Below are 57,250 nucleotides of genomic sequence, written 5' to 3'. Positions count from 1 at the left end.
AGCTGCACAATAACCTGAAGCAAGAAGGGCAGAACGCCACCATGATCTATGTGACACACGATCAGGTGGAAGCCATGACCCTTGGCGATCGCATCTGTGTGTTGAATCAAGGTGAGATTATGCAAGTCGATACGCCAATGAACCTTTATCAGTACCCAGCAAACAAGTTTGTCGCAGGCTTTATTGGTTCGCCAGCGATGAATCTTCTCAAGGTGAGATTGGATGAGATTGATGGCGTGATGAACGTGGTCTCTGAAAGTGGGACTCGTTGGACACTGCCACAAGACAAGCAGATTATCGCTCGTGAAAAGATGGGTGAGTGGGTATGGTTTGGTGTTCGTCCAGAGCACATTCAACTGGCTAATCACGATGCGCCGCTGGCGGAAGTGAATACTCAAACGCACAGGCTTGATGTGGTTGAGTCGATGGGTAATGAGCTGTATCTCTACTTTAAACTCGGTGCAGATAAGCTGGTGGCTCGCGTGCCTTTTGATGCGGATCGCACGGCAAACAGTGGTGAAGAAACGGTGCTGCATTTCAACACCAGCCAATGTCACCTGTTCGATTTAGAAACCGAAGAGACGCTCGACCCTAAGAGCTGACTCTATTGCTCCTACGAGTTATTCTGTAAAAAGAAATCCCCATTCGTTGACTAGACGAATGGGGATTTTAGTTACTAGGGGGTAGTAATTTTATCTTTTAACTTGTTTCAGGTTTTAAATAGCCACCATAGTCGCGGCTTTCTTCATTGCTTCCTTGGTTGAACACTCAATTACGTTCGCGTTAGCAAAGCGGTGAGCGTCTTTCACTTGAATATCGTGAGCCAAGATAACCAGTCTTGCGTTCGCTACATCTAGGTCAGTGATGCGGTTCTGAATACCGTTTTGACCTTGAGTTTCTACCTTAATCTTAAGGCCTGCGGCTAAGCCTGCTTTCTCTAGTGCTTTTGCAGCCATGAAGGTGTGTGCAACACCAGAAGGGCAACATGTTACTGCTACGATGTCGTACTCGCCTTCGCCTGCTACAGGCGCCACTTGAGCCTGTACTGGCGCTTCAACCATGTCTTCTTCTGTTTCTACCGCTACCGGTTTCCAGAAGCCTACGATAACGGCTGTGGTTAGCGAACCAAGCGCAATACCGACGACGTACATTGGAATGTTGCTTGATACTGGCGCAGTGATTAGGCCGCCCCACGGTGCGTGCAGAAGAACGTCTGTCATGAAGCCGAATACACAGCCCACGATACCACCGGCTACGATTGAAGGAAGAACGCGCATTGGGTCATTCGCTGCGAACGGGATAGCACCTTCAGAGATACCGATAGAACCCATGATTGCTGCTGCTTTACCTGCTTCTTGCTCTTGCTTAGAGAACTTGTTTTTGAATAGGAAAGTCGCCAGAGCCATACCTAGAGGTGGAGTACAAATCGCGATGCCTACACCGCCCATTAGCCAAGGTTGCGTGTCTACTTGAGTTTGAGCAAATAGGGTCGCGACTTTGTTGATAGGGCCGCCCATATCAAACGCTGTCATACCGCCAAGGATTGTGCCCAGAACCATCTTAGATGCGCCAGCCATTGAAGCTAGGAACTCGTTCATTGAAGACATGAACAGTTTGATTGGCTCACCGATGCCCCACAGTACGATACCTGCAGAGATTAACGTACCTAGAAGCGGGTAGATGAAGTACGCACCTAGAGCCGTCATGTTCGCAGAAAGTGGGATCTTCTTAAGTTGGAACACCACGCCACCGGCGATAAAGCCTGCCACGATACAGCCAAGGAAGCCGCCGCCCATGTCAGCCATGATGCCAGAAGAGATCATCGCAGGTGCTAGTGCTGGTTTATCTGCAATTGAGTAACCAATAAAGCCGCCAAGAATGATTGGGAAAAGAACAAGGCCTTTGATACCGATATTAGAGATGTCTGCCAACAAGCCGTCGGCTGGAACCGCACCTTTGCCTGATGCCATGACCGCTAACGCCAACAGAACACCACCGGCTACGATGAAAGGTAGCATGTGTGAGGTTCCGAAAAGCAGGTGGCCTTTCATGGTACTAAGGATTTTTTTAAAGTCGCTACTACTGTTTTTATTATTAGTATTCGTAGCTTGAGTTGTTAGGGTGCTCATAATTGTCTACGCCTTATGAATTAATTAAAATATTAAGGATTTGATGTTCGTCTTTTGCGTTATGGATATCTTGAATAAATTCATCGCTGAATTTTCCAAATAGTTCTTGTAGTACATAAATATGATGGTCTGCACCGTTATCGGGTGAGGCAATCATAAAAAATACGGTTGGGTTAATGCCGTCTTCATCGCCATACTCGATACCTTGACGCTTAACACCGACAGCAATGGCAGACTCAGTTACAGCCTTGCTTTTTGAGTGTGGGTAAGCGATGCCGTCCATTGAGGTGATGCTTTGAGATTCACGAATTTCAATGTCTGCCAAGAAGGCTTCTTTACTGCTGATTCGGTTGTTCTCAAATAACATGCTTGCCAATTCTTCAAACAGTTCTTTTTTATTATTCGCTTTAAGGTTGTTATTAATTAAGTTGACGTTAGTTAGCTGTGTGATCATTTATTAACTCATTCACTATTGAAGTTCTTGAATTAAAATTAATGGATTAACCCGATTCGCGAAATAGCAAATAAAAGCCCTTCACTGTACATTTGTACCAAGCAAAATTAAGTGTGATTTGCATCATTCATCCAGTGTGAGATGGGTCATATTTGATGGTGTTTTTGATTATGTTTTTGACACGCCGAGCGGCCTCATCAGAAACAAAAATGCCCCGCATGAGCAGGGCAGTAAGACTTTGTACTGAGTTCTAAGGGAGCTAGCTGTAAGCACGCGCTACTCGGCCAACGCAGTCCAGTTTGTAGCTCTCAGCATAAGCAGGAATGAATACCGATTGGCCTTTCTCTATCACGCAGGTTTCGCCGCACTGGTGAGTAAGCACCATAGATTCGTCGAGAGGTAGTAGGATCTCGGCACCTTCGGTAGTGATCCGTCGCTGATGTGAGTTTTGCACGATAGAGAACTTAAAATCCTCGACTGGAATTTGGTATTCCATCACATCACCTTGCTCTATCGGGCTGAGCAGTAACCTATCCGCAGGCTTTTCCTTAAATCGAGTACAAGAAACCAGTTCATTCACGTCCATGTATTTAGGCGTTAACCCAGCGCGCAATACATTGTCTGAGTTCGCCATGATCTCTAAGCCCGTGCCTTTGATGTAAGCGTGGGGCGTCTCGGCATCCAGATACATGGCTTGCCCCGGCTTTAGCGTGATAACGTTCAATAGCAGCGGAGCAAACAGGCCGACATCCCCCGGATACTGTTGTTCCAACTCTGAAATCAACTGGAACACAGGGGCATCTGAAAGTTTCGCCTTCATCAACAACATGGTCAGCGCCATGCCTTTTTGTTCACCTTGCAAAGACAATAAACTCGCGAAGAAGCTCGCTAATCCATTAGGCGTTTGATCGCCCGCGAGGTCGTTAACCATCGAGTGCAGCTCAGGAATATCGAGGTAATGGAAGTGCTCAAGGATCTCGCTGATCGACCTAAAGCCATTCATCGCCGTGTAGTCCGTTAGGGCATACACCAGTTCTGGCTTATGATTAGGATCCTTGTAGTTACGATTGCCAGCTGTCATTGGAATGCCTTGCTGCTCTTCAAGAGCATAGCCAGATTCCGCTTGCTGTTTGTTTGGGTGAACTTGAACCGAGAGCGCTTTCTCTGCTGCTAACACCTTGAATAGATATGGTAGTTCACCAAATCGACTTGCTATTTTCTCACTTAGAAACAGGTTTAGGTTCTTCGAAATAAGGTTCGACAACGTGGTTTGCTGACCATTGTCAGTGACCATCGAACAACCATTAGGGTGAGCACCCATCCAGATCTCCGCTTGCGGCTCACCAGACTGGTTATCAATACCAAACAGTTGGCTGAACGAAGAAGGGCTACCCCATGCGTAGTTTTGAATTACGTTGGTCATAGGGTAGAAAAAGCGTTGTACGAACGAGTCGTTCGCTAAAGAAAAATCAGACATCGAAATCACCATGAAGGGAAACATGGCTTGAGCTCTATTCGTTCCTAAAAAGGACAGTAGAGGGGCTCAAGCCATTGGAGTTGAAATGGCTTAAGCCGCTGCTGCTGTTAGCTTGGCTTTGCGTAGATTTTTAAGCGCGATACAAGTAACCGCAGTCACGCCCGCACCAGATGCCATGCACAGCAGTGCCAGCATTGGGTAGTTCATTGCGCCGAGCAGAGCCACAACAGGACCACCGTGAGCCACGCTGTTGGTGATGCCAAATGAGAACGCCATTACCGCAGCAGTCATTGAGCCAAGCACGTTGGCAGGGATAACTGACATTGGATCTTGAGCCGCGAAAGGAATCGCACCTTCAGAGATACCCACTAAGCCCATCGCGCCTGCTGCTTTGCCTGCTTCGATTTCAGAAGATTCGAATAGGTCGAACTTACGGCCAAGTCTGGTTGCGATAGCCATACCCAGTGGAGCCACAGGAATTGCACACGCCATCGCGCCCATGAATTGAGTTTGACCGCTGGCGATCATGCCGACTGAGAATAGGAACGCCACCTTGTTGAACGGGCCACCCATATCGAAACCAGCCATGCCACCCAATACGATGCCAAGCAGAACCACGTTACCTGTACTCATGCTGGTTAGCAGTGCTGTAAGCGCATCCATCAGCCCTGCGATAGGTGCGCCGATAACAAAAATGAACAGGCCTGCGATGAATAGAGAACCAGTGATCGGAGCGATCATGATAGGCACAAGCGGTTGAACGAATTTGTGGTAGTTAAACGAAGTAATCCATTTAACGAAGTAACCCACCAATAGACCTGCGATGATTGCGCCAATGAAGCCTGTGCCTGCGTCAGCGCCATAGAAAGAGCCGTTGTTGGCAATCCAACCGCCAATTAAGCCAGGGGTCAGAGCAGGGCGGTCAGCAATCGCGTAAGCAATGTAGCCGGCTAAGATTGGGATCATCAATGTGAAGGCAACCACACCCACTTCTAGGATTTGGTTCCACATGCTGCCAGCAGGAATTGCCATGCCAGATTCACTCGGCTCACCGCCAATGGCTAGTGCTAGGGCAATCAAAAGACCGCCTGTCACCACGAATGGGATCATGTGAGATACGCCATTCATCAAGTAACGATAAAGGTCTGAACGCGCTTGCGAGGCTTTCTCTGCAACAGATTGGTTGGTCGGCGCTTGTTCAGCTTGGTAGCTAGGTGCATTGAGCGCTTGTTTGATCAAACCTTGCGCGTCTTTGATTGGTGCTTTTACGTTGGTGCTGATAACGCGTTTTCCGGCAAAGCGAGCCATGTCGACCTGTTTGTCACAAGCCACCACTATTGCGTCTGCGCGTTCGATCTCTTCTTGAGTTGGACTGTTTTTAACGCCGATAGAACCGTTGGTTTCGACCTTAATGTCGTATCCAAGAGTCGCCGCGCCTTTCTCTAGCGCTTCAGCTGCCAAATAGGTGTGTGCCACGCCAGCTGGGCAGCCTGTCACGCCAATGATGAAGCCATGTTTCTCAACGTTGGTTTCAGTTTCTGAAGGCTCAGGTTTGCTAAGCAGTAGTTCTAATGCTTCTTGTTCAGATTGAGCATTCATGAAGCTTTCGATAAAGCCTTCTTCAATCAGTTTTGAAGAAAGTTCTGCCAGTACTTCGATGTGGTGATTATCGCCGCCATCAGGAGAGGCAATCATGAAGAACAGTTTTGATGGCTGGCCGTCATCGGCGCCGTACTCGATACCCTGTTGATGGACACCGATAACAACCGCGGGTTTGATGACCGCAGCGCTTTTCGCGTGTGGCAGAGCAATACCTTCTTCAAATCCGGTATTACCTTGTTCTTCACGAGCTTTAATGTCGGTAAGGAACTGTGCTTTGTCTGAAATTCGACCTTGTGCGTACAGCACCTCGATCAGCTCTTTAAATACGTCTTCTTTTGAATTAGCGCTAAGCGAAAGCTTAATCAAATTTTGGTTGATCAATGTCGTGATCATAATGAACCCCTACTCTGTTTTTATTTTGTTAGGGGTATTCTGGAATCTACGGCTTGCCTTCTGTAGTGAAGAAAAAATGCATTTACTGGATGATTGTTGCGTTATAAGTGGAGTGTGATTTTGATCGGTCTAACGGGCGTTTTTAGCCCTGTGTTGACAAGATTTGTCATGCTCTTAAGCTTTTATTTATAAGGGCTACAGCGTGTTTTGTTATCTGGGAAATTACGTGCCTAATCGATTTCTCCACTGGAGATTTATTTCTAAGACTGGATTTTTGTAACCTAGCTCTCAAATTGTGATTTTGCTCAATAGCGCTATGTTTCAGTTACAGGTATATCTATTCCGGTAGCCTTATTGCTGCTTATAAGAGTTCGAATAATGATATTTCATGACTTAATCTCGTCGGTATTAAACGAGCGAGAACCGTTTCACAACATCTGGTTTGCTGGAGATTTTCATACACCTTCAGCGTGCAGTTATCAGGTGAACTTTCCGCGCTTAGAGCTGGTGCTAGACGGAGAGTATATTAATGAAATGGAGAGTCATGATCGTAAGATCACTAACGTTATTGCCAAAGCCGGAGACGCGATTTTCATCCCACCTAACTGCTGGAATAAACCTAACTGGGATACTGACTGCTCGGTGCTGAGTATGTTGTTTGGGCGTCGTCAGCTTGGTTTAAGCTTGGTGAGCAAGCGCAAAGGGGAAGAGAGCTTCTACGATATCCAAAAGCATAGTATTCAGACTCGCTCTGGCTTTGCGATTGATAATATTTTGGAGGCGCTCAGCTCGTTAGCGCGCGAGAGCAACAAGCAGCCGATGGATGAATTATTGCTGCAAGCGTTGCTTCAATACAGCAAGACGATGCTGGATGCGCCTGTCGAGAAGTCTCACAGCCGCGTACAGGATGTGTATCAAGGGATCTGTATCTATATCCAAGAGAATTTCCACCGCCAGATCACGCGAGACAGCATCGCTTTGCGCTTTAGTATTTCATCCAACCATTTGTCGCGAATGTTTCGTCAACAAGGCCACATGACGCTGGCTGAATACATTACACGTGTGCGAATCGACCGCGCTAAGTTCATGCTCAAAAAGTACAACTTCAAGCTCAATGAAGTAGCATTGCGTTGCGGCTTTAAGGATGTGAACTACTTCTGTCGAGTGTTTAAGAATCGCACAGGAAGAACGCCGACTGAATATCGAGGATCCATCTAGAACTAACGAGCTGGTAATCAAATCAGACGTGAAGAGATATACATCAGAAGAGCTTGTAGGTCGACACTGCTTCGAGTCTTTTGCAGACGCTCATTGACCTGATCGTGAAGCAGGTTTCGAGTTAGGTTGGTCGCCGCGACAATGTGCTCACGCTGTGGCTTGGTTGGCAGAACAAGAGCAATGGCCACATGCACTTCGCCGATACGTGATGCCCAGTCAATTGGGTCGTCACTGACGATAACCGCAATCGAGAGATCTTGAGTCGATTCAAACATTACATGCGGCAGTGCGATACCCGGTGACACGCAGGTTGAAGAGCGTTCTTCTCGCTTAATAAATGCCAGAATCAGTTCATCTGGATCCTCTGGGTAAACAAGGTGAGCGAGCCCTTTTAAGCACTCAAATTTGGTTAGTTGGGTTTGCGCCTTAGCGTGGTGCCATTTGATGTCACAAGGCGGGCATATCTGTGGCATTCGCTGGATTAAATCGCTAGAGAACTCATGGTTCACTTGCGAACCAACCATGTCGTAATGCTCTGCAATGACATCTTTGAGAACGAAGCAGGCAAGCTCCGCATCAATACCAACCGCGGTTATCTGACACAAATCACCACGAAGTAAACCTACTTGCAGCATCGCGACGGATTTGGAGAGATCAGCGGTTCGATTTTGAGTGATGTTGATAATGCGGATGTTGCTTTTGAACTTCTTCGCTAAGCGAGTCAGCGGCTGTGCGACATGTGAGTTCGCGGCAGGATCGTTAACGAAGAAGGTGATCTGGTATTCGTTCATCAAAAGCTTAAGTTCGACAATGCTTAATAAAAACTTTATCGACACTCAACAACACCTCTTCCATTGGAACAAATACGGTTTTAGCTGGGTCAAATCGGCTTAGTTGTCCGATGTCGATATCAGAGACGATCAACACCTTGTCTGCGAGGGTAATATCTTGGGCTGTCAGTAAGTTTTCAATACCCATAGCGCCTTGCGTCTCAACCTTGATTGAAACGTTGAACTTAGGGGCTGTTTTATTTAGAGCATCAGCTGCCATATAGGTGTGCGCAATGCCTGTAGGGCACGCAGTTACCGCTACAATTCTCATTATTATTCTCGGCTTAATCTCGTCCCTGTTACGTTACAAAAGCTACCTTTCAGAAGCTACCTTGGAAAAGCTATCTTGCATGGAAAATCCAGTATAGAAAGCTCGCATGGCGGAGGGACGATATTGTTATGGGTTCTGTGGATTTTATGGATTGGCGTTTTTTATTCCAAGGTGAAAGTCACACTCTGAGTTCTTGGTTACAATAATCCAGTTAATGCACCTTTCGTCCTATATATTGAGTGCCTTCACACCGTTAATCTTTTCATCTTATTAACCTTATTCCTAGGTTAACAGACACTAATTACTTCAGTCTGAATGCAGGCGAGGCAGAGCAACATATGGATATCACCAATATTATCGAGCCCGAGATTATCTGCTTGGAACTACAAGCAGACTCAAAACAGGCGGTATTTGAAGAGCTTGTTGAACTGCTCGACCGTGCCGGTAAGCTCTCCAATAAACGTGAATTCCTTGATGATATCTGGAAACGTGAAGCCATCGGTAATACAGGCTTTGACGATGGCATTGCGATTCCACACGCGAAAAGCACTGCCGTAGCTAAACCTGCTGTCGCAGTAGGCATTAGCCGAACGGGCATTGATTATGGTGCTGATGGCGGTGAACTCTCCGATGTGTTCTTTATGCTCGCTTCACCAGACAACAACGACGACCATCATATCGAGGTACTGGCTCAGATCTCGACCAAACTGATCGAAGATGGCTTTGTTACAAAATTAAAGGCAGTCGAGTCGGTCGAAGAGGCTCAAGAGCTGTTTCTCGAAGCCAATTCAGATTCCTTCGACAGCTACGCTTCTAGCCATCATGAAGTGTATGTCGAGCCGCTCAGTCCTTGGGCACAATCTCTCAATAGACTCAAAGAACACCTGTTATATGGCACTTCGCACATGATCCCATTCGTGGTTGCGGGCGGTGTGTTGTTGTCTTTGTCGGTGATGATGTCGGGTCATGGTGCAGTACCTGAAAGCGGTGTGTTAGCAGATATCGCACAGATGGGCATCGCGGGGTTAACCCTGTTTACAGCGGTGCTCGGTGGTTACATCGCGTATTCAATGGCCGACAAACCGGGTTTAGCGCCCGGTATGATTGGTTCTTGGGTTGCGGTGAATCAATACAATACCGGCTTTCTCGGTGCAATTGTGGTCGGTTTCTTCGCTGGTTTTGTGGTGAATCTACTTAAGAAGATCAAACTGCCAGACAGCATGATCTCGCTGAGCTCTATCTTCATCTATCCATTAGTCGGCACCTTCGTGACCTGTGGTGCGGTGATGTGGGTGATTGGCTCTCCGATAGCTCAAGTAATGCTTGAGATGAACCAAATGCTCACGGGCATGGCAGGCTCCGGAAAAATGGTATTGGGCAGTATTTTAGGTGCAATGACGGCCTTTGATATGGGCGGCCCGATCAATAAAGTAGCAACGCTGTTTGCCCAAACTCAGGTAAATACCCAACCTTGGTTGATGGGTGGCGTTGGCATTGCGATTTGTACGCCACCACTCGGTATGGCTCTGGCGACTTTTATATCGCCGAAGAAGTTTAAACGCGACGAACGCGAAGCGGGCAAAGCCGCAGGGATCATGGGAATGATCGGCATCAGTGAAGGTGCGATCCCATTTGCTGCTGCCGACCCTGCGCGAGTGCTGCCTGCTGTGGTTGCTGGTGGCATTGTCGGTAATGTGGTTGGTTTTATGTTCCATGTGGTAAACCATGCACCATGGGGGGGTTGGATTGTTCTGCCTGTGGTTGATGGCAAGATTGGCTATATCGTTGGCACACTAGCGGGGGCTCTAACGACAGCCCTGATCGTGATTCTTCTGAAGAAGAACGTGGTCGAAGGTGAAGTGAATTCTAATCAGTTCACCTGTGGTTCGGTAACGGAAGAAGGGCAAGCAGATGTATTGGCGATCACTTCTTGTCCATCTGGTGTTGCCCACACTTTCTTAGCGGCGAAGTCTTTAGAAAAGGCGGCGCATCATCTTGGGGTTCGGATTAAAGTCGAAACCCAAGGTGCCAACGGAATAGGTAATCGCATTACCCAGAAAGACATTGAAAGGGCGAGGTTGGTGATCTTTGCTCACGATGTGGCGATTAAAGAAGTTGAACGCTTTGCGAACGTGAAAACCTTGGATGTCAGTACTAAGGAAGCAATGCTTAATGCTCAGGCGTTGATCATGAGAAAGGTGTAACTCTTTAAACCGCAAAGTTTATCATCTATAAAGTTAACTAGATCAAAACTAAAAAGACTCCGCTCAGACCTGTTAAGGCGAAAGTGGAGTCTTTTTGTGTTGTGCCCAATCAGTCAGGTCAAACGCTAAAAAGGGTGGTACTTAAATACGTCTTCAACCATTGAGTTGAGTAAATCGATATCGTCACAGGTTTTGGCGTAGGTACGCAGGCCTGCGATTTGAACCTGAACATGACGAGCAAGCTGAGTCGGTTCACGCTCTTTGCTTATCTCACCCAATTCTTGTGATTCTGCGATCAGCTTAGCGAACTCACCTTCCATGATTTTGAGTGATTTCTTTGCTTCTTCTAATAATTCGGCGTGTTCATCAGTCAGTTCTGCTACCGTTTTTGCCAGCATACACATGCCATTTGGCGAACTTTGTTTTGATTCGACCACAGCACGTTTGACGAAGCTTTCGAGCGCTTTGATTGGAGAGTCTGTTTCACTGCGGAAGCGGTTCAGATTCAGGATGCCAAGTTCGGTATAGCGAGCAAGCGTCTCTTTAAACAAACCTTCTTTGCTGCCGAACGTCGCGTAGATGCTGCCCGGACGCATATCAATCACGTCTTGCAGGTTGCGCATAGAAGTCGCATGAAAGCCCTTTTCCCAATACAGGTTCGTTGCTTTATCTACTACGTCTTGTCTATCGAACTTAGCGGTCTTAGCCATAACATCTACTTCATTAATCTGAACATATGTTCAATATTTTATGCTGAACGCCCGTTCTAGTAAAGGTGTGTTTAGCTGCTTTGCGCAGGCTTAGAACATCAAAGAGTTAATAAAACATCCAGATCATCAGGAAATAATCTTAATCATCAATAACTTCTACGGTCTTGTGCTGAGCGCCGTAGTAGGTGCCTTCATCGATGGTGTACATCAATGTTGCTTCGCACTCTGGACAATCGAATTCCTCATTGGGTTCAATAGCCGCTTCTTCTACCCATTCCCAACCGATATGTTCTTCGCAAGCGGGACAATCCATACAATATATCTCAGTTGTTGTCGCATATTTATTGCGAATCTCTACTTTGATAATTCGGCATTATACATATTTAGTTAACGAGGAATAGACAGTTAATCAGCGCAGAATAGGGAGTTGATTAGTTGTGAATCAATCGCTGGTGAGCGTTGAATCTATAGTTAGTTCTGAATATATCGTTTTCTCTGAGCACATAATTGGTGCAGGCCTACCCCTTTTGGGTAGTTAAAGTGTGTCAGATTTCAGTCGCTTACGTCAATAAAATGTTGTCGCATGTGTTTTGGGTATCGTTAGGTCGCTTAGCTAACAGTTTTATCGGTAAATCAATGAATTTTGTAAGGTTAAATGTTACCTTCATCGCATCGCGATCTGTGTGGTACGGTAATTGATGCACATTGATCAAGTTGAATAATTATACAGTCACAATTGAGGCGCATCTTATTAAGGGTGTGCGAGTTAGATGACTGAAAAGATTTGTTAGCTGCTAGGGAAATGATAATGAAATTAACCGATATGTCTTTTAAGCAAAAAATCATCGCTTTGCTTATTTTACCGATCTTGGGATTTCTATGGCTTAGCGTTTCTGCGATTTCAAAAGGCGTAGAAACCACCAGTGAATTGTCTTCATTAAACCAACTTACCCGTTTGTCGGTTGTGTACAGTGAACTTGTGCATGAGTTACAAAAAGAGCGTGGAATGACGGCTGGGTTTATCGGCTCACAGGGCACTAAGTTTGTCAGTGAACTACGTGCACAAAGAGCCAGTGCAGATAATAGACGTAATCTGAAAACCGAATACTGGCAATCTGCTGAAATCGATTTACCGCAGATCACTCGGCTGAACACTGAAATAAGCCAAAGCCTAAATCAAATTACTTCTATTCGAAATCGAGTGGATTCTCAATCGATTCCTCTGTCTGAAGCTTTGGGTTACTACACCAAACTGAATGCAAAGCTGCTGAGCGTATCGGCGTTAATTGCTGAGCTTAGCTCTGATGCTGCCATCACCACTGAAACCATCGCTTACTACAACTTTTTACAAGGTAAAGAGCGAGCGGGTATCGAGCGTGCTGTCCTAAATAATACCTTCTCTAAAAATGAATTTGGCCCAGGCATGTTGGTTAAATTCATCTCTTTGGTGACTGAGCAAAATACCTATTTCTCAAACTTTGAGGTATTGAGTAACCCAGCTAACGTTCGTTTCTTTGAACAGCAATTGAATGATCGTTCGGTGGCAGAAGTAGAAAAGCTTCGTGGTTTGGCTGAATCTAAGATGAGCGGTTTTGATGTTGATCCTGTGTACTGGTTCTCGCAATCTACCGCTCGTATTGTTCAGCTAAAGAAAACAGAAAACCGCCTAGCAGAGTCGCTTATCGCACTGACAGAGAAAAAAATGTCAGAGGCGCAGTCTGCGATGATGATGAGTATTGGTCTGTTTGCTTTGATAACCTTGTTCGCGACCTTCGTGAGCTATAAGGCGATCAGCGACCTGACGATGAGAGTAAAAGATCTTACAGTGATGTTGTCTAAGGTTCGTAATGACAACGACTTAACAGTTCGCGCTAAGTTCGTTGGCAACAGCGAGCTTGGACAGATCTCTTCGGCACTCAACGAAACGCTAGAGAAGTTTTCAAACGTTATCGACAACCTGTCTCAGTCGAGTCTGACCTTAGCTTCAGCCGCTGAAGAAACCTCACAAACCTGTCACTACAATTCGAACACGCTAGTGCAACAACAAGACCAAATTGGCTTGGTTGCGACGGCGACAGAAGAGTTATCAGCAACGGTAAATGAGGTGGCGGCTAAAACTCAGCAGACAGCAAGTTCCGCTAAACTGGTCGATGAGCAGTCTCAAGAAGGTTTGAGTACGGTTCAAAACTCTTACCACTCTATCGAAAAACTGGCATCTGAAATTAATGATCTAGCGGAAAAGATCACGCACTTACACGAGAGCAGTAATAACATCAACAGTGTGATTGATGTGATTAAGTCCGTCGCTGAACAGACTAACTTGTTAGCATTGAACGCGGCAATTGAAGCGGCAAGAGCGGGTGAGCAAGGTCGTGGATTTGCGGTAGTGGCTGATGAAGTTCGCACGTTAGCACAGCGTACTCAGCAGTCGACAGCTGAAATTGAAGGTTTCATCAGCTCGTTACAGTCTGATGTGCAAACCGCGTTTAATGTGATTGATAACAGTCAGAAGATGTCGTCTAAAGCGGTTGAGGATTCAAAAGAGGTGGAACACACCTTACAAGGTATCTCAGCATCGGTGAGCGAGATCTTTAGCATGACTGAGCAGATCGCAACCGCTACCGAAGAGCAAGCGGTAGTGACTCAAGATATTGCTCAAAACGTCATGGCAGTAGAGCAGAAGTCGACAGAATCTACGACAGGTGCAACGCAAATAGCTGCAACAGCCAAAGAACAAGCTCAGTTAGCAGCTTCATTGAAAGATATTGCGAGTACGTTTAAGAGCTAACTAGCAAGCACTCCAATAAGAAGTAAAATGCCCGTTAGTCTCTACTTTTAATAGCAGGACTAACGGGCTATTTGTATCTGCTGTCTTCTAAATGGCAACAGATAGTCCATTCAATGGGGATCTACCCCATAAACCAAGACACGAAAATCAACGCACCAAAACCAAATGTCGCCATTAATGCCGTGTCGCCACCGGCTGCTGTGTAGCTGCCTTCGGTTTGTAGGTGAGGGAAGTCAGGTCTGCGAACCTTAACTACCATTGCGAGTGGGCCCCAGATAGCTAGGAACACCAGCACCATACCTGCATAGTCCAGCATGCTTACAAACTGGCTAGCGAACAGCTCAGCTAATACCAAAGGTAAGATGAAGGTTAGCGCATAAGCCAACGCTTTGTTGTTGGTCACCGCATCTTTGTTTTGGTCGTAAAGCGCCATCGACACGCCGAGGAAAGAAGTCACCAAGGCCAGAGCAGAGAACAGAGCGATCACCACTTTCAACCAAGCAGATTGGCCGCTGAACGCAGAGATCAACTCAGAGATATTGTGGAACTGGCTGATCGCGTCTGTGCCGAGGTTGCCGATAATCGCGAATAACCAAGTCAGGTAGCAAATTAATGGAATCACTGAGCCAAGCAGAATCATATTGCGGATCTGCTTTTGAGTCGCTTCACGGTTGTAGATCACCAGTGATGGGATCACCACCATAGAGGCAAAGCTGGTAAAGATAACCGCGCTGTATTGCACCACATCATTGGCTGTGTATTGGCTGGTTTGAGTAAGGTAATCAAGGCGAATGTTGCTAAACAACGACGCGATAACAATAAACAGCATCACCACCATCATGATGAATAAGCCACGATTAAGTTTGTCTATGTAAGACTTGCCCGCCACTACAATTACACCCGTTAATAGGCTAAAAGCTGTGTAAGCTGCAGAGGTCGATACATCAATACCAACATCGAGCAGTAGCTTGTGGATGATGTCACCGACACCCAAGATATAAGCGATGAGCATGCACACCAACAGTAGGTAAAAAAGTGCATTGATAAAGTGTTTACCTTTGCTGCCCAGAGTGAGGTAAGCAACACTGCTCATGCCACTGTTGTCTTTGGTTTTAGTACACGCTTCTGCCAGTAGGAGTGCAGAGTAAGTGGTGCCGATAAAGATAAGTAGCATCAGCACTGAGCTGATCATGAAGCCAAATTGAGCCAACACCATGGGAATAGCAAGCATGCCAGCCCCTAATGCAGTTCCTGACAGAATCAAAGAACTGCCGAATAATTTCATATTCAAGAAAGCAACCTCAAAGTATCCAATTAATTTTTTGTTGGATTGTAAATATTTGTTGCCAAGCCTAACAAATTACTCAGTAAAGTTAGGGGTTAATTTCTAATAAATTTTGAATTTTTCTAAAAAATTTAAGCAGGAATTTCTGGTGTATATGTGTGGTTGATTTAAGTATTCACTCGGTGAGTTTATTTATCGTTTAGTTAACGTTCGTCCATTATTGAATGATTTAGAAATTGGCAAAATTCAGTTAAAAAGAAGTATGTTTATGAGCTAATTGTTTTCAATTCATCAAGTTTAATACTTCTCCTTTCCTGAATCCCGTTCAGGCAATGTCGATGACTAACCGTTCTATGGGTAAAAGACACGCTCAGATCGCTTTATCAATTTGAAGGTAAATAGGTAAAGAACGAGAAAAGTGTCGAAAATTCTGTTGACCTGATTACAACTTCATAGTTTATCTTTACTACTGAAATGAGGGAGAAGTGGATGTATCGCATATCTGAATTAGCGGAGCTCGTTGGCCTGAGCCGTTCAACGCTTTTGTACTATGGAAAGTTGGGTTTGATAGAAGCTCAACGCACCAATAATGGTTATCGAAGTTATTCCGAACGCGACTTGCAGCGTGTGAAATTGTTGCAGCAGTTACAAGCGGGTGGACTGACGTTGAAAGAGTGTCAGGCGTGTTTGGATGCCAAGGTTGACCGCTCCTTGTTACAAAACCGACTCGAACAATTGGACGAAGAGATCGCTCAGAAACAGCGTTCGAGAGATCTTTTATCGGCCTTGTTAGGCGAGAGTGGTTTGCAAGATTGGCATGAGTCGATGGACAAGATTGCGCCAGATGCACACCTCGATTGGTTAATTAAGCAGGGTTTTGATGAGAAACAGGCGCTGCGATTGAAGTGGTTATCGAAAGACATGAATGAACATGAACAATATATGGCGGATTTTGGCGCCATCTTCGAGGGTTTAGATCGCTTAGGACCTGGAACGGCTGAAGATACCTTAGAGGCATTTGTCAAAGTGCCTAGTTCACCGGAACAGGTACTTGAGATTGGTTGTGGCAAAGGCATTGCAACAACTGTGTTAGCGAGAGCCATTAAAGAACATCAAGCGGATGTGCAGATAACAGCGGTAGACAACGATCAACCTAGTTTAGATATTTTGACTCAGCAAGCACAGGCATCTGGCTTAGAAAGTAATGTTCAACCCGTGTGCGCAAGCATGATGGATTTACCGTTTGAAGCGAAGTCGTTCGACCTGATCTGGTCAGAAGGCAGTGCCTACATCATGGGTGTCCAGAAAGCACTTAAACAGTGGCGAAAGTTACTTACTGATGACGGCATATTGGTCGTGAATGATTTGGTGTGGAACACCGAGAACCCGAGCGAACCAGTCAAAGCATTCTGGCAGAAAGAATACCCAGACATGACGACGGTACCTGAGCGAATTAAACAAGCAAAAGCAGAGGGTTATCAAGTATTGGATGACTTCGCGATGAGCGACGCCGGTTGGCTCGCCTATTACCTGCCTTTACAAAAGCAAGTCGAGGCTTTGAAAGCGACGATGCCGAATTCTAAAGCGCTCGCAGATTGCGACAATGAAATTAAACAATTCTTCAATAACAGTAAACCTAAGAGTGATCTTTCAGAAGGTTCTCAAGGCTCTGGGCTGCGTGATTTTGATTATCATTTTTTTGTGTTGAAGAAAGTACATTAAGTGAAGAACACCATGAAATTTAGACAATATGATTCAAGCGAGATCGAAACTATCACTCGCCTTTTTACTCAAACCTTTACGGATTCAGAAGGCGAGAACGAAGGTAAAACAGTGGGTAAGCTTGCCAACGATCTTTTAACGATCACGGATTCGACAGAGCTACTTTGCTTTGTTGCTGAAGATGATTCTAGTGAGTCAGATACGGATAGCACGATTATAGGCGCGATTATCTTTACACCACTTTCATTTGACGATGAAACGAAGGCATATTTGCTTTCACCAGTAGCGGTGAGTACTCAGGTTCAAAAACGTGGTATTGGCCAAAAGCTGATTAACTTTGGTTTACAGGTTCTTAAGGTGCAGGGCGTTGAACTTGCTGTGACATACGGTGACCCTAGTTACTATTCCAAAGTTGGCTTTGGGCAAATTACCGTTGAGCAGATCCCTGCGCCATTTAAATTGAGTTTCCCTCACGGTTGGTTGGCTCAATCGTTGACTGGTGGTGAAATTAAAGTAACAAGTGGCAAGTCGAGCTGTGTTAAAGGCTTGGCCCACGCAGAATATTGGTAGCCGCTTGCAAAAAAATTGAGAAAAAGAGAAAGCCCATCAGGTGTTTGCCTGTTGGGCTTTCTTGTTATGAACGAAGACATTCTTCTGGCTTCAATGTATAAATTGAACAACTGTTCAAAATAACACTTGAACGATCGTTCTTGTTTGATTTATATTGTTTTTACACCAACGGAGAACATTCATTAATTGCTCCGTGATTGAATAACTTTAGAACCGAAAATTGATAGGGATAGAGCAATGAGCAACTTCAAAATTCACTCAGTAGAATCCGCGCCAGAGCAAAGCCAACCTATTCTTGAGGGCGCTAAAAAGCAGATGGGCAGAGTGCCGGGCTTGTTTGGTGTGTTGGCTGAATCTCCAAACACACTTAAGGCTTACACTCAGCTTCATCAGGCGTTTAGTGACTCATCTTTCGATGCTGAAGAGCTAACGGTTGTTTGGCAAACCATCAACGTTGAACACGAATGCCACTACTGCGTTCCTGCACACACTGGCATTGCACATTCAATGAAGGTTGATCCTGCAATCACCGAAGCACTGCGTAATCGCACAGCTTTACCCACTGAAAAGCTGCAAGCCCTGCATGATTTTACGCTGAGCATGGTACGTAACCGCGGCAATGTGCCTGAAAGTGAAATGGCAGCATTTTTCGAAGCGGGCTACGGTCAGCAACAAGTGCTAGAAGTGATTCTTGGCCTGTCTCAGAAAGTGATCAGTAATTACGTAAACCACGTTGCTAAAACGCCAGTCGACAAAGTTTTTGAACAGTTCGCTTGGCAAGGGTAATCGTATTTAACTAACCATCGTATTTAAGCAACTCAAGATATGATAATGATGAAAGCCCCACTCAGTTGAATGGGGCTTTGTTGTTTTGGTCTAAATGGTAATTAGAAAGGTAACCTAACGCACGTGCTTAGCGATTATCTTCGCTAGTGTCACAACCCCTTCTTTCCACTCTTTGCTCTCTTCAATGTTGGCAACAGTAAAGCGCAAGCAGTGTTTATATTGGTCGTTGGTGCCAAATACTGTTCCGGGTAAAATCCCCAACTTATGCTTTAAACAGTCTTGATAGACCGCGTAGCTATCGACCGATTCAGGCAGTGTTATCCAGTTTAAAAAAGAGCCTTCCGGTTTTGATAGGTGGTATTGCCCGACAAGGTGTGGGTGGCTATCTAGTGCTTGTATTAACAGGCTTTGGAATTGCTTTTGGTTGGTTTGGTAGAGCCGTTTCATTTTGGATAAGTGGCTGCGATATTTACCGGTAGTGAGGAATTGCCCCACCGCGGATTGCATCAGGTTTGAGCTGCCCATGTTGTCGCATAAAAGGTACTTTTCGACTAAAGGTTGGTAGCGCCCAGACAGTAACCAACCGATTCGCAAGCGTGAGTCTAATGTTTTAGACAGTGAGTTGACGTAGATGACTCTATCTTGATCATCAAGCTCTTTGAGGCTAGCGATTGGTGTATCGAATGCCAAGCTACCGAACACATCGTCTTCGATAATTGGTAAAGATCCGGTGATCTCTAACAAGGCCTTTCGATTAGCCAGAGGCATTCTTGAGCCAGTCGGGTTGGTAAAGTTTGGTGTTAGCAGCAGCGTTTTCACTTCCCATTTGTCCAACGCACTCTGTAGGGATGGTATATCAATACCGTGGCTAACGCTGCTTGGGATTTCAAGGGCTTGCAATCCAAGTGATTCAAGTAAAAGTAGATTACCGAAATAACAGGGCGACTCGACCGCCACGATGTCGCCGGGCTTGGTGAGCGCACGCAAAGCTAGACTGATCGCCTGTTGAGCACCATGAGTAATTGCAATCTCTTTCGAGCCCGCAGGCACACCAAGATCATGAGTGATCTTTAACAATTGCTTTACTAATTGCTCGTCGCCGGGGGGTAGTTGGTAATAACCGGGAAGCTGAGTTTGTAATCGACTGTGACGGCCAATCTCGGCATACAAGCTACGAATCGCAGGATTGTTGATGTTCGGGTGCGCGGAGCCTGCCAACAGTTTCAGGCGACCTTTTGGACGAGAGAGTACCGATTTGGTGACAGACAACAGATCGACTTTTTGAGGTTGGCTTGATGCATCCCAGCTGGTGGTGTTCGGTGCTTTCACGCGATAGCCAGATTTAGGTACTGAATAAACCCAGCCTGTGGCTTCCAGTTCTTGATAGGCGCGAATTACGGTATTTTTGCTTACGCCAAGCTGTTCGCTTAACTGGCGGATCGAGGGAAGGCGATCGTCTGGATGAAAGAGCCCCTTATCGATCTGAGCCTTAATATGTTGTTCGGTAGCAAGGTATTTATTGCCGCTGAGTTCTGCTTCCACGTGTTTCTCCCTCGTTGCACACTCTCAATCTGTAACTATATAAAGTGTTATATCTGTATCTTTATTAGTTATCTGTACCCAACTAAGGTAACAGCATTGATGAATAGTTGACCAGAGGTTTGTAATGCTGATTAAAATGATTCCGTTTGTGTTTGTAATATTGTGGTCGTCAGGTTTTGTCGGCGCACGTCTTGGTGTTGAATATGCCGAACCCGCAACATTACTTTCATTGAGGATGGTGGCCAACGTGGCGCTGTTCTTGGTTTTGATTGCAATCATTAAGCGTCGTATTCCTCGTGGTCGAGCATTCTTCCACGCAAGTGTGGTTGGCATCTTGATTCATGGTTTCTACCTTGGTGGCACCTATCTGGCGATTGATATAGGCATGCCCGCCGGGTTGAGTTCTCTACTTGTTGGCTTACAACCGATTCTTACCGCATTGATTATGATCAGCTGTACTTCGCAGCGTTTTAATTTTGCACAGTGGTTGGGGTTAGCGCTTGGTTTTGCGGGTATTAGTTTGGTGTTGATGGGCAATATTGAATGGCAGTCAGACGACCAAAAAGGCTTGGCAACGTTATTGTGTTTGGTTTCTTTGGTGGGTATTACCTGCGGCACTCTGTATCAGAAGCGTTTTTGTCAGGGGACAGATATGGTCGGCGGTGCGATGGTCCAATACTTGGCTTCTGCGGCGCTGTTTCTACCGTTCGCAATGCGTTACGAAACGATGCAAGTGAACTGGACTGTAGAATTCACGTTGACTCTAACCTGGCTGGTGGTTGTTCTGTCTTGTGTTGCAATCCTTTTGCTGCTTTACATGGTAGAGCACGGTGCATCTTCAAGTGTGGCATCAGTGTTTTACTTGGTGCCACCGACGACAGCAATTCAAGCCTGGCTCATCTTTGGGGAATCGTTCGACTTCTACGGGGCAATGGGCTTCGCGTTGTCAGCAACAGCTGTGTATTTGGTGGTGAGGAAGCCGGAGTTAATTAAGGTCCGCAGACGAACAGCGTTAGAGAGGTAGTCTGTATAGCAAACTAATTCTACTTAAAGCTGATTACTAGAAACAAAAAAGAGCCTGAATATTCAGGCTCTTTCTGTATCAAATATTGGCTAGCGACTTTTTATTAGCGCTTCATCAAGCAAGCGTATGCCGTAGTAAACGGCGCTTCTTGGTATTGTTTAAGGCCAGTTTCTTTGAACTTCATCATTAGAGGGTTACGTTTAAGGCTCTCTTTGATGTCAGCCGGTGATACAACGGTTACATCTAGGTCGTCGATTAGCTGAATTGCTGCTTCAAGTTTGAAGCCGAAACCACCGCCAGCAAATTTGCCTTTAGTTTGGCGTTGGCGAATTACAACTTTTTCTACTTGGTAATCTTCCATTAACTTTGCAAAAGAGAATTGAAAGTCTTTCATATTCTGTGTGTCGTTTGCGTCGCTAATCGCAACCTTAGAAACTCGGCAATCAGGAATGTTAAATACGCCGTCTGACAGAGAAAGAAGACAGATGACTGCATCGTTACCTTTAATTTCAACACCACAAATTTTCATGTTCTTACCTACTTATTTTAGAGCCCTACATTATGGTGTTATTTCTAACACTTCTCCAGTATTTGCGCGTATCAGCGGCAAATAAGTCTAAATCAGAGAGTATTTTAGTCGCTAAAAGTTAACCTTTGATTGAAAAAACATCACACGAATTTACGGTATCGTTTGCTATGAGATGAAGCTCACAAAAGCTTAACGGGATTTCATATGTGTGCTGTATATTGCGCGCGCATCCCTATTTGAAGTGTGGTTATTAATCCCAATGAATATCAATAATCTTTCGATTAAGAGTAAAATCGCGATCCCGCTGTTGGTGATTGTGATTGTTTTTTCTACCGTTACCGTGCTCAATGTTATCAGATCAAATGCTCAAGCTGCGATTAACAACGAGCTCAATAATGTGGTTCAACCGGTTCTAGATAACCTAGAAGACGGCTACCGCGATATCTACCAAATTATCGCTTCGGCACAGGGTCTGTTGCTTGCTAAAGATCAGGCGGCGATTGAATACCAAAAGTTCGAATTTAAAGACAACGCTTATAAAGCGGTTCCTCGTTTTGAGAGTGTTGAAACGCTTTACAGAGCTGGTGTGTTGGATCCTTCTTCTCGTGGTGAGCTATCAAAGCTGGTTAACGCGATGAGTAAGTGGGTTTCACTGCACGAGCCTATGTTTGCAGACCCTGCGAACGCGCACCAATACAACATTGATTACTCGCCAGCGTTAGACGCTGAGTTTGCGATTATTCGTAAGCAACTGCGTGATATCAGAACGTTGATTGAACTGAAACAGAAAGAGCTTCGTCAGCAAACCGATGACTCTATCGAATCAAGCAAGTTGATCATCGAAGTGGGTATGGCTGTTGCTGTATTTGCTGCAATTTTCGCGATGTGGTTATCGAATCGCTTTATCGTTCAGCCAATCCAGAACGTAGAGAAAGCGATGAATGAGATCGCATCGGGCGACGGTAACTTGTCTCAACGTATGAAGGTCGAAGGTAATGACGAGATCGCTCGTTTGAGTTCTGCTTTCAACCAGTTTGTTGGCAAGATCCATGTCACCGTGGAGCAAGTTATTCTCACATCGAACGCAGTACGTGGCGAGATGGAAAACATCAAATCACTCACGCAAAGTGTTGCTGAATTCTCGTCTAATCAACAGCGAGAAAGTGAAGTGGTCGCGGCTGCAGTTCATGAAATGCAAGCAACCAGTGAAGTGGTGAGTGGTAACGCATTAGATGCGGCAACCGCAAGTAACGTTGCAAACCATGAAGTGGAATCGGCCGATACTACGCTTGGCTTAACTGTTACTTCGATTGAACGCCTTGCGCAAGATATCGAGAACGCGGGTGGTGTGGTTCAAGAACTAGATACAGACGTGAAGAACATCGCCTCAATCCTTGGCGTGATCAAAGGTATTGCAGAGCAAACCAACCTACTTGCTTTGAATGCGGCAATTGAAGCGGCACGAGCGGGTGAACAAGGTCGTGGCTTTGCAGTTGTGGCTGATGAAGTTCGTGCGCTTGCGAGCAAAACTCAAGACAGTACAGGCGAAATCCAATCAATGATTGAACGCTTAGAAGTGGGGGCTAAACATGCGGTTGGCGTGATGACTGAAAGCAAAGTGAGTGGCGAGAAAACCATTGTTCAAGCAGGAACTGCAGCGTCTTCATTGAGTGAGATTCGAAACTCAATCGGTAAGATGAACGACATGAACACACAAATCGCTACAGCGGCTTCTCAGCAGTCCCAAGTGTCTGAAGAAGTGAATAAGAATGTTCAACGCATCGCTGAAAGCACCATGCAAATGGTTGAGATGGCGAGCAGCGCAGAAAATGCATGTATGGCATTAGCCGAACAGTGTGAAGCGCTTGATAGCCTTGTGTCTCAGTTTGAAGTGTGATCTTCAAAATTAGACAGACGCATATGAGCCGATAATGGTTGCTCGTTTGAATTCCATTAATCAGCGCTGAACGAAAAAAAGCCCGTACTCTATGAGTGCGGACTTTCTTTTTGACTAGGTGATCAGTTTTTAGACCTGATCAATCACTCAGTGTTAGCTGCTAAGACCGTCTTTGTATGTGTAACGGTAGTCCACTTTTACGTTCGCTTGGTAGTGGATGTCGCCGTTCATGTTAGTGATCTTTTTCACTTCCATATTTGCATCATCAATCTTGAACGAATCGTATTTGGTTGTCTGTTGGAACTGTGGCAGTTCTCTTGAAAGCTCAAAAGGTGTTTTTGCGCGTAACTCATCCATAAGGTTGGTGCCTGCATCGTATGCTTCGACTTCACTAGCATATGTGTCAGATTTTAGCGTTGTTTCTTGAATTGTTGTTTTAGTTGCTGCAAACGCAGTGGTGCTGAGTACAAGAGTTGATGCAAGTATGATTAACTTTTTCAAAGGGATACCTTACTTTGTTGTACCAGTGTTTTAGATATTCTCACCCTAGCAATAGGGGATGAGGTTAATGTTAGGACAAAAATATGGTTCTGTAAGGGAATGACTATAGGTGCCGAAGATTAATGCACAGCGCATATCAAGCAAGGTGACACTGATATCTAACTTCAATACACTGTATGGGTAACCAAAGTTCAGCATAAGGTAAAGGCATGGCCAATTGGGAAGGGGTAAGTGAGTTTGTTGCAGTGGCAGAGCGTGAAAGCTTTACTGGTGCGGCGCAGAAGCTCGCTACGTCGGTGGCTCAAATCAGTCGTAGAGTAGCAAACCTCGAAGAACGACTCGCAGTGAAACTGCTCAATCGAACGACTCGAAAGGTGTCTCTTACAGAGGCTGGGCAACTCTATTACCAACAATGTAAGTTGTTGGTCGAAGGTTTAGAAATTGCTGAGCTTGCGGTCACGCAGATGCAATCAACACCCAAAGGCTTACTGAAAGTCACCGCGCCTGTGACTTATGGTGAGCGCCAACTCGCCCCAATACTGCATCAATTCTTAAAGCTTCACCCGCAAGTAGAGCTTGAGCTGATGCTGACCAATCAAAAGCTCGATCTTATCGATTCGGGTGTTGATGTTGCGATTCGTCTTGGCCGCTTGGAAGACTCAAGCCTTGTGGCAAAGAGGCTGTCTCAACGCCAACTTTATGTATGTGCAAGCCCTGAATATATTGAACGTTATGGCGAGCCGCATACATTATCAGAATTAAATAATCACCAATGTTTAGTCGGTGGATTTGAACATTGGCGTTTCAAAGAAAATAGACGCCCTCGCTCAGTTCGTGTTAACGGACGCATTAAGTGCAACAGTGGTTTAGCCTTGTTAGACGCAGCTAAGCAGAGCATTGGCTTGGTGCAGTTGCCTGAATACTATGTGAGTGAAGACCTTGATTCTGGTGAGTTGGTTGAGGTGCTGTCCGATTATCGAGATGACAAAGAAGGGATCTGGGCGCTTTATCCTCAGAACCGCAACTTATCTTCAAAGGTTCGCCTGCTGGTGGACTTCCTTTCTGAGCAATTGGATTAGTGTATGGCTTAAAACCTCCACCGATAAAAACGGGCTTCAGAATAGAGATTCTGAAGCCCGGCGTGTTTTAGGATTAATTATCGTTTGATTACGGCTTACTAGACCGAAAATGTATTAGACGGTGAAGCGATCCACCAAGTGATACAGCTCATTTGCACGACTGTTGAGGTTTTGGCTACCTGTACGGTTTTGATTCGCGAGTTCTGCCGATTGTGAGCTTTGGTCAGAAATCACCACGATGCGTTGAGATATTTCTTGTCCTACAATATTTTGCTGTTCAGTGGCTGTCGCAATAAGCGAGTTCATGTCCATGATGGTATCAATCGACGCTTGGATCTTCGCCAGTGCTTTGGCTGCGGCATTCGCTTCTTCCACGGTTTGCGCACTTCGGTTTTGACTTGAATCCATCGCTTTCACAGCAGCATCTGAGGCAGCTTTAAGTTGCTCAATCATCTTGTGAATGTCGCCAGTGCTTTCTTGAGTACGGCTTGCCAGTTTACGAACCTCATCGGCAACCACAGCAAACCCACGACCTTGTTCGCCTGCACGTGCAGCTTCAATCGCGGCATTCAACGCGAGTAGGTTAGTTTGCTCGGCAATGTCTTGGATGACCGCCAACGAAGAGGAAATATTCTGCACATCACCTTCTAAACGAGACACGACAGTGTTGGCTTCTGATACTTCGCTCGCTAGGCCTGCCACCGAATCTGCAGCGGCGTTTACTATCTGTTGCGCTTCTTTGGCATTGCCCTCTGCAAGTTTAGCGGAATCCGCCGCTTGGCTAGCGTTGCTCGAGATCTCTTGCGCCGTTGTGGTCATTTCAGTCATCGCCGTTGCAACTTGTTCAGTCTCTTCACGTTGCCCAGTAGCAATCTCGTCGACCTGCGCAGCGCGAGAAGACATGCTAGATGTCTCGGCTACGACTTGCTGACCGACATCGCTTACGCTGCGAATGATGGTTTGAAGGCTTGCCACGAAGGCGTTGAAGTTCTCGCTGAGCTTAGTGAACTCAGGCGCTTTAAATGTTTCCATTCGAGCGGTTAAATCGGCTTCGCCACTCGCGAATGCGCTGATTGAACGATCAAACTGCTCGAGTGGTCGCATGATTGTGCGGTTGACGGCAACGGCAAACGCAGCAACTACTAGGGCAATCAAACCACAGAATATAGCGATCGCCGTCAATGAGCTTTGTAACGCGACATTCGAGCTCTCTTTCATCTCTGCGATTACAGCATCGATGTCGTCAGTATAAAAACCGGTACCAAGCATCAAATCCCATTGTGGGATGAATATTGAATAGCTGAGTTTTGGTAGGGCTTCTGATTGACCAAGTTTTGGAAAGTAGTAGGTGGTGAACCGACCAAGCTTTGAGTTCTTGATCAAGTCACGAATCAGGTAGTTGCCTTTTTTGTCTTGCAGGTCGTAGTAGTTTTTACCAATGCCATCGTTATTTTGCCCAACAACTACTCGAACGCCTTTAGAGTCGTAGCCAAAGATGTAGCCAGACTCGCCATATTCGAGAGTTCTTAATGTCGGTAAGGCTTCTTCTAATGTTGCACCTCTTTCCAAGAACGGGCTAATAGAAGATTGAGCCATTTGCAGATACGCTTTAAGTTCCTTTTCTTTCATCGCCATCATATTGCTACGCGTCGATTCTACTTGTTGTGCGGTTAGCTCGGTGCTCTTCATATACGTCACGCTCATCATCCCAATTGCCATCAGTAGCAGTGGAATAAAAGAGAGAATATAAAGGCGGTTTTTGATGGTTAGGGTCATGTCACGCTTCCTGTGTGATTGTCTCATGCAATTTTCAACACATTATTAATGTGGTTTCAAAATGTAAATGGGCTTGTTGTTTAATTGTTATCCTAGAGTGTTTTTGTTTTATAAATATGATGACGGTTAGGTTTTTGGGGTGAGAAGCCTTGCAACTAGAGGCTTAAGCGCGAAAAAGTGAGTTTGTATCGATGCTTTTGAATTCGACGCTGCTTTGTTAGAATGCGACGCTTTGTAGCACCCTGCTATGTCTATTCGTTAAGTGAGAAAGATTCATGAACAAAAGCCATGTGACTATTGGTTTAACTAACCCAAAGAGCCCGACAAACGTTGGTGCTGTTATGCGTGCGGCTGGTTGTTACCAAGTCGACGAAGTTAAATACACAGGGCAACGCTACGAAAAAGCCGCAAAATTCCACACCGATACTAAGAGTGCTGCGCGTACTATCCCGTTGACTGGTGTTGAGTCGTTTTTAGACAATCTTGATCCAGAAACTAAGATCGTTTGCGTAGAACTCGCAGAAGGTGCAACACCACTACCGCGTTTTAAACACCCAGAAAATGCCATTTATATCTTTGGCCCTGAAGACGGCTCTATTTCTCAAGATGTCGCCGACAGAGCCGATCATGTTGTGTACGTACCAACAGTTGGCTGCATGAACTTGGCAGCGACAGTGAATGTGCTGCTTTACGATCGTCTTGCTAAATCTGATGAAATGGATGAGAGCAACGAACTGATTAAGAAAAGCCGTGATAACCGTAACCATCTGCTGATCAAAGAAAAGTAATTCTCTGCTTCTAGTGTTATCTATCCCGTACGCAATCGGATATTATCTTGAGTTCATCACCAGATAATTGAAGGGTTAGATAACACCATGGAAGACAAGCAATTACTTGCCGCGCTGCAACAACACCCTGTCCTCGATCTGTATCAGTTATTCCAAGAAGTTGGTCAAAACTGCTCTCTGTATGCATTACTAGAGAGGTTATCTTCCCTTAAAGAACATCATCAACTGAGCACACGTCTTAGTCCTTTTAAACCGCATATCGAAGGGTTGTTGGCTCAATTTGATAGTACCACGCCAGATAGTGACATTCTCAAAGCGGTTGCTCTTCAGTCTGAGATTCAACAACGAGGCCACAGCATGAGCCGTTACATCATGACATCAGATAACCATCGCCATTTTTCCCCAAGAGCAGACCTAGTCATGTTTGGTGATTCGATCACCGAATGGGCCCCGTGGGCGGATATCTTTCGCGATGTTTCGATGGTCAACCGTGGCTTAGCGGGTGACACCACAACTGGCATGTTGCGCCGTATTGATACCACGTTGAATGTGAAGCCAAAGCTGGTGTGTTTTATGGCAGGGATAAACGATTTAGCTCAGGGTTATGATGTCGACCATATCTACCAGAACTACATTGATATGCTTAAGGTGTGGCAAGAAAATGAGATTCGCATATTGGTGCAATCAACGCTTTATGTTGGCTCTAAACTGCAAGGTTTAAATCCGTCGGTTGAACTGCTCAATAGCAAGCTAAGCGAGTACTGTACACAGCAAGGCATTGCGTTCTTAGATGTGAATTCAGTATTGTCGCCTAATAAGCTGTTGTCGAACAAGTACTCGTGTGATGATCTGCATTTGAATGCGAAGGCTTATCAAACTTGGGCTGAGATACTTCAACCTACGATAGCTGAGCTACTAAAATAGACTCACGCAAAACGCTAGCTAGACCGATAAACAGCTTAGCTAATACAAGAAAAGCCAAACCCTAGATTTGTTTCGCGAACCATAAGGACATCAATGTGAACCTAAGACAATTGGAAGTCTTTTACGCCATTATGCAGACCGGAACCGTATCTGGAGCCGCTCGCAGCTTGCATGTGTCGCAACCAAACGTGACCCGTATTTTGGCGCACACGGAGCAACAACTTGGGTTTGGCTTATTCGAACGAGTTAAAGGGCGCTTAGTACCAACGGTTGAAGCGAAAACCTTGCTGCCAGAAGCGGAAAAGGTCTATCAGCAACTGGGTCAATTTCGTTCTTTGACCAACAAAGTCAAGCAAGGACATCAACATTTACGCATTGGTGCGCCACCGATTCTAGCCACTAAATTGCTGACACCAGTGATCGCCAAAATGTATTGTGAGCAATATTCCAGTAAACAAGAGATTTCTTTTGAGTTACTGACAGCAAACCGTGATGAGTTGTGTGAAGGTTTACTCAAGCATGAACTAGATATTGCTATTGCTTTTGGCGATGAAGCACCGCCTGCGATATTAAGTGAAACGCTATTAACCGAATCACTAAAGGTTTTGGTTCCTTCCAATACGGTTGATCATTTCCCCGCGGAATTAACGTTAGATGATCTGATCAATTATCCGCTGCCAATCATCGGGCTCGATAGCCGCGATCCATTAGGCCTCCTGTTACATCAAAGCCTTATTGCACGCGATGAGCATTATCACCACCCGATATCTGTACGTGGGTATAGCGCGGCGGCGGAACTGGTCAAGCACCAAGCGGGGTTTGCGATTGTTGATCCGTGGACGGCAGAGCAATATCAAAATGACGATGCGGTCTGTGTGTTGCCGCTTCAACCAGACATCCAATTTTCGGTATCGATGCTTTGCGCAGAACACACCCCTCAGTCGATTTCCGTTAAACAATTTATCGCTTCATTGAAAATCCATACTCACCCTATAACTTAAGGTTATAGGCTCGCCATAAATAGGCATTCGGCAGCTTCGAAGTTTTTAATTAAAGTAAACCCATACAAGGGCTTATTAATTAGGAATACTCATGTCGATCGCTCAACCTTACCTTCTTTTTCTTGGGGATGTTACTGACCCACTCGCTGCAAAAACAGCTCGCGGTATTCATCAATGGCGACCAGAAATCTGCCTAGGTCAACTGCGTTTAACGGGTGATACCGTTTCACTGGGCTTAACGGATATGACCCTGCAAGAGGCGCAAGCGCAGGGCGCGAAGACGCTAGTGATTGGTACCGCAAATCCGGGTGGTGTTATTCCTGATTCTTGGCAGTCAACCATTATGGCCGCTGCAGAAATGGGATATGAGATTGCATCTGGCATGCACCAACGATTGAGTGAATTTTCACCGCTTGCTGACATGCAGCAACAAGGATTGACTAAGCTTCATGATGTACGCCATTTTGACGGTGTTCTTAATGTTGGTAACGGCAAGCTTCGTCAAGGTAAGCGCCTGCTTACTGTCGGAACTGATTGCTCAGTAGGCAAAATGTTCTCGGCATTAGCGATTGAAAAGTCGCTTAAACAAGCGGGAACATCCGCTCAGTTTAAAGCGACAGGGCAGACAGGTATTTTGATTGAAGGCAGCGGTATTTCGATTGATGCGGTGGTTGCGGATTTTATTTCTGGCGCAGTTGAAGCGATTAGCCCTGATTTTACCGACCACGATTGGGACATCATTGAAGGGCAAGGCTCTTTGTTCAACCCTTCGTTTGCAGGCGTGAGTTTGGGTCTTTTACATGGCGCACAAGCTGATGCCTTAGTGCTGTGTCATGAAGTTGGGCGACCACATATTCGTAACCTTCCTCATGCTAAATTACCAAGCATAGAACAGACGATTGAAGCCAACTTGCAAGCGGCGCGACTGACTAATCCAGACGCGAAGCTGGTGGGTATCTGCTTGAACACGTCGGCGATTAGCATTGAAGAGGCTGAGACATTGTGCCAAGAATGGACCACACTCTATCAAGTGCCAGTGACGGACCCAGTGCGCTTTGGTGTACAACACATTACTGATCATTTGCGACATTCACTTTAACGACTTCATCATTTCTACGTTTCCATTTGTTAAAGTGAACATCAACCGAGTGAAATTATGAAGATTACAGCTGAACCCATTATTATCGCGATGCAAACGCCTTTTCGCATCTCTCGTGGCAGTCGAACTGAGTGTCACGTTGTTCGTGTTTACATTGAACATGGTGGCAAACGAGCTCAGGGCGAATGCACGCCTTACCCACGATACGGCGAGTCATCGGAGTCTGTGTTAGCGCAAATCCAACAAGCGTCTAGCGCACTTGAAGCTATGTTTGAACGAGGCGTTACTGATCCGGCAGAGCTAAGAGATCATCTTCAGTCTTTATTGACCGGAGGGGCAGCGCGCAATGCGGTCGATTGTGCGCTTTGGGATTTTGAAGCTCAGCAGAACGACCAGACGTTTCCGAATAGCTTGTTTGAGTTGCCTGCTCAAATCGTGACTGCAATGACAGTCTCGATTGGCACGCCAGAAGCCATGGCGACTCAGGCTCGAGACTATGTCGCGAATGGTGCGAAACTTCTGAAAGTGAAGCTTGACGGCGAGCAGGTGGTAGAGCGTGTTCGCGCGGTACGAGAAGCTGCGGCAGATGTTCAAATTGTATTGGATGCGAATGAAGCGTGGACAGGATTGAATCTCGAAGAGTTGTTCAATCAACTGGTAGAATTTGATATTGCGATGATCGAGCAGCCGTTACCCCAACAGCACGATGCCTCATTGGCGCACATCAAGCACCCGATACCACTGTGTGCTGATGAAAGCTGTCATACCACTTCGCAACTTTCATCTTTGTTAGGCAAATATGAAATGGTCAACATCAAGCTCGATAAAACAGGTGGTTTGACCGAAGCATTGGTACTTGCTGAAGAAGCTCAAAGGCTAGGATTTACGCTGATGTCGGGTTGTATGCTCGGTACATCGCTGGCGATGCGTGCAGCTCTGCCTATCGCCGTTCAATCTGAAATCGTCGACCTCGATGGCCCAGTCTTACTTGGCCAAGATGTAACACCAGCACTGACTTATCGAGATGGGATGATTGTTCTTTAAGTTCCTAACAAATTAGCTAGGAATCTCTCCATACAAAAATCGCATAAGCGTTAACTTATGCGATTTTTTGTTTGTACCGTTTTACAGAGATAAGTAAACCATACTGCAACTACTCACTTGCTTCATTGAGTGGGGTGTACTGAACTGCTAAATACAACCCACCTAGAAAATACAGTGCTTGGCAAAATCGCCCGCTTCATTAGCCGTCCAGTCACCTTTAGGCTTTTCTTTCATATCCGCACACCAAGCTTCACTGCCAACCTCGGTACAAGCCATTAATTGAGTAGCAAGGAAAAGTATCAACGCGATTTTCTTCATAATAAACATTCCGTTGTGGTCTAAATTTCTGCTTATAACTGTATCAAATACCACAAGTGATTGTTATAGCTGCTAAGAACTTAAGGGCGTTAATAATGATGTGGGGTTGAGCTGAATTCGAGGGACGGTAAAGAAGCGAAGGTTTGCTTGGCTTTAAGATCGAAAAAGCCAGCAATGAATGCTGGCTTTGAAATTCTTAATAAGTTTCTATTCGTTATTTCGCTTTAACTACTTATCGATTTATACCAATTTCATCTCTTGGATGATGTCCGAAGCAATCTCTGGCTTCGTGCTTGTTGGTTTCTCGTGTAGGTCGGCTTTCAATTGTCCCTTACGGTTACTTAGGCCAGCTTCAAGTTTCTTGAGTGCTGCAGCGATAGCTGGGTACATAACATCGTCTGTCGATTTTGCTGTTACTCGTACACCTTCGTAGTTGGTGAATACTTCAACCTGATGTTGACCGTGTTCTTTAGTAATGATGATGTCGCAACTGATCAGTGATGGGAAATGGTTAGATATCTTCTCGAATTTACCTTCGATGTCTTTGCGTGACTCGTCGTTAATTGATACATGATGTGTTTGAACATTTATTTTCATAAATCATACCTTTCCAATGACTGTGTCATTTAAACGTAGCAAACATCGCATAGATTAACCAACTGAGAATTAGCACATGTGTGATTGACTTCAGTGTTATCAAATATTCTCTTGTTACTCCCTTGAAAGTCCGATGAACTGATCGCATATTATGTTTCGTGTTTTAAAGACATGTTCAAAAAAACTCCATCCTTGATAATTTGCGCTAACCTACAGCGAATTCCCAGTGAATCTCTCTTTATCGGTTTTATAATTCCGAACTTGTCACTCCATTGATTTTCTTTCCAGCTCACTCACTTTTTCTTCTTTGATTAAAAACTCAGCTTAAGTTACTAATTTATAGACACTCAACTGCCCACTCCATATTGAAGTGAAACTCTCCTGCTGTGAGTTGAGACTCGGGTATGGTAATGCGTGCTCGAATATCGACTTCTTTATTGGATGCCAGTTGATCGACAGGAAATTCGACGCCCTGACGCCAATAATTAATGTCACCTTCATAGCGAACCGGCGTTTCGACTTTGAATCGCACAAGTTCTGAAATGCGAGACTCATCAATTGAGCCTAGATCAATATGTTGCAGTTTGAGCAACAATCGAGAATCTTTGCGATTGGACTCAAGCTTAAGCGTTATCGCTCGGCCATCGTATTCTCGGCCACTGAATTTAAGCCGTTTAAGCGTATTAAAACCATCAAAGCCATTAAGATTGATGCAGAAATGCTGGAGCTGTTAGGCAGTGAAGATGGCAACACGGCGATGATCAAAGTGAGCTGGGATAAGAAGGGAATGAAGGTCTATAAGGATGGCTACTTAGCGGATTATGAGTACGGGATTGCCCCTCATGAGATGCAAGAAAACTACGAGCTAGCACCTAAGTAGTTTTATTCCATTTCCGAAAAGCGCTCTGGTTTGCAGGGCGCTTTTTATACCCCCACCAAAACATGACTTAACTCACACTTTTCTGACATTTTACCGCTCGTTATGCTAGTATGCGCCGCTTGTCTTTGTAATTGATAAAAAACGCATTACCCAAACAGAGTTTTCTGTTTATCTGCTTGTAATGACCTCATTCAGTTTGGCCTAACTTGGCTGAACATCTGCATTTTGCTCGGACGCAAAGAGAGTAGTTCTCGCTACTTCACTATGTACATTTGAGAGCACCATCTATCAAAGGCCTTTTAGAAACAGCCTAGTTAGCGCGAACTACGTTCTGCGTGAAGGGTTTCGTTTTTCCAAAAATCCCTCTGGCGCCAAGTATTACTTGGTTTCTGACAAGTAAGGCGTCTATATGACGTCTACGGTATCTACATCCGTACCTACATCTCCAGCTGGTAATACAGCTTCGACAGAGAAAGAAGTAAACCATCCATTTCTTTCCTTAGTCATCATGGTTATCGTTGCAGCAATCGCAACCTACTTTATCCCTGCAGGCGAGTTTGAACGAGTGGTTATGAATGGCCGCACGGTGATCGACCCAGACAGCTATACACTATTAGCAAGCAACCCAACAACATTAACCTCTTTTTTCGAATCATTTTTTAAAGGCTTCAAATCCGCTTCTGGCGTGATGGGTGTTGTGGTATTTGTTGGTGGTGCTTTCGGTATCATCAAACACATGGGTCTGCTGGACGCATCGGTTGTTGCGCTCACCACTAAGCTTAAGAAACAAGGCTTATATGTGATCGCGCCAGTGATCATGACGGCGATCTTCTTCAACGTGACCTTCACCGGTATGCGTGAACTGGATGTTATTTTCATCTCATTGATGATTCCGATCTGTATCAAGCTTGGATACGATGCGATTACAGCGTTAGGCGTTGTTCTACTGGCAAGTTGTGCAGGTTTTGCTGCGGCGTTGGCAAACCCATTCTTCACGGGTATTGCACATACTATCGCTGAGCTGCCTTTGTATTCAGGCATGTGGTATCGCTTTATTGTCGGCATGTTTATGCTGCTGACCGGTGCTTGGTATGTACTTAACTACGCGCGCAAAGTTAAGCAAGACCCGACCAAAGGTTTGTTGCACGGTACGGGTTACCACTACGAATCTAACGTTGAAGCGAAAACACTCACCACACGTGAAAAGCTTGCGGGCATCGCATTCTTAGGCGTGTTCGCATACATGATCTTCGGTACTCTGACGATGGGCTTTGGCTTTACTGAGATCGCAGGTGCGTTTGTGGCAATGGCGATCATTCCTGGCTTGGTGGCAGGATTGTCTCCTAACAAGATTTGTGAATATTGGACTAAAGGTGTCAGCGATGTATTAGTTGCTGTGTTGATCATCTTCTTTGCTCGTTCAGTGCTAACCATTATGGAAGACGCGAAGATTGTTGATTCTATTATCTTCTATCTTGCACAAATCATTTCTGGTAGCTCTAAACTTGTGGCAGCAGCAGGGATCTACTTCTCGCAGGCTGCGATCAACCTGTTCATTCCGTCGGGCAGTGGCCAAGCGGTGATTACCATGCCAATCATTATTCCATTGGCAGATATTGGTGAAGTGACTCGCCAAGTGGCTGCACTGGCTTCTCAATTGGGTGATGGTATTTCTAACTATATTTACCCAACCAATGGTGGCTTGTTAGCGGTATTGGCTATTGCAAAAGTGCCTTACACCAAGTGGGTTCGTTTCTTCTTACCACTGTTCTTGTTCTGGTCGGTAGGCGCTTTGATTTCAGTTGTGATTGCTCAAATGATTGAGCTAGGGCCTTTCTAAGGTTTCTGTTTAATCGAATACATGGATAGCTAAGGCTTAACTGAAGCCGTGTGAATAAATAAGAAGGCAGCGAATTCGCTGCCTTTTTTCGTTTAAAGAAAAGCTATTCCAACGTTAAAGGTTACTCTTCAAATTGGTAAGAAGAGGGCACCACAATCACGCCTTGTTTTGATATGTGGAAGCGTTTCGCATCGGCAAGGCCATCAACACCGATCTGGGTTCCATCTGGCACCTTAACGTTCTTATCGATGATGCAGTTTTGTATGTGGCAATTTTTTCCAATCTCAACATCTTCAAACAGAATACTATCAATCACAATCGCGGCATTGCTGACTTTCACTTTCGGGAAGAAGATTGAGTTTTGCGCCGAGCCGCCTTCAATTACAACGCCATTCGCTATCATCGAGTTGATGAATATTCCTTGATTACCTTCAACTGAAGCAATGGTTCGTGCGGGTGGCAGCTGCGGTTCGTAAGTACGAATCGCCCAATCAGGTTGATATAAATCGATAGGCGAAGCTGGCTTTAACAGGTCCATGTTGGATTGGTAATAAGAGTCGATAGTACCAACATCTCTCCAGTACGCATCTTGGGTCACTCGGCCTTCTTCATCCCCAAACTTGTATGCGTAAACACTGTTGTTGCCCACCAATTTCGGAATGATGTCTTTACCAAAATCGTGGCTTGAGTCTGGATCTTCTGCGTCTGCCAATAATGCCTGTGTCAGTACTTCTTTATCAAAGATGTAAATTCCCATTGAAGCCATGCTTCGAGTCGGCCTACCAGGTACACATGCAGGGTAACGTGGCTTCTCGGTAAAGTTATTGATCTCTAGAGACTCGTCTATCTCCATCACACCAAACTCTTTAGCTTCGTCAATCGAAACCTCCATGCACGCCACGGTTAGGTCGGCCTCGTTCTTTTTGTGCTGCTTGAGCATTGGCGCGTAATCCATGCGATAGATATGGTCGCCAGATAACACCACCACATGCTTGGCTTCACTGCGAGACAGCAGATACAAGTTTTGATAAATCGCATCGGCAGTACCGCTGTACCAGCTATCACCGGTTCGCATTTGTGGGGGAACATTGGTGATGTATTCGCCGAGCTCGGGGTTAAGCACCGACCAACCATCACGTAAGTGTTTTTGCAAAGAGTGAGACTTGTACTGAGTTAGCACCAGAATTTGGCGAAGTCCGGAGTGCAGGCAGTTCGCGAGTGTGAAATCGATGATTCGATATTTGCCACCAAAAGGTACCGCAGGTTTTGCACGGTTATCGGTGAGGGGAGAAAGCCGAGAGCCAACACCGCCGGCCAGAACGATTGTTAGAGTGTCTTGCATAGTCAGAACCTCAATGTATTTATGATTATTAACATAGACTTGCAAGCACTAAGCCAAATGTAACTCATTGAATATTATACGAGGCGAGATTGATTCTTGTTGTTCTGCACCAAAATGATGCGCGTGAGATATTGGCTTGCTCTATTTTGATCCAAAAAAGATCCGAATAGAGTGAATTGTTTGGATTAACAAAATGACGCACGGAAAAGTCGCATTACAAAACTGTCAATAAAATGAAGGAATAAAGTGATCGGCTCGATATAAATTTACATAAATAATCACAACTTTTCACAAATTGATTTCCATCAATAAAGTAGGGTTATTCTATGATACCTTGCACGCAAAATAAGAAATGATTACTCATTCACCAATAAAGATTAAGCCCCCCAAAAGGAAATTATAATGAAAAAAACAGTATGTGGTATTGCGGTTATTGCGGCTCTTATGTCAACCAATGTTCTTGCTCATAAAGAAGGTGATTTCATCATCCGTGCAGGTGCAGCAATGGTATCTCCAAACGACAGCAGTGGTGATGTACTAAACTCACCAGGTTCTGAGCTATCTGTAGATTCAAATACTCAACTTGGCCTAACATTTGGCTATATGTTCACTGATAACGTTAGTTTAGAAATTCTTGCAGCAACACCATTTTCACATACGGTATCTACTGATTTACTTGGACTAGGTGATATTGCAGATGTTAAACACCTTCCGCCTACACTTATGGTTCAGTACTACTTTGGTGAAGCGAACAGTGAAATTCGCCCTTATGTAGGTGCAGGTATTAACTACACGTTCTTCTTTGATGAAAAATTTAACGGAACTGGTAAAGACGCTCAACTACGTGATTTGTCTCTTGATGACTCTTGGGGGCTTGCAGCAAATATTGGCGTGGATTACATGATCAATGAAGACTGGTTCCTAAATGCATCTATTTGGTATGCAGATATAGATACAACTGCAAAGTATAAAGATACAGCGGGTAACCAGTACTCAACAGACGTTGATATCGACCCATGGGTATTCATGATTGGTGGTGGTTACAACTTCTAATCTCCCTATACAGTTTACTAAAGGCGCTCAAGCATCAGCCAGATTGGGCGCTTTTTTTTGCTTACTTGTTAATAGGTTGTTCGCATTAACTTTCTGTTGCTATGGGTAAAAGTTATTTATTGTCGTCATTTATTGTTAATAAAAGGGAAAGATAAGTGTCATAACAGCCCTCTATGATCGCGATTCAAATTATGGAGGATATATGAATCGTAAATTTAATAAGCTGACATTATTACTGCCTATCGCGGTAAGTTCTGCTCTAGTAGGCTGTTCTCAACCAACATCACCAACGACTGCTACGCCATCTCAAACATCACTTGATGCTTTTAGCCTTCAATGCCAATCCATCGAGCAGCCAAGCGCTTCCAATGCTGAGGTAACCGGAATCAGCCTAGTTGGCCGTTCAATCGCCGACGCCCCGTTTGATACTTCTGCAGCCGAAATCGTCAGCTACGATTCATGTACCGACAAGCTTTATGTTGTGAACGCTCAAGCTCAGAAAGTTGATGTTTTATCAATGAACTCAGCTAGCGAACCAACATCTTCGGGTTCGATTGATCTTCAATCAGCGGCTGCAGCTTCTGGTATTGATATTGGTGCAGCGAACAGTGTGTCGACTCATCAAGGATTAGTTGCTGTCGCGATTGAAAATGCTGACAAGCAACAAAACGGCATCATTGCCCTTTATCGTTCAGACACGTTAGAGCTGATTACTACTTATACGGCTGGTGCATTACCGGACATGGTGAGCTTCTCGAAAGATGGTCGCTACATTGCCTCTGCAAATGAAGGTGAGCCGAATGCGGATTACAGCATTGATCCTGAAGGTTCAGTAACGCTGGTGGATTTAACCAATGGTCCTTTGCAAGCGACAGTCACTCAGATTGATTTCAAGGCATTCAATCAAGGTCAGCTTCGCCATGCAGAGCTAACCGACAAGGTTCGAATCTCTGCGCCGAATGCAACGGTTGCTCAAGATCTTGAACCGGAATACCTAACATTTGCGGATAACGGAAAACTCTACGTTGCCCTCCAAGAGAACAACGCGTTGGCAGCGATTGATGTGGCGAGTGCACATGTGGATGCGATTCTTGGACTAGGCGGCAAGCCTTGGGATAACGCTAAGCTAGATGCGTCAAACAAAGACAAAAATATCGGTAATCTGCAAAGCTACGCGATGTTAGAAGGCCTCTACATGCCAGATAGCATCACTAGCTACAGTGTTGATGGCAACACCTACATCGTGACTGCGAACGAAGGTGATGGTCGTGAATATGGCATCAAGACTACGCAAGAAATGTGTGATGAGAAAGGTTTTGAGTGGGACGGTGACGATTATCAAGGCACCGAAAACTACACCACAGAAAAAGACTTTTGTATCGCTTATGTCGATGAAGTACGCGGCAAGAAGTTAGATATTGACGCTAACCACCCATTAGATGGCGCATTGAAAGACAACAAGCAACTTGCACGTCTTAAAGTGATTAAGCCACAAGGGACACTCGCTGCTGACCAAAAGGTTCAAGCATTCGGCAGCCGCTCGTTCTCTATCTGGGATGAGTCAGGCGAGCTAGTGTTTGATAGCGGCGATGATTTTGCTCGAATCGTACTTGAGCAAGATCCTGCAAGCTTCAACAGCACCAATGATAACAACCAAAGCGGTGACGATCGTAGTGATGATAAAGGCGTAGAACCTGAAGCGATCGAAGTGGCGGAGATCAACGGCAAGCACTATGCCTTTATTGGACTTGAGCGCCAAGGTGGCATCATGGTTTACGACGTAACACAGCCTAAAAACGCAAGTTTCATCAGCTACTTGAACAATCGCGACTTTACTCAGCCAGTGTGCACTAAGGTTGATGAAGACGGTGATTGCGACAACGAGACTTACAACGCTAAAGCGGGTGATTTAGGTCCAGAATCAATCAAGTATTTCACTCGTTCTGGTAACCACTTTATTGCGGTTGGCAACGAAGTGAGTGGTAGCACGTCAGTTTACCGCGTTGAGTTTTAATCACGCTTCTTACTAGCAATTAGATTGAATCAAAACAAAAGCGCCACGACTTGTTAAGTCGTGGCGCTTTTTTAGTTCATCGCTTATTTATTAGCGATGGCAAAGGCCTATGGCTGTTGCTTAGTTGGTGCTAGAGCAATCTCACGGATACATACATTCTGTGGTTGTTGGTAAGCGAATGATACAGCGCGAGCGATATCGTCAGCTGCCAATACGCCACCCATGTCTTCTTTCCAAGAGTCGTAACCGTCTTTGAGCTCTTGAGATGTTGTGTGAGATAGAAGTTCTGTTTCTACAGCACCCGGTGCGATAGTAGTAACACGAACATTTGATGCCGCCACTTCTTCACGAACGTTCTCAGAGATAGCGTGTACCGCGAATTTAGTACCACAGTAAGCCGCGTGGCTTGGGAATGTTTTCTTACCTGCGATAGAGCTGATGTTGATGATAGTACCTGTGTTGCGTTCCATCATCGGAGCAAGTACAGACTGCATGCCGTTTAGAAGACCAATCACGTTTACATCGAACATTGTCTTCCACTCTTGTGCGTCTTGAGTATCAATTTGACCAAGAAGCATTGCACCAGCATTGTTGATAAGTGCATCTACAGGGCCAAACTTCTCTTCACCTTGTGCGATTGCTGCATCAAAAGACGCTTTGTCTGTTACGTCTACTTTTACTGACAGTGAGTTTGGTAGATTCAGCGCTTCAAGGCGATCAACACGACGAGCTAAAAGTAGCAGAGGGTGACCTTCATCGCTTAGACGACGAGCGATTGCTTCACCAATACCAGAGCTTGCACCTGTAATTACGATTAGTTTTTTCATTTTATTTCCTCTGTACTTTTATTGCGTCGGTTGGCTACGACGGGTTGTTTAAGTGCATTCGAATCAAGTGCTTGTTGCCTTGCTTCGTTGCGATGGAGGTATATTAAGGAAAATAGAATTGTTGATATATAGCGCTTTACTTGAAACACTGTTGCTGTGGTGCAACAATAAAAGTGTCTATCTCATAACCTCACTAGTAAGCTGGCGGCCATGCTCAATCAAATTAACCTGTCTGATATTCGTTCTTTCGTGCTGATCGCTCGTTTAGGTAATTTCACCAAAGCGGCGGAGGAGTTGGATGTGTCTCGTTCCCACGTATCACGCCAAGTGAGCAGCCTAGAAAAGCAGATGGGTGTGACACTGTTTATCCGCACCACTCGAACCTTAAGGTTGACTCACGCAGGGCAAGATCTGTACGCGAGATGTGAACAAGCCTTAGATAATATAGACCAAGCCTTGATTGCTGCTGTGGATGACGTCGAAGAAGTACGTGGCGACATAAAAGTAAACTGTGTTGGCGGTTATCTGGGCGAGGTGATCATCGCGGATCTGGTCAATGAGTTCATGCAACTCTACCCAGACATCAGCATCAGCCTTGATTTCAGTAGTAACCGAGTCGACTTGATTGAAGACGCGTTCGATATCGCATTTCGTATGGGAAGCCTTGAAGATGCGGGCTTTATCGCGAGAAAGCTTTTGGACATCGAGATGGGAACGCTCGCAAGCCCTGAATATTTTGCTCGCAAAGGAAAGCCAAACCATCCTAAAGATCTCATTCACCATGACTGCTTAACGGGGTCTGTGCGTAAGTGGAGCTTTCAAGCTTTGGATGACACCAAGAAAACAGTCGATGTTCATGTTACGGGTAGGCTGCAATGTAAGAATGGGCGAGTGTTAGTACAGGGCGCGAAATCGGGCAACGGAATTATTCGTGTACCAACCATCTATTGCTTGCAAGAGATCAATGATGGGCAATTGGAGCAGGTGTTTAATGAGTGGATAGTGCCGAAAGTGGACTTTTCAGCGATCTATCATCGAGACCGCTATCAACCGAGCCGAATTCGAACCTTCATTGATTTTGTAAAAGGTCGCTTTGAGCAAATGCCAGTGAGCTAAGTGCTGCTTGTTGCCTTCCTTTTTCTGTCTGCTGTTTTTGGCAATAGTTGGACTGGCTCAAACTTACATCTCGTCGATTTCGTTTTGTAGGTTTTCCAGCTGGTCTAGAATCAACAAGAACTTCTCGCCGAACGGCGTCACTTGGTATTCAACTCTTGGTGGTAGTTCGTTGAACATTTGCTTGTCTAAAATTCCAAATTCTACATTTCGCTTCAAACATTCATTCAATACCTTTGTAGATAGCCCTTCTACTGAGCGCACCATTTCACCGGGGCGATTAATGCCATTTGCCAGTAATTGGTAAACCGTTAGCGACCATTTACAGCCGTAGATGGTTTCGACCATGCGAGCTGAGCGCTCTGGTGCTGATTTTCTTGAAAAAAAGTTTTCCTGATTTTTCATAAAGATGTACCAATAAGTACCTACCTAACTGATTTGTACTTACTATTCATAGTGTTAGTTCAAAGCCTAAGATTACCACGTTCACATGACTTAGGAGATAACAAAATGAACTTCACTAAAAATGGTATTGCAGTAGTAATCGGTGGCACAAGTGGTATGGGCTTTGAAACAGCGAAGCAGTTAGTCGCTCAAAACATCCATGTGTTGGTGGTCGGCAATAACCCAACTAAGTTAGATAAAGCGGTGTCAGAGCTGCAATCGCTCGGTCATGCTTCAGGCTGGCAAGCTAACCTTTATGATGATGCAAGTGTGTCTCGTCTTATTACGCATTTAGAGTCGCTCGAAGAAGGTATTGGTTACCTTGTGAATGCGGCTGGTTACTTCAACCCTAAAGCGTTTATTGAACACCAAGAATCTGATTACGAGCAATACATGCAGCTCAATAAAGCAACCTTCTTCATCACTCAAGCTGTCAGCAAGTTGATGATCAAAAACGGTGGCGGAAACGTGGTAAATGTAGGCTCTATGTGGGCCAAACAAGCTATTAGAGCGACACCATCCTCTGCGTATTCAATGGCAAAAGCTGGCTTGCACGCTTTAACACAGCACATGGCGATGGAGCTTGCGGACTACAACATTCGCGTGAATGCGGTTTCTCCTGCTGTTGTTAAAACGCCGATTTACGAATCTTTCATCAAACCTGAAGAAGTGGATCAAGCGCTAGAAGGCTTCAACGCGTTCCATCCTATTGGTCGAGTAGGTTTGCCGAAAGACATCGCTAATAGCATCTCTTTCCTACTGTCAGACAGTGCAGATTGGGTAACGGGTGCAATCTGGGATGTTGATGGCGGAGTGATTGCTGGCCGCAATTAATTAGGATTCTTTTTAGGTGGCTATCGCGCAGGCAAAATAGCAGCGAGATAGCCTCCTTGATCAGTATTCGCGTAGAATAGAAACGAGAAAGACAACAATAATAATTAAAACGATAACAAGAGTAAGGTCGCCATTATGTTCAATATGGACTTTTCAAAGAGACTGGTTATAGAAACCGAGACATTAGATTGGGTCGCAAGCCCTGCTAAAGGGGTTTGGCGTAAGCCACTTGAAAGAGAAGAGAAAGAATCGGGCCACACGACCAGCGTGGTGAAGTACGATCCTGACTCTTCGTTTTCTGAGCACCCACATCCGCAAGGTGAAGAGATCTTCGTATTAGAGGGTGTGTTCTCTGATGAAACCGGAGATTTCCCAGCAGGCACTTATATCCGTAATCCGCCGGGCAGCGCGCATTCCCCATCCAGCAAAAATGGCTGTACGATCTTGGTTAAGCTCAACCAGTTTGACGCGAGAGACTTAACTCAAGTTCGTATTAATACTTTGGAAACAGAATGGCTTCAGGGTATTGGCGGCTTACAAGTGATGCCACTGCATGAGTTCGAACACGAGCATGTCGCGTTAGTGAAGTGGCCGGTTGGCGAACGTTTTCAGCCGCATCGCCACTTTGGCGGTGAAGAGATATTTGTACTTTCTGGCACCTTTAAAGACGAACATGGTGAGTATCCAAAACACACATGGATGCGCAGCCCACACATGAGTGAGCATTTTCCTTATGTGGAAGAAGAGACGGTTATCCTAGTGAAAACAGGGCATCTGCCATTGGATTAAAGGAATGCTCAGTAAAAGATGAGAAAGCCGCATTGTTTTGAACAAGCGGCTTTTTTTAGTTTTTATATATGATCTGACTAGTACGCAACACCAATACGTTGGCGTGGGAATTTGCCAGCTTCGAGTTCATCAATCATCGCAATAGCGTAATCGCTGACTGAAATTTTGCTGTTACCATCTTCGTCGGTGAGCAGTTGATCGCCACCAGTGCGGTAGGTCGATAGTTTCTCGCCCGGGAATATTTCTGCGGCAGGGCTAACGAACGTCCAGTTAACTTCGCTATTAGATTGCTTGAACACTTCAAGAGCTTCGCCCTGTGCTAGCGCTTCGTTTTTGTAATCCGCAGGGAAGTCAGGGACAGTCACTAGCGGTACGTTTGGCGCTACTTCTAATGAGCCAGCTCCGCCAACCCAAAGTAGGCGATCGATACCGATGCTCGGTAATGTTGCCAGCAATTTAGTCGCAGTGTTTTTTACGATGTCGTGATTACCCAGAGCACGTCCGCCAATCGAAGTAATGACTGCATCAACGCCGGATAGTGCGTTTGCTAGACTTGCGGCTTCATCTTGTAAATCAAATGAACGAACCTCAACATCGCTAATCTCTACACGGCTTGCATCTCTTACAACAGCAACGACTTCGTGTCCGCGATCTTGAGCTTCTTGAGCGATGTGACTACCAATCCAACCTGATGCACCTAATACTGCAATTTTCATAATGTCTCTCCAATTATCTAATTTATTGAGTCTGTTTCTCGACAGCCATTGCAGTCTAATAGCTCACTAGGTTGCGATAAATATCATAAAATGATGTAGATTGTATCTATATAGTGATCTAATAAGATTCGATTAGCTGCGAAATAGTTCAAGGAGAGTGTGATGGATAGGTTGACGGCAATGCGTAGCTTTGTCGAAGTTGCGAATTGTGCCAGCTTCACCCAAGCAGCTGAGCATTTGGACATGAGTCGGTTGCAGGTTTCACGTCATGTTCAAGAGATAGAAGGGTGGCTGAAGCAGAGGCTATTACATAGGACGACTCGAAAGGTGAGCTTAACCGCGGCAGGGGAAATCGCTCTGCAGCGCTGTGAGAAGATCCTCCATGAGACCGCTGAGCTAGAAGTTACTTCACTCAATCAAACCGATGATCTTTCTGGAACCATTCGAATTGCAGCTCCGATTGGTTTAACTCAGCACATGTTGTTGGATGTGGTCGAACAGTTCACCGAGCGCCACCCTAATATCACGGTCGAACTGTTTGCCTCAGACCGCTTTACTCAGCTGGTGGATGAGAGGATCGATATTGCACTTCGTTATACCGATCAACCTGATGATAGTTTGATTGCACGAAAGCTAATGGTTATTGATTCAGTGGTGTGTGCCTCGCAAGCCTACTTAGACAAACATGGTGAACCTGAAACGGTCGAGGCGCTTCGACAACACAATTGTTTTCGTCACTTGAATGTTTCTAAGTGGGATTTTGTTAAGGACAATCAACACTATTCAGTTGAGGTGTCTGGCACTATCAAGGCTAATGATGTTGGAGTGCTAACTCGCGCCGCACAGCACGGGAAAGGGGTAGTTCGTTTACCTTGTGACTTAGCCAACCCACTGATTGCGAATGGCAAATTGATACGAATATTGGATGAGTTTGTTTCACCGAGTAGTGTGCTGTGGGCGGTGTATTTGTCTCGCAGCTATCAGCTTCCGGTTGTTCGTCAGTTTATTGATTTTGCGGCACAAGCTTGGGCTAGCGATATCAAGTCCGGTGATGTTTGAAACTTCATAGGCAATGATACATAGCGACAAAAATTAAAAGCCCATAAATACAAAAATCCGATATCAATGGTGATATCGGATTTGAACTCAATAATTCAGAGTTCCAGCACGCTCTCCTCTCACGAAGTCTTTACATGTAATGGTGTACGGATAATCGGGTATTTATCACCTTTTCGTTGATGTCTGGTAAAGGCTGATACAAGCTTCTCGTAATGTCGGATAATACTTGGTCGTAAACTTGCGACACGACGCTAGAGATATCACTGGTTAATTCGTACATGCTATCTGCCGGTTGGGTCGCTTCGTTACTTGATGCGATCTCTGAGAGTGCATGCATCGCTCGCGTACAAACCGGTGACCCACTACTAAGAGGGCAGATAATCGATAACTGGTTGAGTTTTCTGTGTGTCTGAGAGGCGTAGAATTTGAATCTCAAATACTCCTCAGGCTTCTCCATATCAGGGATACACATTCGTAATTTGGTCAGGATCTCCATGCAATCTAAGATCTGTTGCCAATTCATGTGGTACTCACGGCTCATGTCTTCACGCTCAGACTGAATTAGCCAGATGATCATTACTTCATCCATCAAGAACATGCTATGGCGAATTGTTTTGCCATGAATCGATTGGTTACGCACCAAGCTACGGTTTTGCCAGTCGCTGTGCATAGCGATGAGCTTGAGGTGATAGATGCGATACATAGGGCGGCTGTCAAACGACACATGGGATTGAAGCAGCTCAGATACCTCAAGTATGTTGTCGTAAATCTCGTTCACTTTACGAATCGAGTCGCTAGACAATTTATACGCCAGAGCGTAATGCGTTGCAGCGCGATGTTTACGTGATAACAACAATAGCTCTCTGAGCAAAACTAAGGTTTCGAACCGGTGTGATAGCGCTGTTTGTCTCTTCCTTGAGAAATGATACAGGGCGGAAAGTACTAATAGGGATAAACCCACTGAAATAACTACAAACATATTCTACTCCTAATATCTGTATACCTACTTAGTGGTAGTGCAGACACCGTGCCAAAATATATAATTGTTAAATTTCAATTGCTTATGTTTTTTCTCTATTTATGGATGTTCAATAATGGTGCATGACTTCACCATTCGAGTGAATTTTTCTCATATTTTGCAGAATTTTTTGAGAGGTTACGCTTTTCTTGTGATTAGGCTGGGGAGGTTTCGATAGGTAGGGGCACTTCGGCGATCAATCTCTAGCTCGTCTCAAAATACGGAAATTAAAAAGGCCTCACCCTCTATATACTTTTAACTAGAAAAAGTAGTAAGAGTGAGGCCTTTCAATATTCATTTCTGAGTTTAGTTACCTTCAATGCTAAATGCTAAGTGTTTAGCATTGAGGACTGAACTAAACGTTATGCAAGCTTAAGGTCGAACTCAGTGCGGTACATCACCATATCTTCAATGGTCAGTACTGGCATGTTGTGCATTTTACCGAAAGCAACGATCTCTGGCGCTTTTGCCATCGTGCCGTCTGGGTTTGTTACTTCACACAGTACACCGGCAGATTGAAGGCCAGCCATTTGCATAAGATCCACTGTACCTTCTGTGTGGCCGCGGCGAGCCAGTACTCCACCTTTACGAGCACGCAATGGGAATACGTGGCCAGGGCGAGCAAGGTCAGTAGGCTTAGCTGTTGGATTTGCAGCTGTCTTGATCGTTGTTACACGGTCAGCGGCAGAAACACCTGTTGTTACGCCAACTTTCGCTTCGATAGTTACGGTAAACGCAGTTTGGTTTGCGCTGTTGTTATCAACAACCATAGGTGGAAGTTCAAGTTGGTTCGCTTGCTCGTCAGTTAGACACAGGCACACAATGCCGCTGCATTCGCGGATCATAAGCGCCATTTGAGCATTGGTTAGGTGTTCTACTGAGTAGATGATGTCGCCTTCGTTCTCACGATCTTCATCGTCAAGTAGAAGTACGCCACGACCTTCGCGTAGAGCTTGCAGTGCGTTTTCAACGCGAGTGATTGGTTCGCCAAATTCGGCAAGTAGTGAAGACTGATTCATGGTTAAACTCCTAAAATATCACCAGAATCAGGGCTGTATGAGGGATCTCAACCGAGCACAACAAAGCCTACTCATTACAAGTAGCTTGTACCAATCGTAGTAAACAACTGGTCATTCTAGCTGGTTAAAACCCTTGATAACGGCGTTAGAATTTTTGACTGTAGAATAACTACTTATCGAAAAATTTTGCCTTGTTCTCAAGCGTTTTTCCTGCGCTATCTCTGATCATTTATTTACTGTGATTGGTATTAGCTCATTATGGTTTTATCCAAAACGAAATGCACCCGCCTAAGTTGGAGATACGAACCCAACTCACGCGGGTACGCCTTTCCAACTTAAACGAGTGTGTTTTCATTCTCTCTCATCCGGACTATAACCGTCGGCTCTGGCATCTCACCAGATCTGCTGACCTCGACGAATCGAGCGCTCGCGGGCTTATCTTTAGATTTTGCTAAGGACATACCGCCGGTGGGGAATTTCGCCCCGCCCTGAGAATAAAAATTAATAATCTGTTTTGCTTTTGAAAGCAGACCAGATGGTAATCCTTTCAATAGTGGATTTAAAGGACTGACAGCAAAGTTTTTAAGATTCTGGCCTTATAATCCGGTAAGTGTTCACTTTATCAGCAGAACGCGTCCGGTAGTCTATTAGTGGGATGATGCCTTTGTCTCGTCTGGTTTCAGTGGTTTTTGCTATCTCTATGAACATAAATGGATGTTGAACATTATTGGTGCTGGTGTGGCTGTTCACCGAATCAATACTCAAGAGGTCCATTAATCGAATATTGTTACACCATGACGGCTGACTGACCGTTTTGACATAAAATTGATATTGACGATGCTAAGCTGCGATAGCATCCGACCACTTTATCTAAAAGATCTTAGCCATGACTTCTCTGTTCTCTAACAAATCCAAAGGCTTATTACTGCTCGTTCTAAGTTTGTATTCCCTCATACCCTTTTTGATCTTTGGATCTGACTTCGACCTTGGAAGTGCTGTTTTGCCTTTCTATGGCGCCTTCATAACGTTTGTGACTTACTCTGCGGGCAATCAAGGATTCTTGGTAACGCTAGTGATTTTGTCTTTAGTATTGTTCACGATGAAGTTTTCCAAAGCTAAGTTAGTCAGTCTTTGTCTGCAGCTCGGCTTGTTGTTGGTGCTTAGCTTTGCAGCGAAAACCTTCTTAAAGCATTCCACTGAGAGCCCTCGTCCTTATTCTGAGTATTTGGTGACGCAGGAAGTGGTTGATATGCCGGAAGTGTTTTACGAATTACCATTGGTTGAAAAGAATGCTGCGATTGAGTCTGTACAAGATAAGGTGAGCGAGTGGCGAACGCGTCACTGGTTGGGTGAAACCGACTACTCTTTCCCATCTGGACATATGATTTTCGTCGGTGTGTGTTTGGCGTTCTTTGGTGGTCTTCTCCTAGAGGCGAAACGCTTTTATCTAGTCGGCGGTTTACTGGTTTGGGCTGGTGGTGTCGCCTATAGCCGTGTTTGGCTTGGCATGCATCGACCAGAAGACTTAGCCGGATCTATTGCCTTTGCGGGTTTGATCTATTTATTGGTGCCGCTTATCTCAGAGCAAAAAATAGAACGCTATTTACCTGCATTTTTGAAACAGACTTCTTAGGGCGCCTTCCTCACTGTAAAAGAAGGGCTCAGACGTAGCAGTACGTAATAAACGTTATTGATTGAGCCCTAGCTCTGCTTGTTTCTTTTTGGTTAGACCTAAGGACACAATTCGGTGTGACTCAGTGAGGTAGTATCTCAGCTCCTCATCCCTTTCTGGCGTGCTTTCAAACAGCTGAATCCATTTCATACCACGCGAAGCAAAGTAGGGAGCAGGTTTATAACCGGGTTCCTCTTTCAGAAAATCGAAGTTCTGATCGGATGCCTTGAAGATAAATGCAGGCTCATCTTTCGGTCCCCAACCACCAATCGCAAACACCTTGCCACCCACTTTCCAAACGTGCGAGTTATTCCACTGCATCACATAACTGGTTGCAGGCAGTGACTCGCAGAATGCATTGAATTCGTCGTAAGTCATAGAGCGTCCTTTTATCTATTGGGAGTTTGAACTGTGTTGGTTTTCTAAGATGTCTTTTTCGGTCTTTATCGCCAATAACTAGCCAGCTAAACCCTGCCAGATTGCCGTAAAGCCACTGAGAGAACATAGCAGTAATGAACCAATGCGTATCTTCTCTTTAGGGATGCTTTGTGTCGTCATTAACGCCACTTTGTAACCCAACCAAGCAGCAGGCAGCAAAGGTATAGTGATGATCAAGTGGTGTAGCGTGAAGAAGCCAATTGGGATCTGTACAACCAACGAAATGATCGAACTAAACACGAAAAACGCAGAAAGGTTACCACGAAGCTGATTGGCATCTTGGTGTTGGAGTAGCAGTGCCATCGGTGGGCCACCAATACCAGAACTGGTGCCAAAGAACCCAGAGAAGAACCCTGCAATACCCATCTTGATTGGGGTTGGTTCGAGCCTGAATGGCAGTAGGCTAACAATCACGGCAAATACCACCAATAAGCCCAACCACAATGACAACACGCTCGTTGAAACCATCACCAATAATGCTCCGCCTGCCAGTGAGCCTGGAATGCGGCCCAGCAATGCGATTTTTAACCCGCCAATAGAAATGTTTGCACGGTGTTTAAAGGCGTTGAATAAAGAGATAAACAGGCCAACCAAGCAGATAGGCGCAGGTACATAGTCTGGTGAAACCAAAAACAGCAGTGGGGCTGCAACAATGGCCAAACCAAAGCCGATTGCGGTTTGCACAAATGAGCCAGCAAAAATGAGTGCCATTGCGATAAGGACAGTCTGATCTATGTATTCCATAAGCCTGCGGATTAGTTTTAAAGGAGCGAGTGGATACTATAAATTAAAACGAAAAGGATAGTCTTATTATTCAGTGAGGTTTATGCAAATATCGACCGTTTTAATTGGTGAAATAGTGACTAACAAAAAAGCGAGTGAGTATATCAGGATGTTTCCCTTCAATACTCACTCGCTTTATTGGAACGACTTGTTGTTTACGCTAGTGGGGGAGTCAGCGTTAAACGTTAAGCCATTGCCAATTTCAGTCGCTCAATCGGCTTGTCATTGATTGGTAAATGGATAAGCGCTGCTGCAAATGCCAATACCACCGTTGACCACCAAATTGGCTCGTAAGATCCGTAGTAATCGTAAATACGACCACCAACCCAAGCACCTAAGAAACTACCTACTTGATGAGTGAAGAATACCAAGCCATATAAAGTCGATAGATAACGAGCACCAAAGATTTGGCGAACTAAGCCTGACGTTAGCGGTACTGTACCCAACCAACAAAAACCAATTGCTGCACCGAAGATAGCCGCGGTTGATTCAGTCACTGGTAGAGTGACAAACGCGCTGATAACTACAGTACGCACTAAGTACAGTGCAGACATAACGTGGCGCTTGCTGAACTTGTCGCCCATTACACCCCAGAAGTAAGATCCGAAGATGTTGAAGATGCCAACGTAAGCCAGTGCCATTGCAGCGCTGCTCGCGGGTAGGTCTTTATCTGCTAAATAGCTCGGTAAGTGCGTTGCGATAAACATTACGTGGAAACCGCACACGAAGAAGCCCGCGTGAATCAACCAGTAACCTTTGTGAGCAAACGCTTCAGACAACGCTTCTTTGAGTGTTTGGTTCTCTTCAGCTTGCGCTTGTTTGTTTGAGGCTGCTTTAGGCGCTCGCATGAACAGCGCAAAAGAGATCATCAAACAACACAGTACGCCAAACACTTGCATCGCACTCTGCCAGTCAAATTCATTCAGCATGTATTGTGCGCCCGGAATTACCGCGAACATACCAAATGAACCTGCAGCAGTGGTTAAGCCAAACGCCTTAGCCGCGTGCTCTGCTGGTACAACTTTCGCTACTGCGCCAAGCACGATCACGTAACTTGTCGCACTCAAGCCAAGACCAACCAGTGCGCCTAACGAAACGTAAAGCATGCTCGATTCGGTAGAAATTGAGGTAAGAAGTAAACCCAAACCGTAAGCACATGCGCCAGCAATAATTATGCGTCTTGCTCCCCATTTGTCAGCGGCCATACCAACAAAAGGTTGGAACACACCGAACAATAAGTTTTGTAGAGCAATAGAGAAGCTGAAAAACTCTCGACCCGTGCCGAAATGCTCTGAAATTGGCATCATGAAAATGCCGAATGATTGTCTGATCCCTAGACTGATAATAAGTGTGCCTATCCCTAGCCATACCAGTAAAGGAAAACGGAGAATGCTCATTCTAATACTCTTAAATTAATGGTGGTGATGTGAGTGGTCTTGCGCTGACATGTGTTGGTCAGTCATCTCATGGTGATGTTCGTGCCCAGAATGATCATGCCCTGACTGCTGGTGGCAACCACTGCTTACGGCATGCTGAGCCAAGAGATCAATCAATGGCTGACTGTGATGCACAATAACCAAACTAATGACGAGGAATAACGTCATTCTGGCAAGTTGGGCAAAAAGAGATTGTGAAAACATACGGTGTTGACATGCGCTCAATGTTGTAAGAAGTCGCGCATCATAGTGATGAGTCGGGTATGTATCAAATGACCATTTGTGATGTAGTCTATGCGTTTTATGCATAGATTGTCGCTTGATTGGAATTGGTATAAAACGCGCTCAATAAATAAGAAAACTTGAAGCTCGTTAGTTAATAGAAACAAGTATCTAATTAAGAATGAAAGTCTAAATTAAGGCTTATAACTAGCTGTTTAATTTAAAGTTTCACAAAGCTGTAAAAACTAATATACAAACTAATCACTAAGCAACATTGCTCGTTCACTCGACTTATCTGTTAAACATCGTAAATTTGGGCATAAATCGTTTCAAGACTACTGAAACGCGATGTTAAAAGATTCAGGGAGAGTCATTCACATGGATAAAGATCATAATCTTCGCGAAAACTTACTGGCACTGATCTTAGGTAGCGCATTGGTTTCACTCGGCGTTATCTTTTTCAACCAAGTCGGTTTGCTCACCGGGGGCACGGCTGGTCTAGCGATCTTCATTACCAAAGTAACAGATTTGAGCTTTGGCCAAGTATTCTTCGCACTTAACTTACCTTTCTATATTTTGTCGGTTGCTCGTATGGGCTGGCGCTTCACAATCAATACGTTTATCGCGGTTTCGATTGTTTCGTTCGCCGTGGATCACTTGTATCACGTGATTCAAATTGCCGAAATTCATGCATTGTATGCAGCTTTACTTGGTGGTGGCTTGATTGGTACCGGCATGCTGGTGATTTTCCGTCACAAGATGAGCTTAGGTGGCTTCAACATTCTGGCGTTGTTCTTACAAGAACGTTTTGGAATTCGAGCAGGTAAGGTTCAGATGGCATTAGACTGCACGATTGTTGTGCTTTCTCTGTTCATTGTTGATGTGTCATTGGTTCTTCTGTCTGTGCTTGGTGCGATAGTCACCAACTTGATTCTAGCAATGAATCATAAACCGGGGCGCTATCAACCTGTGGTAAAAGCGGAAGCAGCATAGTTCGGTTCGCTCAAGCTCTAGATTTGCTTAAGTAAAGAGTGATTTGCAGATTATGAAAACAACAAAGCCAGCATTAATTGCTGGCTTTGTTCTATTGAAATAACGGATTCGATGTAACGATTAACACTTGCCGCAGCTGTCGTTCGGCTTAAGCTCGCAATCAATCACATTGCCTTGTTGATCAAGGGACAAGTTACAACACTCTTCAAACAGGTTCTTAAGATCAGCACGGCTTTTTTGCACGCGGGATTTAACCGTTGAATAGCTGACGTTCTGCGCTTCTGCGATCTCTTTTTGGCTTTGGCCTTTGATGTCGACCGCAAGCAGTAGCGATGAACTTTGTTCTGGCAATGCCTGAATAAAAGGTTCAATACACAATGAAAGTTTCTGCTTAAATTCAGAGTCGTGGTCTAAATCGGTAAACCACAGATCTTCAGCATCAATTTGGCTATCACGTTGTTGGCGTGCATGCTTACGGTAGAAGTCGATAATGGTGTTGTTGGCTAACTGGAACAGCCAAGCCTTAACACTGCTAGCATCTTGTACCTTATCTAAGTTCTGATAGGTCTTAATCAAGATATCTTGGAGCAAGTCGTCTACATCCGCAGAGTTGTTGACCTTTGAATGCAGGAATGACTTTAATGCTTGCTGATACTCGGCCCAGACTTGTTCGAGCTTCAAAGGTGCATTAGTTGCACTGTTCATTTACGCAACATTCGTCTTGTAAGAAATCAATCACACCTTCTAGGCACTCATACTCCGCCACGCAGAATAGAGTTCTTCCTTCTCGTCTTTGGCTGATTAGGCCCGCAGACGCCAAGCTTGATATGTGGTGAGACAAGGTAGAACCGGGAATGCCTAGCTCTTCTTGTAGGCCGCCAACTGCAATGCCTTGGTAGCCAGCTTTAACGACACTCTTATAAATGGTTAGGCGAATAGGGTGCCCCAACTCTTTAAGTGCTTTCGCAACGACTTCTAAGTTCATATTAACTCCTCAAGATTTAATTTCGATTTTAGTCGAAATGTATGTCGAATTCAAATTTAAAAACGGTGTCTGTGTAAGTTATTGAAAAACTGTGTTTTCGAAAATCATTTCGATTTTTATCGAAATAATGCTTGTTCTGGAGCTGTTTATTTCTATAATTCGAGAATATTCGAAATTAAGGGTTGGTTACTTTTCTCATAGAGCCCGACCTTCAATCCAGTTTGGAGTTAATTATGAGCAATGAAATGTTAACAATGCTGAAAGACGCACTTGATATGTTCGCTTTCTTAGCAGTAGAGCTAATTATCCTTTTCTTAGCGATCAGCTACATTGTTGGGATTCTTCAAGAGTTCCTTACACCAGAAAAGATTCAATCTATCCTGAGCTCACGTAATGGTAAGGGTTATGTAGTAGCAGCACTACTGGGTGCAATTACACCTTTCTGTTCATGTTCGACCATTCCTTTCTTAAAAGGATTGCTGCGTGCAAGAGCGGGTTTCGGTCCAATGATGGTGTTCCTATTTGGTAGCCCACTATTGAACCCAGTGATCATTGGTTTGTTTGTGATTACCTTCGGTTGGCAAGTTGCTGTGTTCTACTTCCTTGTAGCAATGACGGTGTCTGTAGTGGCTGGTTACGCACTTGAGAAGCTTGGCTTTGAGCGTTACGTAAAACCTGAAGCGTATGAATCAACAGGTTCAGCTTCAAGCTGTGGCACTAGCTGTGGTGATTCTGATCCTAAGAAAGCAGCACCGGTTAAAGCGGAATCTTCATGTGGTACAAGTGCATGTGGCGAACCTGCACCAGTAATGGCAAAAGAGACATCTTGCTGCGATTCTAAAAAAGAAGAGCCACAAGTAACGGTTTCATGCTGTTCAGCGGATGGAAGCGCAACAGCTGAAATCGTAGAGAAGAAAGAACCTAGTCGTTGGATGAGAATTTGGTTCTCAACTTGGAAAGACTTCAAACAAGTTTTCCCTTACCTAATGATGGGTATCGCGATTGGTTCATTCATCTACGGCTTCATTCCTACAGACCTAATTGCACAGTACGCTGGTGAAGGTATGTGGTATGCGATTCCAGTAGCTGCCGTGATTGGTATTCCACTGTACATTCGTGCTGAAGCGGTAATCCCATTAAGTGCAGCTCTAGTACAGAAAGGTATGGCGTTGGGTTCAGTAATGGCATTGATCATTGGTAGTGCAGGTGCAAGTTTGACGGAAGTTATCCTGCTTAAATCAATCTTCAATAACCAAATGATTGCAGCATTCCTATTCGTTATCCTAAGCATGGCGATGGGTGCAGGCTTCCTATACAGCTTCATCTTTGGTTAATCAGGTCTGATTTCGAGATAACACCATTGATACAAAGAGATAGATAATAAAAAAGAGCTCACATAGTTGAGCTCTTTTTTGTTTAGCTTATCAGTCCGGAGGCTAGAAACCGCGAATATCTAGCTCATTGTTGATCAACACGACGCACTGAGAAGCGAACAGCATATTTGGACCCAAACTGATTTTCTCTGTTCCTAGACGTTTTAAGCTGTTGTAGCTTTTCTTCGGCATAGGGATGTGGTCAGTTAGAAGGAAACATGGGTTTTCAGCAATCTCTGCATCACGGATAAAGTCACCTTTCTTATCCATCATGTACAGCTGGTGGTCTTCAGCCAGTTCTTTGACTAGTTTTTCAAAGCTCATAGTGCGAACGACGATTCCCGGTTCAACCTGACGAGTCTGCTCTTTGGTCATACCTTGAGAAGCATCAACCGCTCTTACTACCGCTGATAACAATGCCGATTCATGAAAGCCACCAATGTTGGTGATTTCATTTGAATCGAATGTAATGGTACGTGAAAAGTCTTTAGTACTTTCTAGCACAAGATGCACGGTGACATTCTCACGGTGAGATTGAGCAACGAAGATCGTGTTCATCAGAGTATGAGCCAGAATCTCAGTATGAGCGTCTTGCCCAACACCTTCTAAGATAAGTTTGCTCTCTGTAGGGGCTGCGCGAGCGCGTAATACAAATGAACGCATGGAATGTACCTTGTCAGTATGTGATAAAGCGAAACGGACTTTATCAACATGAATTGATGAATAACCAAAATTGTGGCGGTATGTAACTCTTTTCTATTAATGAAGTCAAATGGAGTTGCACTTAGCACCAACCCGCGAACTTTGAGTATTAAATAGAGAATGACCACATTACAAGACGGTAAGGGTTGAAGCGAACCAATGTTTACATAGATAGTATGCGCAAAATTATAAAGTGACTTACATAAGGAAGCTGTCGGTGAAGTTACAGAAGATTAATAAAGAAGAATATAGAAAGAAGATGAACCTGTTGTTGGTGCCATTAGTTGGGTCACTTGCATTGTTTGCAATTGTATTCGGCACCATTCTGATCGAATTGTTTGGCTCGGCGACTTCAATTACTGGTGAATCGACAGGGAACTTTCATTTGAACGTACTTGGGGTGATCTTATCTGTCGCTTTGAATGCGTTTATCGCAAGCCGAGTGAAAGGGCATGAGTATTTCAAAGAAGCGCTTTATGTTTGGAACCTGAAAAAAATCCACAATCAAATCTATCGTAAGCTCAAGCGCATTCAGCCAAAAGCGGAACAAGGCGACCGAGACGCGCTGACTATCCTTTACTTCTATTACACTACGCAAAAACAGGTATACGACCTAGACAATAATACGTTGACGATAAAAACGGTTCAGCAGTCGCTAGATAACATCGTAGAGCTGAGTGATAAATGGAGTATTGAACTAGATATAGAGGTATTTTCGAAAGATTTAGTCGCAAAATTTTAAGTGATATGCCTGTAATTGTATGAGCTTTGACCTGTGAAAGACGCTTTTGACGTAAAAGTAGACACTTAAGCAACTTTTTTGAATTTTTATCAAAAAAGGGGTTGCCATGTTTACGATGATCTCTATAATGCCGCCTCACTGACACGGCAGACGCCACAAGGCTTCAGCGGTAATCAGTAAGACGGAAAGTTCGAAACAAATTAATTTTAAAAAGTGTTTGACACTTAAGATTAAATCGCTAGAATTCACGTCCGCTTTCAAGGGTTTCTTTGTAAAAAGAAAGTTTCGATAAGCAAAGCTCTTTAACAATTTAAACCTATCAATCTGTGTGGGCACTCGTTGATGAATATCAAAACGTTTTATCGTTAGATAAAACAGATTCTTCGGAATCAAAATTG

General features: G+C 44.8%; 56 protein-coding genes, 1 pseudogene and 1 riboswitch (1 of these 58 cut by a window edge). Of the genes and pseudogenes, 27 read left to right on the top strand and 30 right to left on the bottom strand.

Annotation, left to right across the window (positions count from 1 at the left end; translation table 11 throughout):
• Positions 1-602, top strand: partial view of an ABC transporter ATP-binding protein gene (locus F0229_RS11255; protein ID WP_017064948.1) — the 3' portion only. It extends 535 nt beyond the left edge of the window; the window shows 602 of its 1,137 coding nt (coding positions 536-1,137); the start codon falls outside the window, past its left edge; it ends in the stop codon at positions 600-602.
• A gap of 114 nt (positions 603-716) precedes the next feature.
• On the opposite strand, the gene F0229_RS11250 is transcribed toward F0229_RS11255, so the two are convergent.
• From F0229_RS11250 to F0229_RS11235, 4 genes are all read right to left on the bottom strand, one after another.
• The gene (locus F0229_RS11250; protein WP_171732869.1) at positions 717-2,129 is read right to left on the bottom strand and encodes a fructose-specific PTS transporter subunit EIIC; all 1,413 of its coding nucleotides are present in this window, start codon (positions 2,127-2,129) and stop codon (positions 717-719) included.
• Between the two features lie 13 nt (positions 2,130-2,142).
• The gene (locus tag F0229_RS11245) at positions 2,143-2,583 is read right to left on the bottom strand and encodes a PTS sugar transporter subunit IIA (protein WP_171732868.1); all 441 of its coding nucleotides are present in this window, start codon (positions 2,581-2,583) and stop codon (positions 2,143-2,145) included.
• 259 nt (positions 2,584-2,842) lie between these two features.
• Positions 2,843-4,060, bottom strand: coding sequence for a mannose-6-phosphate isomerase, class I (gene manA, locus F0229_RS11240; protein ID WP_171732867.1), 1,218 nt, complete (start codon positions 4,058-4,060; stop codon positions 2,843-2,845).
• Between the two features lie 90 nt (positions 4,061-4,150).
• Positions 4,151-6,055, bottom strand: a complete 1,905-nt coding sequence (locus F0229_RS11235; RefSeq protein WP_171732866.1) for a fructose-specific PTS transporter subunit EIIC — start codon at positions 6,053-6,055, stop codon at positions 4,151-4,153.
• Between the two features lie 378 nt (positions 6,056-6,433).
• Between F0229_RS11235 and F0229_RS11230 the strand changes: the two genes are divergently transcribed.
• The gene (locus F0229_RS11230) at positions 6,434-7,273 is read left to right on the top strand and encodes a helix-turn-helix transcriptional regulator (RefSeq protein WP_171732865.1); all 840 of its coding nucleotides are present in this window, start codon (positions 6,434-6,436) and stop codon (positions 7,271-7,273) included.
• A 17-nt stretch (positions 7,274-7,290) separates the two neighbouring features.
• On the opposite strand, the gene F0229_RS11225 is transcribed toward F0229_RS11230, so the two are convergent.
• Positions 7,291-8,064 carry a PTS sugar transporter subunit IIA gene (locus F0229_RS11225; protein ID WP_017061657.1) on the bottom strand — a complete coding sequence of 258 codons (774 nt, stop codon included), beginning with the start codon at positions 8,062-8,064 and terminating at the stop codon, positions 7,291-7,293.
• A gap of 7 nt (positions 8,065-8,071) precedes the next feature.
• On the bottom strand, positions 8,072-8,374 hold the full coding sequence (locus F0229_RS11220) for a PTS fructose transporter subunit IIB (RefSeq protein WP_136979973.1): 303 nt from the start codon (positions 8,372-8,374) through the stop codon (positions 8,072-8,074).
• Between the two features lie 338 nt (positions 8,375-8,712).
• On the opposite strand from F0229_RS11220, the gene F0229_RS11215 reads away from it, so the two are divergent.
• Positions 8,713-10,578, top strand: coding sequence for a fructose-specific PTS transporter subunit EIIC (locus F0229_RS11215; RefSeq protein WP_171732864.1), 1,866 nt, complete (start codon positions 8,713-8,715; stop codon positions 10,576-10,578).
• A 125-nt stretch (positions 10,579-10,703) separates the two neighbouring features.
• Here the strand turns inward: F0229_RS11215 and F0229_RS11210 are convergent, their stop codons facing one another.
• Together F0229_RS11210 and F0229_RS11205 are read right to left on the bottom strand one after the other, a co-directional pair.
• Positions 10,704-11,288 carry a TetR/AcrR family transcriptional regulator gene (locus F0229_RS11210; protein WP_017064940.1) on the bottom strand — a complete coding sequence of 195 codons (585 nt, stop codon included), beginning with the start codon at positions 11,286-11,288 and terminating at the stop codon, positions 10,704-10,706.
• Positions 11,289-11,427: 139 nt separating this feature from the next.
• The gene (locus tag F0229_RS11205) at positions 11,428-11,601 is read right to left on the bottom strand and encodes a hypothetical protein (RefSeq protein ID WP_017061661.1); all 174 of its coding nucleotides are present in this window, start codon (positions 11,599-11,601) and stop codon (positions 11,428-11,430) included.
• A 495-nt stretch (positions 11,602-12,096) separates the two neighbouring features.
• On the opposite strand from F0229_RS11205, the gene F0229_RS11200 reads away from it, so the two are divergent.
• A complete protein-coding gene (locus tag F0229_RS11200; RefSeq protein ID WP_017064939.1) occupies positions 12,097-14,076 on the top strand; it encodes a methyl-accepting chemotaxis protein in 1,980 nt (659 codons plus the stop codon).
• A 121-nt stretch (positions 14,077-14,197) separates the two neighbouring features.
• On the opposite strand, the gene F0229_RS11195 is transcribed toward F0229_RS11200, so the two are convergent.
• Positions 14,198-15,361, bottom strand: coding sequence for an amino acid permease (locus F0229_RS11195; protein ID WP_017066045.1), 1,164 nt, complete (start codon positions 15,359-15,361; stop codon positions 14,198-14,200).
• A gap of 489 nt (positions 15,362-15,850) precedes the next feature.
• On the opposite strand from F0229_RS11195, the gene F0229_RS11190 reads away from it, so the two are divergent.
• The 3 genes from F0229_RS11190 (at position 15,851) to F0229_RS11180 (ending at position 18,439) form a co-directional block, all read left to right on the top strand.
• On the top strand, positions 15,851-17,083 hold the full coding sequence (locus F0229_RS11190; protein ID WP_171732863.1) for a MerR family transcriptional regulator: 1,233 nt from the start codon (positions 15,851-15,853) through the stop codon (positions 17,081-17,083).
• The gene (locus tag F0229_RS11185) at positions 17,084-17,653 is read left to right on the top strand and encodes a GNAT family N-acetyltransferase (RefSeq protein WP_171732862.1); all 570 of its coding nucleotides are present in this window, start codon (positions 17,084-17,086) and stop codon (positions 17,651-17,653) included.
• A gap of 237 nt (positions 17,654-17,890) precedes the next feature.
• Entirely contained in the window at positions 17,891-18,439 is a 549-nt protein-coding gene (locus F0229_RS11180; RefSeq protein ID WP_017061666.1) for a carboxymuconolactone decarboxylase family protein, read from the top strand.
• 114 nt (positions 18,440-18,553) lie between these two features.
• Here the strand turns inward: F0229_RS11180 and F0229_RS11175 are convergent, their stop codons facing one another.
• On the bottom strand, positions 18,554-19,981 hold the full coding sequence (locus F0229_RS11175; RefSeq protein WP_171732861.1) for an aminotransferase class I/II-fold pyridoxal phosphate-dependent enzyme: 1,428 nt from the start codon (positions 19,979-19,981) through the stop codon (positions 18,554-18,556).
• Positions 19,982-20,105: 124 nt separating this feature from the next.
• Here F0229_RS11175 and F0229_RS11170 point away from each other — a divergent pair, with 124 nt between their 5' ends.
• On the top strand, positions 20,106-21,005 hold the full coding sequence (locus F0229_RS11170; RefSeq protein ID WP_171732860.1) for a DMT family transporter: 900 nt from the start codon (positions 20,106-20,108) through the stop codon (positions 21,003-21,005).
• A 103-nt stretch (positions 21,006-21,108) separates the two neighbouring features.
• Here the strand turns inward: F0229_RS11170 and F0229_RS11165 are convergent, their stop codons facing one another.
• Positions 21,109-21,534 carry a DUF3010 family protein gene (locus F0229_RS11165; RefSeq protein WP_171732859.1) on the bottom strand — a complete coding sequence of 142 codons (426 nt, stop codon included), beginning with the start codon at positions 21,532-21,534 and terminating at the stop codon, positions 21,109-21,111.
• 259 nt (positions 21,535-21,793) lie between these two features.
• Here F0229_RS11165 and F0229_RS11160 point away from each other — a divergent pair, with 259 nt between their 5' ends.
• Complete coding sequence (locus F0229_RS11160; RefSeq protein ID WP_171732858.1) at positions 21,794-23,431, top strand: methyl-accepting chemotaxis protein; 1,638 nt, start codon at positions 21,794-21,796, stop codon at positions 23,429-23,431.
• A gap of 153 nt (positions 23,432-23,584) precedes the next feature.
• Here the strand turns inward: F0229_RS11160 and F0229_RS11155 are convergent, their stop codons facing one another.
• Complete coding sequence (locus F0229_RS11155) at positions 23,585-23,932, bottom strand: DUF3316 domain-containing protein (protein WP_017064934.1); 348 nt, start codon at positions 23,930-23,932, stop codon at positions 23,585-23,587.
• A 209-nt stretch (positions 23,933-24,141) separates the two neighbouring features.
• On the opposite strand from F0229_RS11155, the gene F0229_RS11150 reads away from it, so the two are divergent.
• Positions 24,142-25,011, top strand: coding sequence for a LysR family transcriptional regulator (locus tag F0229_RS11150; RefSeq protein ID WP_017064933.1), 870 nt, complete (start codon positions 24,142-24,144; stop codon positions 25,009-25,011).
• A 114-nt stretch (positions 25,012-25,125) separates the two neighbouring features.
• On the opposite strand, the gene F0229_RS11145 is transcribed toward F0229_RS11150, so the two are convergent.
• The gene (locus F0229_RS11145; RefSeq protein ID WP_171732857.1) at positions 25,126-26,787 is read right to left on the bottom strand and encodes a methyl-accepting chemotaxis protein; all 1,662 of its coding nucleotides are present in this window, start codon (positions 26,785-26,787) and stop codon (positions 25,126-25,128) included.
• Positions 26,788-27,062: 275 nt separating this feature from the next.
• Here F0229_RS11145 and F0229_RS11140 point away from each other — a divergent pair, with 275 nt between their 5' ends.
• The 5 genes from F0229_RS11140 to dgcA all read left to right on the top strand — a co-directional run bounded on the left by F0229_RS11140 (position 27,063) and on the right by dgcA (position 31,643).
• Positions 27,063-27,575 carry an RNA methyltransferase gene (locus tag F0229_RS11140; RefSeq protein ID WP_017061674.1) on the top strand — a complete coding sequence of 171 codons (513 nt, stop codon included), beginning with the start codon at positions 27,063-27,065 and terminating at the stop codon, positions 27,573-27,575.
• An 87-nt stretch (positions 27,576-27,662) separates the two neighbouring features.
• Complete coding sequence (locus tag F0229_RS11135; protein ID WP_171732856.1) at positions 27,663-28,499, top strand: SGNH/GDSL hydrolase family protein; 837 nt, start codon at positions 27,663-27,665, stop codon at positions 28,497-28,499.
• Between the two features lie 95 nt (positions 28,500-28,594).
• Entirely contained in the window at positions 28,595-29,500 is a 906-nt protein-coding gene (locus F0229_RS11130) for a LysR family transcriptional regulator (RefSeq protein ID WP_102429234.1), read from the top strand.
• Positions 29,501-29,591: 91 nt separating this feature from the next.
• On the top strand, positions 29,592-30,599 hold the full coding sequence (gene dgcN, locus F0229_RS11125) for an N-acetyltransferase DgcN (protein ID WP_017061677.1): 1,008 nt from the start codon (positions 29,592-29,594) through the stop codon (positions 30,597-30,599).
• A 57-nt stretch (positions 30,600-30,656) separates the two neighbouring features.
• Complete coding sequence (gene dgcA / locus F0229_RS11120; RefSeq protein ID WP_171732855.1) at positions 30,657-31,643, top strand: N-acetyl-D-Glu racemase DgcA; 987 nt, start codon at positions 30,657-30,659, stop codon at positions 31,641-31,643.
• Between the two features lie 162 nt (positions 31,644-31,805).
• Here dgcA and F0229_RS11115 read toward each other — a convergent pair whose 3' ends face one another.
• From F0229_RS11115 to F0229_RS11105, 3 genes are all read right to left on the bottom strand, one after another.
• Positions 31,806-31,961 carry a DUF3012 domain-containing protein gene (locus F0229_RS11115; protein ID WP_017061679.1) on the bottom strand — a complete coding sequence of 52 codons (156 nt, stop codon included), beginning with the start codon at positions 31,959-31,961 and terminating at the stop codon, positions 31,806-31,808.
• Between the two features lie 240 nt (positions 31,962-32,201).
• Positions 32,202-32,558 carry a ribosome-associated translation inhibitor RaiA gene (raiA, locus tag F0229_RS11110; protein WP_017061680.1) on the bottom strand — a complete coding sequence of 119 codons (357 nt, stop codon included), beginning with the start codon at positions 32,556-32,558 and terminating at the stop codon, positions 32,202-32,204.
• 337 nt (positions 32,559-32,895) lie between these two features.
• Positions 32,896-33,153, bottom strand: a complete 258-nt coding sequence (locus F0229_RS11105) for a hypothetical protein (protein WP_229648214.1) — start codon at positions 33,151-33,153, stop codon at positions 32,896-32,898.
• Between the two features lie 63 nt (positions 33,154-33,216).
• On the opposite strand from F0229_RS11105, the pseudogene F0229_RS11100 reads away from it, so the two are divergent.
• Positions 33,217-33,438 (top strand): annotated as a pseudogene (locus F0229_RS11100) (hypothetical protein); the annotation flags it as partial.
• A gap of 409 nt (positions 33,439-33,847) precedes the next feature.
• Positions 33,848-35,278, top strand: coding sequence for a YfcC family protein (locus F0229_RS11095; RefSeq protein WP_171732853.1), 1,431 nt, complete (start codon positions 33,848-33,850; stop codon positions 35,276-35,278).
• 121 nt (positions 35,279-35,399) lie between these two features.
• On the opposite strand, the gene glgC is transcribed toward F0229_RS11095, so the two are convergent.
• Positions 35,400-36,620, bottom strand: coding sequence for a glucose-1-phosphate adenylyltransferase (gene glgC, locus F0229_RS11090; RefSeq protein ID WP_171732852.1), 1,221 nt, complete (start codon positions 36,618-36,620; stop codon positions 35,400-35,402).
• Between the two features lie 402 nt (positions 36,621-37,022).
• On the opposite strand from glgC, the gene ompW reads away from it, so the two are divergent.
• Both ompW and F0229_RS11080 read left to right on the top strand, forming a co-directional pair.
• Entirely contained in the window at positions 37,023-37,673 is a 651-nt protein-coding gene (gene ompW, locus F0229_RS11085) for an outer membrane protein OmpW (RefSeq protein ID WP_017071378.1), read from the top strand.
• A 202-nt stretch (positions 37,674-37,875) separates the two neighbouring features.
• Positions 37,876-39,687, top strand: coding sequence for a choice-of-anchor I family protein (locus F0229_RS11080; protein WP_171732851.1), 1,812 nt, complete (start codon positions 37,876-37,878; stop codon positions 39,685-39,687).
• 107 nt (positions 39,688-39,794) lie between these two features.
• On the opposite strand, the gene F0229_RS11075 is transcribed toward F0229_RS11080, so the two are convergent.
• Positions 39,795-40,514 carry an SDR family oxidoreductase gene (locus F0229_RS11075; RefSeq protein ID WP_171732850.1) on the bottom strand — a complete coding sequence of 240 codons (720 nt, stop codon included), beginning with the start codon at positions 40,512-40,514 and terminating at the stop codon, positions 39,795-39,797.
• A gap of 210 nt (positions 40,515-40,724) precedes the next feature.
• Between F0229_RS11075 and F0229_RS11070 the strand changes: the two genes are divergently transcribed.
• Positions 40,725-41,630: a LysR family transcriptional regulator gene (locus tag F0229_RS11070; RefSeq protein ID WP_136974130.1), complete on the top strand. Its 906-nt coding sequence runs from the start codon at positions 40,725-40,727 to the stop codon at positions 41,628-41,630.
• 63 nt (positions 41,631-41,693) lie between these two features.
• On the opposite strand, the gene F0229_RS11065 is transcribed toward F0229_RS11070, so the two are convergent.
• Positions 41,694-42,032, bottom strand: coding sequence for a helix-turn-helix domain-containing protein (locus F0229_RS11065; RefSeq protein ID WP_004733017.1), 339 nt, complete (start codon positions 42,030-42,032; stop codon positions 41,694-41,696).
• Between the two features lie 105 nt (positions 42,033-42,137).
• On the opposite strand from F0229_RS11065, the gene F0229_RS11060 reads away from it, so the two are divergent.
• The gene (locus tag F0229_RS11060) at positions 42,138-42,905 is read left to right on the top strand and encodes an SDR family NAD(P)-dependent oxidoreductase (protein WP_065584096.1); all 768 of its coding nucleotides are present in this window, start codon (positions 42,138-42,140) and stop codon (positions 42,903-42,905) included.
• Between the two features lie 135 nt (positions 42,906-43,040).
• Positions 43,041-43,694, top strand: a complete 654-nt coding sequence (locus F0229_RS11055; RefSeq protein WP_017064919.1) for a cupin domain-containing protein — start codon at positions 43,041-43,043, stop codon at positions 43,692-43,694.
• A 77-nt stretch (positions 43,695-43,771) separates the two neighbouring features.
• Here F0229_RS11055 and F0229_RS11050 read toward each other — a convergent pair whose 3' ends face one another.
• The gene (locus F0229_RS11050; RefSeq protein ID WP_017067752.1) at positions 43,772-44,410 is read right to left on the bottom strand and encodes an NAD(P)-dependent oxidoreductase; all 639 of its coding nucleotides are present in this window, start codon (positions 44,408-44,410) and stop codon (positions 43,772-43,774) included.
• 162 nt (positions 44,411-44,572) lie between these two features.
• Here F0229_RS11050 and F0229_RS11045 point away from each other — a divergent pair, with 162 nt between their 5' ends.
• On the top strand, positions 44,573-45,469 hold the full coding sequence (locus tag F0229_RS11045) for a LysR family transcriptional regulator (protein ID WP_105057930.1): 897 nt from the start codon (positions 44,573-44,575) through the stop codon (positions 45,467-45,469).
• A gap of 130 nt (positions 45,470-45,599) precedes the next feature.
• Here the strand turns inward: F0229_RS11045 and F0229_RS11040 are convergent, their stop codons facing one another.
• Positions 45,600-46,448, bottom strand: coding sequence for a hypothetical protein (locus F0229_RS11040; protein WP_171732849.1), 849 nt, complete (start codon positions 46,446-46,448; stop codon positions 45,600-45,602).
• 401 nt (positions 46,449-46,849) lie between these two features.
• Positions 46,850-47,506 carry a 3,4-dihydroxy-2-butanone-4-phosphate synthase gene (gene ribB, locus F0229_RS11035; RefSeq protein WP_004733029.1) on the bottom strand — a complete coding sequence of 219 codons (657 nt, stop codon included), beginning with the start codon at positions 47,504-47,506 and terminating at the stop codon, positions 46,850-46,852.
• Between the two features lie 349 nt (positions 47,507-47,855).
• Positions 47,856-48,006: riboswitch (FMN riboswitch) on the bottom strand.
• Positions 48,007-48,392: 386 nt separating this feature from the next.
• Between ribB and F0229_RS11030 the strand changes: the two genes are divergently transcribed.
• Positions 48,393-49,139, top strand: a complete 747-nt coding sequence (locus tag F0229_RS11030; protein ID WP_171732848.1) for a phosphatase PAP2 family protein — start codon at positions 48,393-48,395, stop codon at positions 49,137-49,139.
• Positions 49,140-49,193: 54 nt separating this feature from the next.
• On the opposite strand, the gene F0229_RS11025 is transcribed toward F0229_RS11030, so the two are convergent.
• The 4 genes from F0229_RS11025 to F0229_RS21885 all read right to left on the bottom strand — a co-directional run bounded on the left by F0229_RS11025 (position 49,194) and on the right by F0229_RS21885 (position 52,039).
• Positions 49,194-49,556 (bottom strand): MmcQ/YjbR family DNA-binding protein, encoded by a 363-nt coding sequence (locus tag F0229_RS11025; protein WP_017631586.1) that lies wholly within the window; start codon positions 49,554-49,556, stop codon positions 49,194-49,196.
• 78 nt (positions 49,557-49,634) lie between these two features.
• Complete coding sequence (locus F0229_RS11020; protein ID WP_017083156.1) at positions 49,635-50,360, bottom strand: sulfite exporter TauE/SafE family protein; 726 nt, start codon at positions 50,358-50,360, stop codon at positions 49,635-49,637.
• A gap of 224 nt (positions 50,361-50,584) precedes the next feature.
• Entirely contained in the window at positions 50,585-51,796 is a 1,212-nt protein-coding gene (locus F0229_RS11015; RefSeq protein WP_171732847.1) for an MFS transporter, read from the bottom strand.
• A 15-nt stretch (positions 51,797-51,811) separates the two neighbouring features.
• The gene (locus tag F0229_RS21885) at positions 51,812-52,039 is read right to left on the bottom strand and encodes a hypothetical protein (RefSeq protein ID WP_076668359.1); all 228 of its coding nucleotides are present in this window, start codon (positions 52,037-52,039) and stop codon (positions 51,812-51,814) included.
• 396 nt (positions 52,040-52,435) lie between these two features.
• Here F0229_RS21885 and F0229_RS11005 point away from each other — a divergent pair, with 396 nt between their 5' ends.
• Positions 52,436-53,050: a YitT family protein gene (locus F0229_RS11005; RefSeq protein ID WP_017065874.1), complete on the top strand. Its 615-nt coding sequence runs from the start codon at positions 52,436-52,438 to the stop codon at positions 53,048-53,050.
• Positions 53,051-53,170: 120 nt separating this feature from the next.
• Here the strand turns inward: F0229_RS11005 and sigZ are convergent, their stop codons facing one another.
• A complete protein-coding gene (sigZ, locus tag F0229_RS11000; RefSeq protein ID WP_171732846.1) occupies positions 53,171-53,755 on the bottom strand; it encodes an RNA polymerase sigma factor SigZ in 585 nt (194 codons plus the stop codon).
• Positions 53,739-54,035, bottom strand: a complete 297-nt coding sequence (locus tag F0229_RS10995) for a helix-turn-helix transcriptional regulator (protein ID WP_004733042.1) — start codon at positions 54,033-54,035, stop codon at positions 53,739-53,741. Before F0229_RS10995 ends, sigZ begins: the two co-directional genes overlap by 17 nt.
• Positions 54,036-54,268: 233 nt before the next feature.
• Between F0229_RS10995 and F0229_RS10990 the strand changes: the two genes are divergently transcribed.
• Positions 54,269-55,369 (top strand): permease, encoded by a 1,101-nt coding sequence (locus F0229_RS10990; RefSeq protein ID WP_171732845.1) that lies wholly within the window; start codon positions 54,269-54,271, stop codon positions 55,367-55,369.
• A 102-nt stretch (positions 55,370-55,471) separates the two neighbouring features.
• On the opposite strand, the gene trmY is transcribed toward F0229_RS10990, so the two are convergent.
• The gene (gene trmY, locus F0229_RS10985) at positions 55,472-56,071 is read right to left on the bottom strand and encodes a tRNA (pseudouridine(54)-N(1))-methyltransferase TrmY (protein WP_017061702.1); all 600 of its coding nucleotides are present in this window, start codon (positions 56,069-56,071) and stop codon (positions 55,472-55,474) included.
• Between the two features lie 256 nt (positions 56,072-56,327).
• Between trmY and F0229_RS10980 the strand changes: the two genes are divergently transcribed.
• Positions 56,328-56,852 (top strand): DUF3087 family protein, encoded by a 525-nt coding sequence (locus F0229_RS10980; protein WP_171732844.1) that lies wholly within the window; start codon positions 56,328-56,330, stop codon positions 56,850-56,852.
• A gap of 135 nt (positions 56,853-56,987) precedes the next feature.
• Here the strand turns inward: F0229_RS10980 and F0229_RS21780 are convergent.
• On the bottom strand, positions 56,988-57,250 hold a 263-nt coding region (locus F0229_RS21780; RefSeq protein ID WP_241487277.1), incomplete at its 5' end, for a hypothetical protein.

This window comes from Vibrio sp. AIC-3 (genome assembly GCF_013114515.1).
In the GTDB taxonomy this organism is placed as follows: Bacteria; Pseudomonadota; Gammaproteobacteria; order Enterobacterales; family Vibrionaceae; genus Vibrio; species Vibrio crassostreae_C.
This window is presented reverse-complemented; position numbering and strand designations above follow the sequence as displayed.

Bases quoted from the DNA above. Each gene is read 5' to 3' on its own strand.
- dgcN (WP_017061677.1), top strand. From the start codon at position 29,592: ATGTCGATCGCTCAACCTTACCTTCTTTTTCTTGGGGATGTTACTGAC.
- glgC (WP_171732852.1), bottom strand. From the start codon at position 36,620: ATGCAAGACACTCTAACAATCGTTCTGGCCGGCGGTGTTGGCTCTCGG.
- F0229_RS11160 (WP_171732858.1), top strand. From the start codon at position 21,794: ATGAATATCAATAATCTTTCGATTAAGAGTAAAATCGCGATCCCGCTG.
- F0229_RS11055 (WP_017064919.1), top strand. From the start codon at position 43,041: ATGTTCAATATGGACTTTTCAAAGAGACTGGTTATAGAAACCGAGACA.
- F0229_RS11020 (WP_017083156.1), bottom strand. From the start codon at position 50,360: ATGGAATACATAGATCAGACTGTCCTTATCGCAATGGCACTCATTTTT.
- F0229_RS11045 (WP_105057930.1), top strand. From the start codon at position 44,573: ATGGATAGGTTGACGGCAATGCGTAGCTTTGTCGAAGTTGCGAATTGT.
- F0229_RS11235 (WP_171732866.1), bottom strand. From the start codon at position 6,055: ATGATCACGACATTGATCAACCAAAATTTGATTAAGCTTTCGCTTAGC.
- F0229_RS11095 (WP_171732853.1), top strand. From the start codon at position 33,848: ATGACGTCTACGGTATCTACATCCGTACCTACATCTCCAGCTGGTAAT.
- F0229_RS11030 (WP_171732848.1), top strand. From the start codon at position 48,393: ATGACTTCTCTGTTCTCTAACAAATCCAAAGGCTTATTACTGCTCGTT.
- F0229_RS11180 (WP_017061666.1), top strand. From the start codon at position 17,891: ATGAGCAACTTCAAAATTCACTCAGTAGAATCCGCGCCAGAGCAAAGC.
- F0229_RS11200 (WP_017064939.1), top strand. From the start codon at position 12,097: ATGAAATTAACCGATATGTCTTTTAAGCAAAAAATCATCGCTTTGCTT.
- F0229_RS11220 (WP_136979973.1), bottom strand. From the start codon at position 8,374: ATGAGAATTGTAGCGGTAACTGCGTGCCCTACAGGCATTGCGCACACC.
- F0229_RS11075 (WP_171732850.1), bottom strand. From the start codon at position 40,514: ATGAAAAAACTAATCGTAATTACAGGTGCAAGCTCTGGTATTGGTGAA.
- F0229_RS11070 (WP_136974130.1), top strand. From the start codon at position 40,725: ATGCTCAATCAAATTAACCTGTCTGATATTCGTTCTTTCGTGCTGATC.
- F0229_RS11245 (WP_171732868.1), bottom strand. From the start codon at position 2,583: ATGATCACACAGCTAACTAACGTCAACTTAATTAATAACAACCTTAAA.
- F0229_RS11080 (WP_171732851.1), top strand. From the start codon at position 37,876: ATGAATCGTAAATTTAATAAGCTGACATTATTACTGCCTATCGCGGTA.
- F0229_RS11250 (WP_171732869.1), bottom strand. From the start codon at position 2,129: ATGAGCACCCTAACAACTCAAGCTACGAATACTAATAATAAAAACAGT.
- F0229_RS11040 (WP_171732849.1), bottom strand. From the start codon at position 46,448: ATGTTTGTAGTTATTTCAGTGGGTTTATCCCTATTAGTACTTTCCGCC.
- F0229_RS11115 (WP_017061679.1), bottom strand. From the start codon at position 31,961: ATGAAGAAAATCGCGTTGATACTTTTCCTTGCTACTCAATTAATGGCT.
- F0229_RS11025 (WP_017631586.1), bottom strand. From the start codon at position 49,556: ATGACTTACGACGAATTCAATGCATTCTGCGAGTCACTGCCTGCAACC.
- F0229_RS11230 (WP_171732865.1), top strand. From the start codon at position 6,434: ATGATATTTCATGACTTAATCTCGTCGGTATTAAACGAGCGAGAACCG.
- ribB (WP_004733029.1), bottom strand. From the start codon at position 47,506: ATGAATCAGTCTTCACTACTTGCCGAATTTGGCGAACCAATCACTCGC.
- trmY (WP_017061702.1), bottom strand. From the start codon at position 56,071: ATGCGTTCATTTGTATTACGCGCTCGCGCAGCCCCTACAGAGAGCAAA.
- F0229_RS21885 (WP_076668359.1), bottom strand. From the start codon at position 52,039: ATGTTTTCACAATCTCTTTTTGCCCAACTTGCCAGAATGACGTTATTC.
- F0229_RS11205 (WP_017061661.1), bottom strand. From the start codon at position 11,601: ATGGATTGTCCCGCTTGCGAAGAACATATCGGTTGGGAATGGGTAGAA.
- F0229_RS11065 (WP_004733017.1), bottom strand. From the start codon at position 42,032: ATGAAAAATCAGGAAAACTTTTTTTCAAGAAAATCAGCACCAGAGCGC.
- ompW (WP_017071378.1), top strand. From the start codon at position 37,023: ATGAAAAAAACAGTATGTGGTATTGCGGTTATTGCGGCTCTTATGTCA.
- F0229_RS11225 (WP_017061657.1), bottom strand. From the start codon at position 8,064: ATGAACGAATACCAGATCACCTTCTTCGTTAACGATCCTGCCGCGAAC.
- F0229_RS10995 (WP_004733042.1), bottom strand. From the start codon at position 54,035: ATGAACTTAGAAGTCGTTGCGAAAGCACTTAAAGAGTTGGGGCACCCT.
- F0229_RS11165 (WP_171732859.1), bottom strand. From the start codon at position 21,534: ATGAAAATTTGTGGTGTTGAAATTAAAGGTAACGATGCAGTCATCTGT.
- F0229_RS11050 (WP_017067752.1), bottom strand. From the start codon at position 44,410: ATGAAAATTGCAGTATTAGGTGCATCAGGTTGGATTGGTAGTCACATC.
- F0229_RS11215 (WP_171732864.1), top strand. From the start codon at position 8,713: ATGGATATCACCAATATTATCGAGCCCGAGATTATCTGCTTGGAACTA.
- raiA (WP_017061680.1), bottom strand. From the start codon at position 32,558: ATGAAAATAAATGTTCAAACACATCATGTATCAATTAACGACGAGTCA.
- F0229_RS11005 (WP_017065874.1), top strand. From the start codon at position 52,436: ATGGATAAAGATCATAATCTTCGCGAAAACTTACTGGCACTGATCTTA.
- F0229_RS11060 (WP_065584096.1), top strand. From the start codon at position 42,138: ATGAACTTCACTAAAAATGGTATTGCAGTAGTAATCGGTGGCACAAGT.
- dgcA (WP_171732855.1), top strand. From the start codon at position 30,657: ATGAAGATTACAGCTGAACCCATTATTATCGCGATGCAAACGCCTTTT.
- F0229_RS11145 (WP_171732857.1), bottom strand. From the start codon at position 26,787: ATGACCCTAACCATCAAAAACCGCCTTTATATTCTCTCTTTTATTCCA.
- manA (WP_171732867.1), bottom strand. From the start codon at position 4,060: ATGTCTGATTTTTCTTTAGCGAACGACTCGTTCGTACAACGCTTTTTC.
- F0229_RS10990 (WP_171732845.1), top strand. From the start codon at position 54,269: ATGAGCAATGAAATGTTAACAATGCTGAAAGACGCACTTGATATGTTC.
- F0229_RS11140 (WP_017061674.1), top strand. From the start codon at position 27,063: ATGAACAAAAGCCATGTGACTATTGGTTTAACTAACCCAAAGAGCCCG.
- F0229_RS11170 (WP_171732860.1), top strand. From the start codon at position 20,106: ATGCTGATTAAAATGATTCCGTTTGTGTTTGTAATATTGTGGTCGTCA.
- F0229_RS11135 (WP_171732856.1), top strand. From the start codon at position 27,663: ATGGAAGACAAGCAATTACTTGCCGCGCTGCAACAACACCCTGTCCTC.
- F0229_RS11190 (WP_171732863.1), top strand. From the start codon at position 15,851: ATGTATCGCATATCTGAATTAGCGGAGCTCGTTGGCCTGAGCCGTTCA.
- sigZ (WP_171732846.1), bottom strand. From the start codon at position 53,755: ATGAACAGTGCAACTAATGCACCTTTGAAGCTCGAACAAGTCTGGGCC.
- F0229_RS11150 (WP_017064933.1), top strand. From the start codon at position 24,142: ATGGCCAATTGGGAAGGGGTAAGTGAGTTTGTTGCAGTGGCAGAGCGT.
- F0229_RS11195 (WP_017066045.1), bottom strand. From the start codon at position 15,361: ATGAAATTATTCGGCAGTTCTTTGATTCTGTCAGGAACTGCATTAGGG.
- F0229_RS11015 (WP_171732847.1), bottom strand. From the start codon at position 51,796: ATGAGCATTCTCCGTTTTCCTTTACTGGTATGGCTAGGGATAGGCACA.
- F0229_RS11210 (WP_017064940.1), bottom strand. From the start codon at position 11,288: ATGGCTAAGACCGCTAAGTTCGATAGACAAGACGTAGTAGATAAAGCA.